The following is a 41499-nucleotide window of genomic DNA, read 5'->3' on the forward strand; positions in this document are numbered from 1 at the left end:
GCTTTTATTTTATCTTTTGAAGAAAATTTAGCCATAAAAAATGCACCTCCAATTGTTAGTTATGTGTCTAACAATTGGGGTGCACTTCAGATGAGAAGAGGTCTTATACATCTATAAGAAACACTCTTCTCATCTTTCAAGCACACGCTTGCTGGATTTGGCACAGCACTCTGAAATCGAGTCCGCTGCCGAGGCATCGTAGGGCCAGTCCCTCCGCCTCTCTTTATAAGAAGGTTTCATATTTATTTTTTAATAATAATTTCTTCCCTAACTTTACTCGCTTACAAAACAAAAGTCAATTATTTTTTGTATAGATTTTTTTGGTAATTATACAAAAATTTGAATACAACAATCATTTCAACTTTTCTGTTTCTTCTTTCAATATTGAAATCCAATAAAATTTACTATTTTTTATTGTTGCTAATATCCATTTCGTAGTATACCAAGCTAACTCATACTCTTCCTTCGTGACATCGCCACTTTTATAAGCATACTCTAGCTCCTCTTCATCTAATACATACACCTTACCGCTAGGTAATAATACTACATCTAAATATAAATCATCAAAATACGGTAAACCACGATCGTCTATTTTATATTCTTTCGCCACATCTATATAATATTGCACTAATTTTTTCTGATCATCTAACATAGCGGTAATCGCAAAGTTTTTCCCGTCTATGAAATATTGAATCCACGTATACTGATCCGCTGCAATACAAAGTTCTTCACCATCATATTCTTTACAACTAGGCTCTCTCACCTTTTTTATATCCAGTATTCCGAGCATTCCCTCTTCCACTTGCTTAACCGTATAACTCTTTTCTATTAGTCTCTTCCACGAAGAACCGTCACCATATTTTCGTTTCATTATGTCTGCTCCTCTTCTATATACAGAAAAGCTCCCACATATTATGTGAGAGCTTTTTCATATTATAATTAAGCCGCTTGACCCTTTTCAGAAATCTCTTTTAAATAAGCTTGTCCTTTTTCAGCGTCATATTGACCTTCCCACTTAGACATAACTACAGCTGCTAAAGAGTTTCCTACAACGTTAACTGCTGTACGAGCCATATCTAAAATACGGTCAATACCAGCAATGAACGCTAAGCCTTCAGGTGGAATACCTACTGTACCAAGTGTCGCTAATAATACAACGAATGATACGCCCGGTACACCTGCGATACCTTTTGATGTAACCATTAATACAAGCAATAATGTAATTTGTTGTGTAATAGATAAATCAATACCGTACATTTGCGCTAAGAAAATAGCCGCAATTGCTTGATATAAAGTTGATCCATCTAAGTTAAATGAATAACCTGTCGGAATAACGAAAGATGTAATTGCTTTCGGACAACCGAATTTCTCCATTTTCTCCATGATTTTTGGTAAAACTGTTTCTGAGCTTGCTGTAGAATACGCTAAGATCAGCTCGTCTTTTAAAATCTTAAAGAATTGGAAAATGTTGATTCCAAATATTTTCGCTGTAAGTCCTAAGACAACTACGACGAAGAAGATCATTGCCCCATATACGACAATTAGTAATTTCCCTAATGGAATTAATGAAGCAAGACCAAATGTAGAAACTGTAACACCAATTAGTGCAAACACACCAAATGGTGCAAATTTCATAACTTGGTTTGTTACGTAAAACATTGCGTCAGCTACACCTTGGAAAAATTGAAGAACTGGTCTTCCTCTTTCACCAATTGCTGCTACACCTAAACCAAATAGTACAGAGAAGAAGATAATAGCAAGCATATCTCCGTCAGCCAATGACTTCATAATATTCGTTGGAACAATATTTACAAACGTATCTGCAAATGAATGACTTTGTACTTGCTCTGTCGTATGTGTATATTTCGAAATATCTGTCTTTGTTAACTGCTCCATATTTACGCCTTTTCCTGGTTGGAAAATATTCGCTATTAATAGACCAACAATAATTGCAATTGTTGTAATAATTTCAAAGTAAAGAATTGTTTTTCCGCCTAGTCGACCTAGTTTTTTAACATCGCCAACACCAGCAACCCCAACAACAATACTTGCTACAACAATCGGTACAACGATCATTTTAATTAATCGGATGAAAATATCACCAATTGGTTGTAAGTACTTCACAACAGCTGGATTATCAAAGAAAATCGCCCCAACCGCAATACCAAGCGCAAGCCCTATTAATATTTGCCATGCAAGTCCTATTCTTTTCATATTTGTTGTAACCCCCTCTTCGATGTGTCACTCTATCTCTCATTCTATCTCTATAAAACTAAGAAATTAAGAGTATTACATATTATTCGACAATTCACTACATTTTGTCCCTGTTAAAAATCATAAATCAAAAATTTAAATCTGACAACAAAATAACTTTGCCCGAACACAAATAATTTTCTTGACAAAAAGCAGACCCATGTCAGAAAACCTAACATGAGAACGATTCCTCACTAGTGTTTTATTAGCTTTCCAAGTAATATTTTACCTCATAAAAACGATTACTTTCCTTCTTCACTTTACAGATTAATTCCAAAATATACCTTTGTTACACATATGAATAAAATGTATGTACTATGACAATTACAGTTGAAAAATGATAAATTCCGACAAAACTTAGCAATTTTATAAAGTTTTCTTTACATTATGATTACAACGATAGACACTCTTCTTCTTATGATATATAACATTCATAGAGGAAGGAGTCAGACAACTATGAAAAAGAAATTTGCAGCGTTTAGTGTTTTAGCAGCAGGAACGATTTTTGCTTCCCCGTTACTTTCACCCGTATACGCTGAAACAAATCAAGATAAATTATCTAACATTCAATCTGAATTAGAAGGCAAACAAAGTGACTTACAAAATAAATCAGTCGAGAAAGAACAAATAGAAAAAGAAATTCAAGAATTACAGAAGAAAATTGATGAATTAACTACTTCTATTAATAAAAACGAAGCTGAATTAAACGATACAAAAAAAGAAATTAGCAAAACTCAACAAGTAATTGCTGACAAAAAGAAACATATAGAACAATTACAAACAAACATAGATACACGTCAGGAAGTTATTAAACAACGATTACAATCTATGCAAGAAAAACCTCGTACAAATATCATTACAGAGGTACTAACAAATTCTTCAAATATTGCCGATCTTGTTGATAATATGTACTCCGTAAGTTTAATATTAAACAACGATACAGATATTGTAAAAAAACAAACATCTGATCAAAATGCTGTAACTACAGAAAAAGAGGCTGTTGAGAAAAAAGAACAACAACTGAAAGAATCTGAGCAAAAACTAGAACAAAAACAGCAAGAATTACAAAATAACCAACAACAGCAACAAACTCTTATTAACGATCTACATACGAAAGTAGCAAAAGTAGATTCAGAGATTGAAGGATTAGAAGAATCCAAAGGCATTTTAGAAAATCAACGTCAAGCTGTGCAAAAAGCAATTGAAGAAGAAAAACGGGCCGAAGAAGCTCGTAAAGCGGAAGAAGCCCGCCAGGCAGAAGAGGCCCGCAAACAACAAGCTACTAAATCTGCTCAAGCAACTCAAGCCGCTCCAACACCACATGATACAAACATCGGTGGCTTTATCAAACCAGCAGCTGGATCAAAAACTTCCGGATTTGGTGTACGTTCTTTAGATAACCATAAAGGAATTGACATCGCTGCTTCGGGAACGGTTCCAATTATCGCCGCTGCAGATGGCGTTGTTATTCGTTCAGAATTATCATCTAGTTACGGAAACGTAGTGTATTTATCTCACCGTATAAACGGAAAAACATATACGACAGTATATGCTCATATGAATAGCCGTTCTGTATCGAATGGACAAACTGTAAAACAAGGCGATCAGCTTGGATTTATGGGGAACACGGGCCAATCATACGGACAACATTTACACTTCGAACTTCATCTTGGAGAATGGAATGTCGGCAAGACAAACGCAGTTGACCCATCTCCTTATATCGGATTATAAAAAACCTCGGTGCCTACCGAGGTTTTTTATTTACACTTCACACAATATAGGCATTCTACATAGACTATAACTAAATGCCTATAGTTTACGGGGTGATCAATATGAATACGCAATTACAACAAAAAATAGAAGAAGCTAGAGAGACGTATATTGGCCGGATATTTACATTTGGCGGCTCAGTATTATTTTTAATCGGTTCATTCCTTGCAGTCACTACAGCCTATAAAGCATATAATCGTTTATTACACTCATCAACATCCACATAAAAAAAGACGGGAGATCCCCGCCTTTTTTTATGCAAACATTTTAAATACACCTATCGCATTTAAAAATACAATTATTACAGTTACCGGAATAACATAACGAAGTAAGAAGAACCAAATGTTAAATAACGTTTTCCCCTTCGTTTCCGTCACTTCTAATTCTTTCATCAATAACTCTTTACTCATTTTATTTGGTACAAATAATGAAATAGCTAGTACTCCTAACGGCAGCAATACGTTACTTACCGAAAAGTCAACTAAATCAAAGAATGTTTTCCCGAATATTTTCACGTCACTCATAATCCCAAATGATAAAGCTGATGGAATACCGACTGCAAAAATAAGAATACCGATTAATAATGATGCTGATGGACGCTTCTTCTCATTACCTTTCGCAACAGATGCTACTACAATTTCAAGCATTGAAATTGCTGATGTTAAAGTCGCAAAGAAGAATAAAATTAAAAACATAATAAAGAAAAATTGACCAAATGGTATTTTTGCAAATACTGCCGGAAGGACGATAAACAGTAATCCTGGTCCTTCAGTCGGTTTAACTCCTAATGCGAAAATCGCTGGGAAAATTGCTAATCCTGCAAGTACTGTAACAAAAACAGTTAAACTCACAATAGATGTTGCTGATTTCGCTAAATGTTCTTCTTTCTTTAAATACGAACTATACGTTACCATTACCGAGGCACCTACTGTTAGCGAGAAGAAAGATTGTCCCATTGCATATAAAATCGTATCTGCTGTAAGCTTTGAAAAATCTGGCTTTAAGAAGAACTCTACTCCAGCAAAAGCACCATCGAGTGTTAACGCACGAACAATAATCGCAATAAATAAAATAAATAATAGCGGCATCATGTACTTACTTGCCTTTTCTATACCTTTCTCTACACCTTTACTTACGACAAAAATTGTACAAAGCATAAAGATAAATTGTGCTCCAATCGCACTTAACGGATTTGAAATCGTTTCACCGAACAATTGTCCATAATCAGCTGCTCTATTCCAGAAACTTCCTGTCACACTATAATATAAATAAAGTAAAATCCATCCACCTACAACACTATAAAAAGATAGTACACTAAAACAAGTAACAACTCCCATACGACCAATCCAAGTATATACTTTGCTATTTGGCACTAGTACTTTATAAGCTGTAACGGCCTCTTTTTGCGTGCTACGTCCAATAACAAACTCCGCTATTAGAAGAGGCATACCTATAAATAAAGTTAATAGTAAAAATACAAGGAAGAATGCGCCTCCCCCGCCATTACCTGCAACATATGGAAATTTCCATATCGCACCAAGACCTACTGCGGCTCCGGCTGCTGCGAGTACAAAGCCGATTTTCGACGTCCATTGCTGTGTTTCTTTCATCATAAATTCTCCTTTTCCGAATATTTAAACTTTTGTTAATTATACACTTTCATTTCATACTCGCACACCTCCTTTAGAAAATAAAAAAGTCCCCTACACGCAAATATGCATGTAGAGGACGATATATGTAATGTAAATACCGTGGTACCACCTCAATTGGATTGATAAATCCCACTTGTTCAAGTACAGGAATAATTCCGATACTCTATCCTTTTAACGGCGGAACCCGGGTTGCCTACTACAATGTTCAACATACCTCTCGCAAGCCCATTCTGTATATTTTATCGTACCGGGCTCCCACCTAACCCCAGCTCTCTGAACGCATCAAATATACGTACTCTTCTTGCTCATCGATTTCATCTATTGAAGTTACTTGTGATTATAAATTATATTTTTATATTTGTAAAGCGCACTTTATCTTTTATTATTTTAAAATCTTTTCCTCTAATTCTCGTAAAAAACTTTCTCTTTTCCCCTCGTTTTGCACATATACTGATTTCAACACTTCTTGGAGCAATATATTTCGTTCCCTCTTTTCTAACTGTAAATCTTTTAACTTCAACCTTACTTCATATAAAAAATCTAAATACGATTCATATGTCTCATCATATTTATTTGCAATATCATCTCGAATTTTTTTTGCGAGCTTCGGGCTCGCTCCCCCAGTAGAAACTGCTATATTAAGTAAACCACGATGAATCGCTGCCGGAAAATGAACATTACCACTTTCCGGATTTGTAATAACATTTACTAATTGATTCTCAGCGGCATCTTCAGCAACTTGTTCATTTAATATTGAATCACTACTCGCTGCAACAACTAAAAAAGCACTTTTAATATCACTTTTTTCATATTCTCTTTGATACCAACGAATTTTCTTTTCTTCCACAAGTTTTACTAAATTCGCATCTAATTCTGGACTGATCACAACTATATCCGCACCCTGTTTGAGTAAAGGAATAATTTTAAATCCTGCAACTTTTCCCCCGCCAATAACAACAACGCGTTTCTCATTAACTCGCACTGTAAGTGGATACATACTGATCTCCTTTCAATAACTCCGTCGTTTTCTGAATTAACATATCTTGAAACGCTTCATTCTTCCCTAAATATGGACTGATTTTTATCTCTTCCAATTCATATTGGCGCACTTCTTTCTCAATATGTTTCATAAGTAAACCTGTAAATAACAAGTAAGGCAGTACAACGATGTTCTTTTCTTTTCGTTCTACAACTTCCTTTAACTTCTCCTCAAATTTTGGCTCTGCAGCCGCTAAATAACAAACCTCTACTTTTTTAACCTTCTCTTTTGTTTGAAATAAAGAAGCAATCCAGTTTATATCTCTTAATACTTCAGGATCACTACTCCCTCTTGCAACGAGAAGTAACGTCACTTCATTTTTATCTTCCTGTTCGATGCCACTTCCGCTATACACCGATTTAACAAGTGTTTCTGATACACCAAACGGATTACCATAAGTCACTTTAACATTTGGATATTGATTCTTGAGCTTTACCAATTCAAACGGAATATCTTTCTTCACATGACCTGCCGCTAATAAAAAAACAGGGATAGCAATAATCTCTGTGGCCCCACGTTTCACACATGTACGAAAACCATCTTCAATAGAAGGATTCGCTAACTCTAAAAAACAAACTTCTTGAATAGTCGCTTCTATACGGCTCATACACGATGTAATAAATTGAATCGCCTCTTCTTTCGCTGTCTTCAAACGACTTCCATGACATATATATAAAACGGCTTTCATTTTACAACACTCCACTTACTTGATAAGCATTTTCTGTCTGCTTCTCAAACCAATGAATTTTTTCTCTAAAACGGACAACTTCTCCAATTACAATCATGCTCGGATTTTGAATTTGCTCTTTTTTCGCAACATCTACAATTGTCCCTAACGTTCCAACAACTGTGCGTTGCATAGACGTCGTCCCCTGCTCAATAATAGCAGCTGGCGTACTTTTATCTTTTCCATGCTTCATAAGTTGCTCACATATGTAGGGCAAATTACTAACCCCCATATATACCGCTAAAGTCTCTACACCTTTCGCTAAACTTTCCCATTTCACTTCTTCTTCAGCACCTTCTTTCCTATGCCCAGTCACAATAGCAAAACTTGCACTTGCATCACGGTGCGTCACTGGAATGCCCGCATAAGCAGGAGCAGCTATTCCAGCTGAAATACCAGGAATGATTTCAAATGGTACACCTTGCTTTGCTAATGCTTCAGCTTCTTCTCCCCCTCTACCAAACACAAATGGATCGCCGCCCTTAAGCCTCGTTACAACTTTTCCTTTTTTCGCATACTTAATAAGAAACGTGTTAATTGTCTCTTGCTTCATCGTGTGATAATTCGGGAGTTTTCCGCAATAAATTAAATCCGCGTCAGGCTTTGCGTGTGAAAGCAGCTCTTTATTCACAAGTCGGTCGTATAAAATAACATCTGCCTTCTCAATACATTTCAACCCTTTAACAGTAATTAAATCTGGATCGCCAGGACCCGCTCCAACAATATAAACCTTTCCCATCATCTCTCCTCATTTCTTCTATTAAAATGAAACTTCCATTCGTATATAAGAATGGAAGTTTTTATTTTTTCGTATTACTGATCTCTACTCATGGATAACAAATGCCGCACCTTTTCGAATCTTCTTTTTTTCAAACAAAGAAATCTCTTTTACCTCTGGCAACGGTAAAAAATACTTTTCAAGCTCAATCTCCGCAAGCTTAAATGCCTGTTCTTCACTTTGAGCAACAACAACTATCGGAACAATATCACTCACTAATACAGCTTCAAATCGATATAAATCCATATCGTCCCTCCTAAGACGCTATTACTTCTTCTAGCACGTTATTTAACGCTATTTGTAATGTATCTACACCAACACGACCTACAAAATCATAAAATGTTTCGGCTGGTAATTTATTCTCTTTGAAATAACTTATAAATGATGCGAGTACATCAGGTAGATCCTCGCCATCTATTTTTCCTTTTAACTTTTGATTGTAGGCACCGCCATCTAATAATGTTCCACCTACGTATATTTCAAACGCTTCAACAATGCCTTTTTCCTTCGTTTTCATTTTCACACCTTGTAACCCAATGTCAGCAATTTGACGTTGACCACATGAATTCGGGCAGCCTACCATATGAATTCGAACTGGAACATCGAGTGCAATTTGTGTATCTAAGTATTCTGCAATTTTTCGTAATCTTTCTTTCGTTTCTACTAGTGCAAGATTACAATATTCAATACCGGTACATGAAACCGCATGACCAATAAATGATTTCGGGCTAGCAGATATCGCTTCAAACAGCGGTTCACTAAGTAATCCTTTTACATTTTCCGGAGGAACGTTCGGAATAATGAAGTTTTGCGAGTTACATGTACGAATTTGTCCATTTCCATATTGCTTTGCGATTCTTGCAATCTCAAACATTTCTTCTGCATGTAAACGACCTACCGGTACATTAAAACCTACATATTTTAATCCCTCTTGTTTTTGGTCTTGAACACCATAAAAATAGCCTGCATTCCATCCTTTGAGTGCACTTTCCCCTTTACTTTGTAAAGGCCCTGTATACTCTATTAGTTTCTCTTTAAATTTCTCTGCTCCCCAGTCCGCAACAAGAAATTTCAACCGAGCTAAATGACGTTTCTCACGATATCCAAAATCACGGAATATAGTAGCAATCGCAATCGCCACCGCCTTCACTTCTTCTGGTAAAACGAATACATCTAATTCCTCAGCTAAATACGGACGGGCTGATAATCCTCCACCTACTTTTATATGAAAACCAACTTTTTTCTCACCATCTATTTCTTTCGTAGCAGGTGTAAATGCAACACAGTTAATCTCTGCGTTTGCTGAGTTATAAATATTAGAGCTAATAGACATTTTAAATTTACGTGGTAAATTAGAAAACTCTTCATTATGCTGGAAGTAATCGTATACTTCTTTTACAATATGCGTTGTATCAAATAATTCATTTGCATCAATGCCAGCAAGCGGATTACCTGTAATATTACGCGTTATATCACCACACGCTCCAGCTGAAGACAATCCAACTCTCGCTAATCTATTAAAAATATCTGGAATTTGATGAATTTCTAACCAATGAAACTGAATCGCTTGTCTCGTCGTAATATCTATTACATCACGTCCATAATCTTCAGCGATAGAAGCAAGTACTTCTGCCTGTGCATTTGTAATAATCCCTGACGGAATATTTACCCGCATCATAAAATAACCAGCTTCTTTCGGTCTTTGTAAATACAAGCCTGCCCATTTAAAGGCATCCCACTCTTCTTTCGGAATAGATTCGAAACCATTTTCCGCATAGTAAGGAATATCATTAAAAATTTCTAAGCCATCTTTTTCTAATTTATTTTTCTCGGTCTGATTTAATTTTTCATTATTAGCCCATACTTTTTCATAACTCATTGTTTATCCCCCTATATAAAACTACGCTCTTGTAAGTACTTCACGATTTGTTCTGCACATTCTTCAATAGAATATTTGTGCGTTTCTACAATTAATTCCGCTTGCTCTGGCTCTTCATAAGGCGAATCAATACCTGTGAAATCCTTAATGTCACCTTTTCTTGCCTTTTTATAAAGCCCTTTCGGATCACGTTTCTCACACTCTTCAATCGGACACTTCACAAAAATTTCAATAAATTCATCTGCCGCTAATAAATCTCTTACTTGTTTACGGTCTACTCGAAATGGTGAAATAAATGCTGTAAGGACAACTGTTCCTTGATCTACAAATAACTTTGCCACTTCGCCAATACGTCTTATATTTTCCATGCGATCACTTTCAGAAAATCCTAAGTCTTTATTTAAACCGTGACGAATGTTATCCCCATCCAGCACATAATTTCCAATATTCTTTTCAAACAGTTTACGAGCGACCGCATTCGCTACTGTAGATTTACCCGAAGCTGATAAACCAGTAAACCAAATTACAAAACTGTGATGTCCATTCTTCGCTCTTCTCTCATCTTTTGAAACCGACGCTGTATGCCAAGTAATATTCGTATCCATCTCGTTCTCTCCCTATTCTGTTACTACTGCTTTTTTCAATCCTTTAATTAGTACTTCCACTACTTCTTTACGACTAAATGTACTCGGCGGAATCTCACCGTTTCTTAATAATTCTCTTACTTTTGTACCCGATAAAATAACATGATCTTCTTTTCCGTGCGGACATGTTTTCGTTGAAGCCATCGCTTCACATTTCGTGCAGTAAAAACTATGTTCAAAGAATAGTGGTGTAATTCCTAACTCTTCTATCGTAAAATTCGTGAAAATTTCTTGCGCTTCATAAGTACCGTAATAATCTCCTACCCCTGCATGATCGCGCCCTACTATAAAGTGGGTACATCCAAAATTCTTTCTTACTAACGCATGAAATATCGCTTCCCTTGGTCCTGCGTAACGCATGGCAGCAGGAAATACACTTAAAAAGACACGCTTTTTCGGATAATAGTTTTGAAGGAGTACTTCATAGCTTTCCATTCTTACATCAGCAGGAATATCATCCGATTTCGTTTCTCCAACGAGCGGATTTAAAAAGAGACCATCTACAATTTCAAGAGCAGACTTTTGGATATACTCATGGGCACGATGTACCGGGTTTCTCGTTTGAAACCCGACCACTGTTTTCCACCCACGTTTTTTAAATTCTTCCCTCGTTTCAATTGGGTCTAAATGATAAGAAGGAAATTGATTATTTTCAAAGCGTTTTGTTAGAATAATAGTTCCTCCAACGTAAACGTTTGGTCGTTCATATAATTTTTCCACTCCTGGATGAGCCCCATCCGTTGTTTTATATACAAGTAACGCTTCTTTTTCTTTATCTGGTACAAAAATATCTTCTATTTGAATGACACCATATATATTTCCATTGTTGACAAGCTTTACTTCCTCTCCAACTTTCAGGCTTTCTGCGACTTTTTCTGTTACAGGTAATGTAATTGGTATACTCCACACACTACCATTTGCTAAACGAAGCGTTTCTACGACTGAATCATAATCTTCCTTCCCTAAAAAACCAGTAAGGGGGCTATATCCACCTGTCGCCAATAGTTCTAAATCACTTAACGCAATATTGTCTAACTTAATTTCTTTTTCAATTTGTGATACGTCATATGCCTCATCTATACGGTTTACTAATTCGTTTACTATGCTCATTTTTCTATATCCTCTCTTAGCTTTATTTCAAGATTCATCTTATTGATAATGAAGACCACATTCAGTTTTCACTTTTCCAGCCCATCTACCATCTCTTGAATCGCCACCATCCCCAACAGGTAACGTACATTTCTCACACCCAATACTTGGATAACCAATATCATGCAACGGGTTATACGGCAAGCTATGTTTGTATACATATCGCCAAACTTCTTTCCACGTCCAATGAATGAGTGGACAAACTTTAATAGATTGAAAACGATGATCTTGATTTATAAACTTTGTATGCTTACGTGTTTCTGATTGTTCCCTTCTTAAGCCTGATATCCATGCTTTTTCCACTACTAATGATTTTTCTAAAGGTAAAATTTTTCTAATCTTACAACAAAGATTCGGATTGCTCTCCCACAGTTTTTCACCATGCAACTTCGCCTGTTCATCAAGTGTAAGTTCTGGCTGTTTTTCTATAATATTCAATGAAGGAAATCTTTCCCGCACTTTCCGAATTAATTCATACGTTTCTTGAAAATGAACATTTGTATCCAAAAATACGACTTTAGCATATGGATTTACTTGGTTTATAAGGTGCAGCAATACCATACCTTCCACCCCAAAGCTACATGCGTAGACAATTTCATCTTTATACTCTCCATAAGCCCACTTTAATACTGATAGCGCGCCTTTTGTTTCGTCTTCTTCCGAAAATGAAACAACATTTTCTTCCCACGTTTCATACGTCAACATGTTTTTTCCCCCTGTAAAAGCAAAAAGACGGTTTTAACCTAATGAAAATAGGTTAAAACCGCCTCTAGTTTTTCTAGTCAGCGCTTTTCACTTTAAACGTACTTTTTCACTTTTCTCTAACTGAATTACTTTTCCATCTTGCACAACAATTGTAATTGAACCATATTTCATATCAGCAAGCATCGCTTCAATCTTCTCGGATACTTCATCAAAATGTTCCCGTACACTCACGCAAACAGCCCCCCTTTTTATTCATAAAAAAAATCTTTCCCATTTCGAAAAGACTGTTCGGTAATATATTTTACCTTATCTTTCAAAATGGATCCCATTTTGCTGGATTTAGCACCTTGCTTTCTATAAGCAGGTTGCCGAGCTTCTTCGGGCCAGTTCCCTCCGCTTCTCTTGATAAGCTTTGTATTTGTATTTTATCACAATTCTGATTTTTTTCAATCCTAGTTTTCCGATATATTTTAATTATTTTATTTTATAAAAAAGGAATTGCCCATACGAACAACTCCTTTTCCTATTTAGACAAGCTCTTTAATACGTATGCGATCGTTCCCAATAATATTTTCATGTGTTTCACGTTCCACAACTACTTGCGATGTTCCGCCTTTTGCAAAGACAACGGCTGGTCTTCGAATCCGATTGTAATTATTCGCCATCGAGTACCCGTATGCTCCTGTACAGGAAACTGCTAGTAAATCAGAAGCAGCGACTTTCGGTAAATGAATATCCCAAATCAACATGTCTCCACTCTCACAGCATTTCCCGGCAATCGAAACGAGTTCCTCATTCTCATCATTCCCTCGATTCGCTAACATCGCTTCATAACGCGCGCTATATAAAGCTGGTCTTAAATTATCTGTCATTCCACCATCGACTGATACATATTTCCGAATACCAGGAATATCTTTCACAGATCCAACTGTATAAAGTGTTGTCCCAGCATCACCTACAATGCTACGGCCTGGTTCAACCCATATTTCTGGCAATGGATATTCACATACAGTAAATTGTTCTCTCACTGCACTTGTTACAGCTCGCACATATGTCTCAAGAGTTAATGGTGTATCTGACTCTGTGTAACGTATTCCAAATCCTCCGCCTACATTTAACACTTTTACTACATAGTTTGTTTGCTCTCTCACTTCTTCTAAAAATTGGCGAAGAACTTCAATCGCTCGAACAAAACCAGCTGTTTCAAATATTTGTGATCCAATATGTGAATGGATCCCTAGCACATTATAATTGGATTTTTGTACAGCAAATCTAATTGCCTGCATCGCTTGACCGTTTGAAACGCCAAATCCAAATTTCGAATCATCTTGACCTGTTGTAATATATTCATGTGTGTGCGCCTCTACTCCAGGCGTTACACGAATTAATATGTTCACAAATTTCCCATGTTGCATCGCTAAATCGTGTAAAACTTCTAATTCAAAGAAGTTATCTACGACAAAACAACCGATATTCGCCTGAAGAGCCATCACTATTTCTTCTTCTGTTTTATTATTTCCATGAAAATGAATACGTGATGCCGGAAATCCTGCTTGGAGCGCAGTATATAATTCTCCCCCAGAAACAACGTCTAATGACATACTCTCTTCACGAGCTACTCGGCACATCTCCATGCACAAGAACGCCTTGCTTGCATATGCTACTTGATAAGAGAAACCACTTTCTTTAAAAGCACGATGAAATGCTCGGCATTTTCCTCGGATAGACTCTTCATCGTATACATAAAGTGGTGTTCCGTATTGCTTTGCTAGCTGCGTCGTATCGCACCCTCCAATTTCTAAGTGTCCTTGCCCATTAATTCGGCTTGTGCCGTGTAAATACATTTAAATTCCTCCCTTATTTCCTCTAAAACTCATAACCCCAATCTTCTATTCATTGCAGCACGCTTTTAGATAGACAAAAAACGCGCGGAACAATGTTCACACGCGTTTCTTATTAGGAAAAAAATATATTGAAAAAATAAACGAGTTGTTATCTCCTCAAAATAAGAAACCGCATCAACATCTCCAAATAGCTCTCCATAAAATAAATATTATGACAGTACTACATTTATTCAATGCAGTCCCAATATATGAATAAGATGGTTATTCTTATATTTCGGCAATAGTCCCTTTCAACCTATGATCACAGATTCCATTAAATCTCCCATAGCTTACTCTTTCCTATCGCGGCCTCTACCTTTGAGAGTAGATGAGGTAAGTCTATTTAATTTTCAAACATCTAATTGTTGCTATTAACAATACCAAAGGACCATTTTATTTGTCAAACAATTTTTTATATTGTTTTTTTGCAGTTTAATTTCGTATCGTCTGGTAAGCGCTTTACTAATACCTTTGTTACTTCCCATTCGCCTTCTTCGTTATTAAATGTAATCGTTACCTTCTCAAATGGTGGAGCAATTTTCCCAGCAACACGTTCATACTTTGTCACTTCAATACTTGCTTGAAATAAATATGTACCGCTATACACTTTTTTTAAACTAATAATTTTAGGACATTGATAAGGTTTCAAACTTCCATATTGTTTTTCAATTGCTTTATTTATTTTTGGAAATAAAACAGAATAAAGTGCATCTTCCATAAGAGGTGCATCATATTGGGCTACCGACACACTCGGTGAAGTAAAAAATATAACACTACTGCATGCTATAAAACATAATAATTTTCGCATTATAACCTCCATATTATCACGCGATTCTTTCTGCGTACGATAATTATCATACATAGAAATTCTGTTTTATTATCTCCCACCACTCTTTTTCTACTCGATTATTATAAAAAAGCCCACAACCTTCTTTTATTTTCGTATAATGATACTCATAGTATAATAATCATAATAACAAAGGACTGTTCGTATATATAAAATGAGTCGTTAAGCAAACTGACTCTCAAGAACTGTCATGCTTTTTAGGAGAGGAGTATATTATGCTACAACATCTGTTTCCAAAACTGCGATTTGCACTCGTTGCAGTCGTTTTACTATGGATTAAAACATATATTGTGTACAAGCTAGCATTTGATATTAAAATTGATAATTTCTTTGAAGAATTCATGCTTTTTATCAATCCACTAGCTGCGTTACTTTTATTTTTCGGCTTAGCTTTACTTGCATCTAAGCACCGAAACCGAATTATAATTGGAATCAGTTTTATACTGTCATTTATTTTATTTGGAAACGCAATGTTTTATGGGTTCTATAACGATTTCGTTACTTTCCCGGTTTTATTCCAAACAAACAATATGGCTGATTTAGGGACAAGTATAAAAGAACTCTTTACGTACAAAACATTACTTTTATTTGCAGATGCAATTATTTTAATGTTTATTTCGCGTAAATTCCCATCATTTGGGGACAAAACACCACTTTCCCGCTCAGAGAAGCGAACTTTCTTTAGCGGTGTAACAGCTTTATTAGCACTACAAATTGTTGTATCAGTTATTTATAAACCACAAATGTTCTCACGCTCATTTGACCGTCAAACTGTCGTGAAGAATTTAGGTTTATACACATATCATCTATTTGATATTACGCTTCAATCCAAGTCCTCAGCTGAGCGTGTATTTGCAAGTGGGGATGGGTTTTCTGAAATTAAAAACTATACAGACTCAAAAGACAAACAAGTTGATAAAAACTTATTTGGAGCTGCAAAAGGTAAAAATGTAATTTTAATTTCAATGGAATCTACACAAAGCTTTGTTATTAATAAAAAAATAAATGGAAAAGAAATTACACCATTTTTAAATGAATTTATTAAGGATAGTTTCTATTTCGATAACTTCTATCATCAAACTGGACAAGGTAAAACTTCTGATGCTGAATTTATCGTTGAAAACTCACTTTATCCGCTAGATCGTGGTTCTGTATTCTTTACTCATGCAACAAATGAATACACAGCGACACCAGAACAATTAAAGAAATACGGATATTCTTCTGCCGTCTTCCATTCAAATGATAAAACGTTTTGGAATCGGGATGTAATGTATCCTGCGCTTGGATATGATCGTTACTTTAATTTAAATGATTACGCAGGAACGGAGCAAATGTCTGTCGGTTGGGGATTAAAAGATAAAGAGTTCTTTGAACAATCTATTCCAAAGTTAAAATCTTTACCGCAACCGTTCTATACAAAATTTATTACATTAACAAATCATTTTCCATTTCTTCTAAATCCGGAAGATCAATATGTTGATGAATTCAACTCGGAAAGTGGTGTTGTAAACCGCTACTTCCCAACTGTTCGTTACACAGATGAAGCTCTTAAATTATTTATTAAACAATTAAAAGAAGAAGGATTGTATGATAATTCCGTTATTGTCATCTATGGTGATCATTACGGTATTTCCGAAAACCATAACGCAGCTATGGCACAGTTCCTAGGAAAAGATACTATTACACCATTCGCTTCTATGCAATTACAACGAGTCCCTCTTATTATTCATGTGCCTGGCCAAGAAGGAAAAGTTGTTTCTAAAGTATCCGGTCAAATTGATATTAAGCCAACGCTCCTTCATTTACTTGGTATTAAAACAAATAAATCCGTTGAATTTGGAACTGACTTATTTATTAAAGAGAAAGACCCGCTTATGGTAATGCGTGATGGTAGCTTTGTTTCTGAAGAGTATGTTTATACAAAAAATATGTGCTACAAAAGAAGTACGGGTGAAGAAGCTGACATGACGCTATGTCAGCCGTATATTGAAAAAGCAAAAACAGAATTAAAACTCTCCGATAAATTAATTTATGGAGATTTATTACGCTTCGATCCTAATAATCGATATAAAACTGGAACGATGACAACGAAATTTGAATAGTAAAGGAAGCAACTTTATACAAGTTGCTTCCTCTTTTTATTTTCACTTAATTTTCAAACCATCCTTCTATGAAATCTTTCACAAATTGGTAATTTCTTTCGTATGAGGAATAAATTTATGGTATGATAAAATAAGTAAACTTTCATACACTAATTAAGAATTTATTACAGAAAGCAAGGGATCAGATTTTGTATAGAGCAGCTATTCCAAACTTATTTACGCTCGGAAATTTATATAGCGGATTTTTATCAATCGGCTATGCATCTTTAGGATATTATAAATCAGCTGCTATTTTAGTACTTATCGGGATGATGTTAGATAGTCTTGATGGTCGTGTTGCTCGTTTATTACGTGTTGATTCACAAATGGGAAAAGAGCTCGACTCGCTTGCAGATGTCGTAGCATTTGGTGCAGCACCAGCTGTTTTAATGTATTACACATCTTTCTCAAACTACGGAATCATCGGATTATACATAGCGGGGTTATTCCCTCTTTTCGGAGCATATCGTTTAGCACGATTTAATGTAACACCATCTTCTACTTCAATGAAATATTTCACTGGAGTACCGATTACAGCAGCGGGAGGGCTTGTTGCTTTCTTAACGTTATTTTCACATACCATTCCAAAAATCGTTCTTATTACCGTATTTGTAACGTTCGCATTTTTAATGGTGAGCCGCATTCGTATCCCAAGTTTAAAAGATGTACCAATTCCACGATATAGCATCATTATTACACTATTTTTAGTTGGAATCATTATTACAATGTATCAAACAGGATTTGGAAATTTTTCTGTTTTCTTATTCATTGCCATTCCACTATATATTTTGTACATGTTATCTCAATTCATTAGACAAAGACCGTCTAAAAAAACAAATAAAGAAAAATAAGAAAACCTTCCGAGTCCGGAAGGTTTCTTTTTATTTTGTGACTAATACCTTTTCATTTACAGGTGTTACTGGCTCTTCGCCGTTTAATACAGCTAAAATATTTCTAACAGCCATTTCAGCCATCGCATCACGAGTTTCAAATGTTGCATTCCCTACGTGTGGAGCAAGTACTACATTCTTTAATTCTTTTAACTCTTCTGTAATTTTCGGTTCAAATTCAAACACGTCAAGAGCTGCTCCTTCAATTTCATTCGTTTTTAATGCATGAGCAAGTGCTGCTTCATTCATAATTGGTCCACGTGAAGCATTTACAATATACGCTGTTTTCTTCATCATTTTAAACTGCTCTTCATCAATCATATGATGTAATTTTGGATTATAAGCACAGTTAATTGTAATAAAGTCTGCTGTTTGTAATAATTCTTCCAACGTCACATACGTTGCTCCCAGTTCACTTTCAGCTTCAAGCTTACGATTTGGCCCTGTATATAAAACATCCATTCCAAATGCTTTCGCACGTTTTGCAACAGCCTTCCCGATTTCTCCAAGACCTATAACTCCGATTGTCTTACCATGGACTTCTCGTCCCAAGAAAAATAACGGTGCCCATCCGTTAAATCCGGTCGTACGACATAACGTATCCCCTTCAGGAATTCTACGCGCCGCTGCTAAAAGAAGTGCAAATGTTAATTCTGCAGTCGCTTCCGTTGATACTTTCGGTGTATTCGTAACTGCAATTCCTTTTTCGCCCGCATACGTGTAATCAATATTGTCGTAACCAGCACCATAGTTTGCAACAATCTTTAAATGAGGCGCTGCATCAATAACTTCTTTTGGCACCTTTGTCGAAAGTAAACTTAACAATGCATCTTTATCTTTTACACGCTCTGTTAATTCATCTATAGAAATTAACTCCTCTTTATCGTACATTTCTACATCATGATCTTTTAATAGTTCTAATCCAATTTCCGGAATTTTTCCCGCTACTAATATTTTTGCCACTACTAACACCTCTTCTATAGAAAATAAGATATCTCTTATATTTCATTGTAAGAAATCCACATATAAAAACCAAGGAATTTGATTATAGTTTTAAAAATCGACACTTTTCCATGAAAAAAGAGGAGATGCAACTCTCCCCTTTTCTTACGCTTTTTCCTGCGATTCTTTTCCAAGCTTCACATCAATCGTTCCTTCTGCAACCGTATCGCTAATTTGCTCCTCAATAACCGATTGAGATACAGCATTCGTTTCAGAAGTATAAGCTTGTTGCTGTGCACCTTGTACATTTTGTTTATTTTGTTGTTTCGCCATTTCTTACCCTCCTTTTCATTCTTTCTTATTTTGAACAAAAAGGACGGTTTTCATCAAAAAATTGCGTTTCATTTTGAATTTGTTACTTCTTCTTCAAGCGACCTCATTACTCTTGCTCGCTTCGTAAATGTTGCAACCTGAGTAACACCGTGAGCTCGTAATGTTTGTACATTTTCTTGTACATAATTCCCTAAATCATTTGGATAATGGGCATCCGAAGAAATCGTAATTGGAACACCATACTTAGCTAATACTTGTAAATATAGTGGACTTGGGCACATTTCACGAACAGGATAACGATAGTATAATCCTGCATTTATTTCTGTTGCCGTATTCGTTTCTACTAACGCACAGGCAATTTCCTCATAATAAGAAAGCTGTTCATTCTCATCCAATCGATAATTAAATACCTTTATATTATCAAGATGAGCGATAATATCAAATAACTCGGTACGAATCGCACTCTCAACTGTTTTAAAAAACATATCATATAATGCGCGTAGGTCATGCTTCTCAAAATATTCTTTCGTATCTGGATTATCAAATCCCCAGCCATTTAGAAAATGAACAGAACCAATTATATAATCAAAGTCTCCTAGCGCTAATAATTCTTTTAACTCTCCTTCACAACCAATAAAATAATCCGCTTCAATTCCAAGTTTAAGCGTGACACCTCTTTTACTCCATCGTTCTTTCGCCTCTTCAATAACCTTTGTAAAATCATACAGTGAAACTACCCTTACTTGATCTAACCATTCCTTCTGTATACGACCGAGCTTAGAATCACTAATATCTACATATTTTTCATAATATCCTTTCGCTTCATGAAAACGATATAGATGATCAACAATTCCCACTTCTTTTATACCTTTTCGCACAGCTTCTTCTAAATAGAGGTCCATCCATTCTGTTGTAAATGGCCCTTCCTTCACACGCTTTTGCAAACGCTCTTGTGTTTTCATAAGCCAATCAATAGAATGCCTTTCTTGAAGCGGTTCATAACGTTCCAGCGCTTCATTTATTTTAGAAAGCCATCCTATTGAATACGGTCCTTCTTCTAAGTGAAGATGATAATCTACTTTCATATACATTCCCCCTTATAATGTATCTATTTCCCTTCTATCCCCAACTTTCGAAAGCTTTCCATTTCGTTCTTTCACCTCTCGCATGACATCTTCCAATGTAATATTTTTTTCAGCTAATAAAACGAAACAGTGATAAAATACATCAACCATTTCTTTCACTACTTCTTCTTTATCATTATTTTTACATGCGATAATTACTTCAGCACACTCTTCACCAATTTTCTTTAAAATTTTATCTTCTCCTTTTGAAAATAAATAATTTGTATACGATTCAGGAAGTGGGCTTTCCTTTCGTTCTTCAATTGTTTTATACAGCAACTTAAAGGCATTTTCCATATGTATCCCCCTATATAATTTGATAGTGAAAACATGTCTTCTCTCCCGTATGACAAGCAGGTCCTACTTGTTTCACATTCATAACAATTGAATCTTGATCACAATCTAAATATAAAGATTGCACATATTGAACATTCCCTGATGTTTCCCCCTTATTCCATAACGACTGCCTCGAACGAGAATAAAACCATGTTCTTTTCGTCTCTAACGTTTTTTCATATGCTTCTTCATTCATATAAGCTAGCATTAAAACTTCTTTCGTACCTTCTTCGATGACAATTGCTGGTATTAATCCTTTTGAAAAATTAGGTTTCATAACCGCACCTCAACATTTGCATCTCTTAATTTTCGCTTTACACTCTGCACTGTCGCCTCACCATAATGAAAGATGGATGCCGCTAACGCTGCATCAACTGTTGTCTTTTGAAAAACTTCTATAATATGATCCGTATGACCACAGCCCCCTGATGCGATGACTGGAATGGAAACACTTTTTGAAATTTCTTCTGTTAAACGAAGGTCATATCCGCTTTTCGTTCCGTCTGCATCCATACTCGTTAACAAAATTTCACCTGCCCCAAGTTTAACAACACGCTTCGCCCATTCTATAGCATCCATTCCTGTGTCAACTCTTCCGCCGTTGACATATACGTTCCATTTACCTTCTGCTACTTTTCTAGCATCAATTGCCACGACAATACATTGTGATCCAAAGTGTTCTGCCCCTTCTTCTATTAACTTCGGGTTTCGCACTGCCGCTGAGTTTATTGAAACTTTGTCTGCTCCAGCTCTTAGTAAATTGTACATATCTTTCACACTTGAAATCCCCCCGCCAACCGTAAGAGGAATAAATACTTTAGCTGCTGTTTTTTCTACAACATCTATAATCGTTTTTCTTCCTTCATGAGTCGCTGTAATATCTAAAAATACGATTTCATCTGCCCCTGCCTCGTTATATGCTTCAGCTATTTCAACCGGATGACCGACATCTTGTAATCCTATAAAATTTACACCCTTTACGACTCGCCCTTCTTTCACATCTAGACATGGAATGATTCGTTTCGCTAACATAACTTCGTTACCTGTAACACTTCTTCTAAATCAATCGTTTTCTCGTAAAGCGCCTTTCCAATTATGACACCATATATATTCATATCATTTAACTTTTTCACATCTTGAATAGATGCCACTCCTCCAGAGGCGATGAGACGAATGCCAACACTTTTTTGAAGTATCGCTAATTGTTCAAAATTTGGACCTGCAAGCGTCCCGTCTTTCGAAATGTCTGTAAACACAATCGTTTGAACCCCTAAACTTTCCATTTGTTTCGCTAAACTAACGTAAGAAATTTCAGACAGATCAAGCCAACCTCTCGTTGCTACGAAACCATTTTTCGCATCAATTCCAACAATGATTTTCTCTTTATATAGACGAACTGCTTCCTCTAAAAATGACTTATCATAAAGAGCTGCTGTTCCTAAAATCACTTTTTCTACACCTGCTGACAATAACTTCTCCACCGTTACAAGTGAACGAATTCCTCCTCCCACTTGCACAGGAATACGTACCGCCTTGCAGATTTTTTCAATGACGGGCAAATTTAACGACTCGCCAGCAATTGCACCGTCTAAATCAACAATGTGTAGTATTTCCGCTCCAAGCTTTTCAAATATGATCGCCTACGCTACCAGATCTTCATTCATCACCGTTTCTTTACTAAACTCTCCTTGATAAAGTCTAACGCATCGCCCTTCTTTTAAATCGATAGCTGGGAAGATTTCCATGCTTCTACCACTCCTTGAAAATTTTTTAATATTTGCATGCCTATTTCGCCACTTTTTTCTGGATGAAACTGTGCACCAAATACATTTCCTTTCGCGACAAACCCTGGTATTTGCATTCCATAATCACTTACTCCGCATACAATTTCATCTGGACAATCCGCGTAATATGAGTGAACATAATACACGAAAGAACCATCCACTAATCCATTCCAAAGCGGAAATTCTCTTTCCTTCCTTAATTCATTCCATCCCATATGAGGAATTTTATACGAAACTTTTAACTTACGAATTTCACCTGGTAGTAAACCTAATCCGCTACAATCTTTTAGTTCCTCACTTCGTTCAAATAAAAGTTGCATGCCCAAACATATACCGAGGAGTGGTTTTCCTATGTCACAAACTTCTTTTAGTACACACACTAAATCTCTTTCTTTTAATACTTCCATCGCTTTCGGAAATGCACCTACTCCCGGTAGAATCACGCCATCGCTTCTCAATATCTCTTCTTTATCACTCGTTACAATGTACTCTGCGCCAGTATATTTTAATGCTTGCTCTACACTGCGAATATTCCCCATTCCATAATCTATAATGGCAATCAATTACAACATCCCTTTCGTTGAATTTACACCAGTAATGTTGGCATTTTTTTCGACCGCTTCTCTAAGCGCTCTACCAAAAGCTTTAAATAATGCTTCAATTTTGTGATGTGTATTACTTCCGTATAGAACGCGCGCATGTAATGTAATATTGGCAGCATGTGCAACTGCTCTAAAAAATTCTTCCGTCAATTCTGTATCAAAATCCCCAAGCTTCGGATTTATTAATTCCCCTTGAAATACACAATATGAGCGTCCACTTATATCAATTGCAACAAATCCTAAAGATTCATCCATCGGTACATACGCGGAACCGTAACGATTAATTCCTTCTTTATTTTGCAATGCTTCTTTCAAGCAATTTCCGAGTACAATCCCAACATCTTCAACGGTGTGATGTGCATCGACAAATACATCACCTTCTGCCTCAACTTGCAATCCAAATCTTCCATGTCTAGCAAATAAAGTCAGCATATGATCGAAAAAACCAACCCCCGTTTGAATAGATACACTCGTACTTTCATCAAGCTGCAAACTTAATTTAATTTTTGTTTCTGTCGTCTCACGTGCTTGACTGGACTGACGCATTATTTTTCCTCCTCAAACCTTATTTGGATTGCTCTCGCATGTGCATGTAACCCTTCTTTATTTGCAAGCTCTACAATATGATGCTGTACATTTTTTAATGCTTCCTCTGTATAAGAAATAAAACTTGATTTTTTCACGAAATCATCGACTGATAACGGAGAAAAAAATCTTGCCGTTCCGCTCGTTGGTAATACATGATTCGGTCCCGCCAAATAATCCCCGAGCGCTTCAGGTGCATATGGCCCAAGGAAAATAGAGCCTGCATGTTTCACATAATCTAGAGCATTCATCGGTTCTTTTATATGTAACTCTAAATGTTCTGGAGCAATTTTATTTGATAACTTTAGTGCCTCCTCTAAAGAAGCAACGATAAAGATGGCTCCATTTCTATTTATTGATTCACGTGCAATTTCACTTCTTGGTAACGTTTCTAACTGTCTTTCTACCTCTTTTTCTACTTCTTTAGCTAGTTCCATATTCGTTGTAATACAAATCGCCGTTGCTCTCTCATCATGCTCTGCTTGCGATAATAAATCCGCTGCGATATATTTTGTATTACCTGTTTCATCCGCGACAACTACAATTTCTGATGGACCAGCAATCATATCGATATTTACTATTCCGTATACTTCTCGTTTCGCTAGAGCGACGTACAAATTTCCCGGTCCAACTATTTTATCCACTTTCGGAATCGATTCCGTCCCGTATGCTAACGCAGCAATTGCTTGTGCTCCACCTATCGTATAAATTTCATCTACTCCCGCAAGATCTGCAGCAGCTAATATATGCGGATCAATTCCTCCTTTCCTCGGTGGTGTTACCATTACAATCTTTTTCACACCTGCGAGTTTCGCCGGCAATACATTCATTAATACTGAAGAAGGATATGAGGCTGTCCCACCCGGTACATATACACCTACATTTTCTAACGACCGAATGAGTTGCCCTCTAATTATCCCTTTACTTTCACAATCGAATATTGAGTGCTTCTTTTGCTTTTCGTGATACGAAACAATGTTTTTCTTCGCCTCTTTTAAAGCTTCTAAAAATGAATTCTCTACAAACATACTCGCTTGCTGTATTTCTTCTTCACTTACACGAAAATCTTTCATCTCTACACCATCAAACTTTTTTGTATAGAAAGATAAAGCCTCATCTTTTCCTTCCCTTACATTTCTAATGATTTCTCTTACACTTCTTTGAACAGTTTCTTCTATTATATTAGCGTTTTCTCTTAGCACTTTTATTTTAGATAATGCCTCCTTAAAATCTTCATAAATGATTTCCACTTTAAATCCTCCTATTTCCCTGATAAGATTTCTTGCTCCATCATATTTACAATACTGAATATTTCGTCTTTTTTAGTTTTTAAAGCTGCCTTATTCACAATCATCCGAGCCGATATAGAGTGCATTTCCTCAAATACAATGAGTCCATTCTCTTGTAATGTTTTTCCTGTTTCAACAATATCTACAATTGCATCCGCCAATCCAAGAAGAGGAGCGATTTCTACAGAACCTTCTATTTTAATAATTTCTACATCCTCTCCCTTATCATGAAAATAAGTAGAAGTAATATGCGGGTATTTCGTAGCAATTCTTTTCTTCCGGTAACTCTTCGGATTATACGTAGGAATAGATGCCACACAAAACTTACAAATCCCCACTCCTAAATCCAGCATTTCATAAATATCTTTCTCGTTTTCCATTAAAATATCTTTTCCAACGATGCCAATATCAGCTACCCCATGTTCTACATAAGTAGCAACATCAACCGCTTTTACTAAAATAAATGAAATATTTGTATTTTTACTTTGAAATACAAGCTTCCGACCTTTATTTTTGAGCTCGGAACAATCAATTCCAATCTGCTCAAAAAGTGGAATGACATGTTTTTCTAATCTTCCTTTCGTTAACGCAATTTGAATGTTACGCATGAAGCCTCTCCTTCTTTCTGGACTACCCATTTCTCATTCCATACATATTCCACTAAGTATTCATTCTTTGCCTCAACGACTGTTCCTATTTTATTTTTTCTTGCGAATTGAAAGGTATCGCTTAAATTAGAGAATAGAGATAACCAAGCATTTTTTCCATCCTTTCGAAGTAAATTTCGTAGCCTTTCTGCTTCCGCTATTGTATTTAACTCATAATGAATCACAATATCAATTTGATTTCGTTCATATGGTTCTTGCTGCTCTTGCAGCGCCTTCACAATTTGATTTACTTGTACCGCGAGGCCAACAGCTGGCAGCATTTCTCCAAAATTGCCAATTAGCTCATCGTATCTTCCGCCACTAACGATTTCTTCTCCAATTTCATATATATCCTTTGAAAATAACACCCGTATAGTAATCTAAGTGTTGAATCATGCCCAAATCAATTGATATGTAAGAACCATATCCTAACGTTTCAATTGTTTCATACATTTCTTTTATTCTTGCAATTGCCATTTTCATTTCATTACTTGAAGCAAGCTTTTCTGCCTCCTCAATAACTTCTAAATTTCCAAATAGCCTTGGCAATTTCTCAAGTAACCTTACTGTCTCATCGCATCGATCTAATTTCTTTTCTCCGATAAAATTTGAGAGGGCAGCATAATTTTTACTTTCTATATATGTTCTAAGTACCCTTTCTTCTTCATCATGGATGGAGAGTTTTTTTACAATACATTTATATAACTGTACTTGCCCAATCTCAATTGTAAAAGATTGCACCTTCAACTTTTGAAGTGCTTGAATGACACTTATTACACATTCAATTTCAGCTCTTACATTATCAATCCCGATAACTTCAATACCACTTTGTACGATTTCATTATATTTTCCAGAATGGGATTCATTCGCTCGAAATACATTCCCGCTATACGTCACTTTAAGTGGCGTATCCCGTCTCTGTGTTCCAATAACTCTCGCTAAAGGAATTGTCATATCTGGACGTAAAACGATAATCCTTCCCTTTTCATCAAAAAATTTATACATCTTCTCTTCATCTATCGGTCTATTTTGAAATGCAAAAACATCATAAAATTCAATTGTAGGTGTTCTTATTTCCTCATAACCTCTCTCTAAAAAAGTAAGTCTTAGTTTTTGTTCTACTTCTTCAATTAACGTACATTCTTCGAATAAATAATCTCTCGTTCCATTCGGGTTTGCTCGTTTCCATTTTGTCATCTAAATTTTCACACCTTTCCCCTTCTAATGTATACCTATTTCATTCCCCTAAGCCGAAAATAAAAAGAGCCTTGTAGACAAAATACCTACAAGGCTCTTCAGTAGAGTGTAGGTACAACGGGAATAACCCTTGTACCTACACGTTTTCACGCTAGGTTCAAGGGTTTCATGTATGATGATGTAGTTGTGTAAGCATTGTAATAGATTGCACGATATTCATAATACTTACTCCCTTTCTCCTCTGATTTTCACATAGTATATAACAGTTAATTTTGAATGTAAATACATTTTTAATATTCCGTCATTTTTTTAATGTAAAGCCACTTTTCTTTCATACTCTTTTATTTCTTGTTCATATTGCATTGTAATACTAATTTCATCTAAACCATTTAATAACTTCTCTTTCCACATTTTCTCGATTGTAAAATGGAATCTATGCGTATTCGTTGTCATTATTTCATTTTCTAAATCAACTGTAATTTGTTCCCCCGCATCTGTTTTAGCAAGTTGTTCACGCATATCTTTATCCATTACAATCGGTAACATGCCATTTTTCATACAATTCATATAAAAGATATCGGCAAATCCTCCAGCGATAATAACGCGGAAACCATAATCAGCAAGTGCCCATGGAGCATGTTCTCTAGATGAGCCACATCCAAAATTATCACCTGTAATTAATATGCTGGCTCCTTTTCTTTCTTGTGCATTAAGCGGGAAATTAGGGTTTTCTTGGCGATTATTATCATATCGCCATTCATCAAATAAAAACTTCCCAAACCCAGTTCTTTCAATTCTCTTTAAATATTGCTTCGGAATAATTTGATCTGTATCAATGTTATCATTCATCAGTACTGCGGCCGTACCTTTATGAATACGAAATGGCTCCATCATAACTCTCCTTTCTAATATCAACAAAATGACCATATAACGCAGCCGCTGCCGCCATTGCCGGGCTAACTAAATGCGTTCGTGCTCCCTTTCCTTGTCTTCCTTCAAAATTGCGATTTGACGTAGAGGCACAATGTTCCCCTTCAGGCACTTGATCTGGATTCATACCTAGACACATTGAGCATCCGGGCTCTCTCCATTCAAATCCAGCTTCTTCAAATATGCGATGTAACCCTTTATGCATCGCTGCTTCTCTTACCCTTTGAGATCCAGGTACAACAAGTGCTCGCACACCTTCTTTTACTTTTTTACCTTTCACGACAGATGCAGCAATTTCTAAGTCAGAAAGCCTGGAATTTGTACAAGATCCAATGAAAACATGTTGAACTGGAATGTCATACGTACTTTGTCCGGGACTCAATCCCATATAAGAAAACGCTCTTTCGTCATTTGCATCATGCTTTTCTGGCAATTTCTCATCAATCCGAACGCCCATACTAGGATTTGTTCCCCACGTAACGTACGGCGCTAAATCCGTAACATCTACTAGAATATGTAAATCATAAACTGCATCTAAATCTGTATAAAGTTCTGACCATTTTTTCTTAATAGATTCATAGTCTTTCGGTGCATATTTACGCCCTTTTACGTAAGTAACCGTTTTTTCATCTGGTGCAATAATGCCAGCCTTTGCTCCCCCTTCAATTGCCATATTGCAAAGCGTCATCCTCTCTTCCATATCCATAGCATGAATGGCCTCTCCGTAAAATTCCATTACGTAACCTGTTCCAACTGCTACTCCGTACTTTGAAAGAAGGTGTAAAATAATATCTTTCGCATAAACACCTTGCGGTAACTTTCCTTTTAACTCAATGCCCATCGCTTTCGGCTTTCGTTGCCATAACGTTTGCGTTGCCAATACATGTTCCACTTCACTCGTACCAATACCAAACGCTAGTGCGCCAAAAGCACCGTGTGTTGCTGTATGACTATCACCACAAACAATCGTTTTTCCTGGCTGCGTAAGCCCAAGTTCTGGTCCTATTACATGAACGATCCCTTGCTCTTCATCTCCGATATCCGCTAATGGCACCTGAAATTGTTTACAGTTTTCCCGAAGTGTATCTAGTTGCTGCTTCGCAATGCGGTCGGTAATATTCCAAACATCTTTCGTTGGAATATTATGATTCATCGTTGCAAATGTTAAATCTGGTCTGCGGACTGTTCGATTTGTAAGCCGCAAGCCTTCAAAGGCTTGCGGTGACGTTACTTCATGAACAAGATGTAGATCGATATATAATAAATCCAATCCATTTTCATTAGTCGCAACTACATGTCTTTCCCAAATCTTATCTAGTAACCTTTTCCCCATTATCTTCCTCTCCCTACTAACGCTTGCTCTTCCATTTCTTGAATAACTGCCTTTGTAAATGAAGTTGTCGTTTCAGTCCCCCCGATATCTGCTGTACATTTTCCTGATTTAAGGACTGCAGAAACTGCTTCTTCAATTGCATATCCTTCTCTCGTTAATCCGAACGATTGCCCAAGCATCATTGCAACAGAACGCATCATCGCAATTGGATTCGCCTTATTTTTCCCCGCAATATCCGGTGCTGATCCGTGAATAGGCTCGTATAATGAAGGTCCCTTTTCAGCGTGACTTGCTGATGGAAGCATTCCTAATGATCCAGCTAATACTGAAGCCTCATCACTTAAAATATCACCAAATAAATTTTCCGTTACAATAACGTCAAATCTTCCTGGATTCCGAATTAATTCCATAGCTGCTGCATCTACTAAAATGTGTTCTACTTCCACATTTGGGTAGCGAATTGCTACTTCTTCTGTCACAGTTCTCCATAATTTACTAGACTCTAAAACATTCGCTTTATCAATAGATGTTACTTTTTTCTTCCGCTTATTCGCTAATTGAAAAGCATACGAAACGATACGTTCAATTTCATGGCGATGATACGTAAGTGTATCTGTCGCCACTTCTTCCGTTCGCTCTTTCGGATAAGAAAAATAAATTCCGCCTGTTAATTCACGAACGACAACGAAATCAATTTCATCAGCGTTTTTTAATGGTGATAAATGTGCAGTTGCACTTTCTACCGTTACAGGGCGAACATTCGCAAATACACCGAGTCCTTTTCTTAATGCTAATAATCCTTTCTCAGGCCTTTCTTTCGCACTATCCCACCTTGGTCCACCTACTGCTCCAAGTAAAACCGCATCACTCGCTAAACAGGCGGCAAGTGTTCGCTGTGGTAATGGTTGCCCAGTTAAATCGATAGCAACACCACCAAAGTACTCATCTTGCAAATGAAAATGATGTCCATATAGCCTTTCTACCATATGCAATACTTCCTTCGCACTTTCCATTACTTCTGGACCAACACCATCACCAGCTAAACAAACGATACGTTTTTCCATTTTTAACACTCCTTTTAACCGAATTTTCAGAACTTTAATTTGATAGGTGAGGAAAGCTTCTCTCACCTATCAAATATTTATTTCACAAGCGCTATAAGAGATTTTAATTTCCCTGCTGCATGGACATATGCTCTTGCCGACGCTTCCAATACATCTTGCGCAACACCAAAACCTGATACTTGATGCGTTCCTTCTTTTAATTCAACATGAACATGAGCCAGTGCGTCTTGACCTTGTGTAATAGATTGTATGCGATAATCCACCAATTCACATTCTAATCCTAAAATTCTTTGGATTGCATTATAGATCGCCTCAATACTACCAGAACCAGTGGCTGCATCTTCGTATGCATTTCCTTCTTCGTCTTTTAGTACAACTGTCGCGCATTGTGTACTATTTGATACGAAATGAACTTGTAGTTGCGTAATGTTATATTGCTGAGCTGCAAATGCTGCTTCACCAAGCATAAGCGCACGTAAATCTTCCTCAGTAATTTCCTTCTTACGATCAGCTAATTTTTTGAACGCTTCAAACACCGCATCTCGTTCTTCCTTTGTAAATTCATAGCCAAGCTCTTTCATTTTTTCTGTAAACGCGTGACGTCCAGAATGTTTTCCAAGTACGAATAGATTTTGAGATTCGCCTATTAGCGCTGGTTCAATAATTTCATATGTTGTCACTTCTTTTAAAACACCATCTTGATGAATTCCGGATTCATGAGCAAAAGCATTCGCTCCAACGATCGCTTTATTTTTCGGTACAACCATACCTGTTAATCTGCTTACTAATGTACTCGTCGTTTTAATTTCTTTTAGCATCATAGAAGACTCCGCCTTATAGAAATCTTTTCTAATATGAAGAGCAACTGCGACCTCTTCTAGCGCCGCATTACCTGCTCTTTCTCCAATTCCATTAATTGTTCCTTCTACTTGCAACGCTCCGCCTTCAACCGCAGCTAATGAATTTGCTACTGCCATCCCAAGATCATCATGACAATGACAAGAGAAAATTGCTTTTTCATATGAAGGAACGGATTCTTGTAAGTATTTAAAAAGAGAATAATACTCTTCCGGATTCGTATATCCAACTGTATCCGGAATATTAATTACATTCGCTCCTGCTCGAATCGCAATTTCTACTGCTTCAGCTAAAAATGCTCTCGATGTTCTTGTCGCATCTTCTGCAGAAAATTGTACTGTCGGAAATAATGATTTTCCAAGCGTAACCGAGCGATGAATACTATTTAACACATCTTCTTTTGACATACAAAGTTTATATTTCATATGAATATCACTCGTAGCTAGAAATACGTGTAGACGAGGGGATACAGCACCTTTCACAGCTTCATATGCTCTTCGAATGTCACTTTCTTTCGCTCTAGCTAAACTCATAACCGTAGCATTTTGAATTGTATTCGCAATACGTTTTACCGATTGGAAGTCGCCTTCGGAAGCTGCCGCGAATCCAGCTTCCATTACATGAATACCAAGCCTCTCTAATTGCCTAGCAATTTGTAATTTCTCTTGTTCATTTAAATTTACTCCTGGTGATTGTTCGCCATCACGAAGCGTTGTATCCATGAACAAAACCTGCTTCATATTATTTAACCCCTACCTTTACTCGCGGCTGTACGAAAGGCATCATTTCACGTAATTTACGTCCAACTACTTCGATTTCATGTTTATTCTCTTTCTCATTTGTCGCATGGAAATTTGGTCTTCCTGCTTTATGTTCTGCAATCCATCCTCTTGCAAATGTACCATCTTGAATTTCTGCTAATACTGCCCCCATCGCTTTCTTCGTATCTTCAGTAACAACGCGTGGTCCTGATACGAAGTCTCCCCACTGCGCTGTATCAGAAACTGAATATCTCATATTTTCAAGTCCACCTTCGTACATAAGGTCAACGATTAGCTTCAGTTCATGTAAACATTCAAAATATGCAAGTTCAGGCTGATATCCCGCATCAACTAACGTTTCAAACCCAGCTTTTACTAGCGCAGTTACTCCGCCGCAAAGCACAGCTTGCTCTCCAAATAAATCTGTTTCTGTTTCTTCTTTAAATGTCGTTTCTAATACACCAGCTCTCGTCGCTCCAATCCCATCAGCATAAGAAATTGCCTTTTCAGTCGCAACTCCTGCTGCATCTTGGTATACTGCAAATAATGCAGGAACAGCTCCGCCCTCGACGAACGTACGGCGTACGAGATGCCCCGGTCCTTTTGGGGCTACTAGAAATACATCTGCATTAGCTGGTGGTTTTACTTGACCAAAGTGAACATTAAATCCATGTGCGAACACGAGAGAGTTTCCAGCCTGTAAATTTGGTGCAATTTCAGCTTCATATACTTCTGGTTGTAATTCATCAGGCAGTAGAATCATTACTACATCAGCTTTTTCCGCTGCTTCTGCTACTGTATATACAGAAAATCCATCTTCATTCGCTTTATCCCAAGACTTACCTTTTCTTAAACCTACTACTACATCAAATCCGTTATCACGTAAGTTTTGCGCATGCGCATGACCTTGCGAACCATATCCAATGATTGCTACTTTCTTTTCTTTTAATACATTTACCGTTACATCTTTCTCATAATAAACTTTTGTCATTTTCATTTCCCCCTATATTTAAATGATTATTGAATTAACATAACTTGCTTATCTTGTTTTTTCATACTACGCGTAAATGCTGTTACACCTGTTCTAGCAATTTCTTTCAGACCGTATGGACGAAGTAATTCGATTAACGCTTCTACTTTATCTTGCGTACCTGTTACTTGCACAACTATGGAATCCTTCCCAACATCTATTACAGCGGCTCGAAACGGTTCAATTAAACTATATAATTCTGCTCTTGCTACTGATGTTGCTACTTTAATAAGTGCAAGTTCTCTAGCAATCATCGCTTCTTCTGTAATATCTGATACTTTCAGAACATCAATTTGCTTATGAAGTTGTTTAATTAACTGCTCCACTTGCTGTTCATTTTCAACGTGTACAACAATCGTCATCCGCGATATGTCCGATGATTCCGTATGACCTACTGAAATACTTTCAATATTAAAATGTCTTCGTGTCATAACCCCTGTAATTCGGTTTAACACACCACTTTGATTTCGAACTGTCGCTGTAACAATTCTCTTCACCTTTTTTCCACTCCCTCCATTTGGTGAACACCTTTCCCTGGCGCAACCATCGGCATTACCTTTTCTGATTGAAGTACACGGCAATCAATTACGACTGGTCCTTGTAATTCAATCGACTGCTGTATTTGCTTCTTTGCAAGAAGTGGATCCTCTATGCGAACTCCTTTTATGCCATACGCATTCGCAAGAGCGACGAAATCTGGTTGACACGACAATAAAGAGTGCGAGTATCTTTGATTATAAAATTCATCTTGCCATTGTCTTACCATTCCTAAAGCTTCATTATTTAAGATAAATACTTTAACAGGCAACGAGTGTTCTTTTAACACACTTAATTCTTGCAAGGTCATTTGAAATCCGGCGTCACCGACAATTGCAATAACTAGTTCCTCAGGCTTTGCAATTTGCGCACCGATTGCTGCTGGAAATCCGAACCCCATCGTTCCTAATCCACCAGAAGTTACCCATTTATCTGGATTTTTCAGCGGATAATATTGCGCTGCCCACATTTGATGTTGCCCAACGTCTGTTGTTACAATCGCTTCTCCCTTCGTAATTTCATATAACATATCAATTGCGTATTGAGGCTTAATACTTTCAGAGTTTCTTTTATAAGAGAATGGATATTGTTCTTTTCTCCCCTTTAATAAAGTGATCCATTCATGATGATTTTCTTTTCCCCCTTCTGGTTCAAGTAATACTTCCAATGCCCGCTTAGCACTTGCAACAATAGGAATTTCAGTCGGCACATTTTTCCCGATTTCTGCTGGATCGATATCGATATGTGCAACAGTAGCCCCTTTAGCAAAATAAGCTAAATTCCCTGTAAGCCGATCATCAAATCTCGCACCTACATTAATGAGTAAGTCACATTCATATAACGCCATATTGGCTGTATAAGAACCGTGCATTCCTCCCATTCCTAAAAATAGTTCATCATCTGGTGGAAAGCCACCGAGACCAAGTAATGTATGCACAACAGGAATTTCATATTTACGAGCAAAACTTGTCAATTCTTTCGAAGCTTTCGCATGCAATATACCCGCTCCAGCTAAAATTAACGGTTTTTTTGCGGTTTCAATTACTTTGAGTAATTTGTTTATTTGAAGTAGATTCGGTTCATAATTAGGGTTATATCCTGGTAAATCCATTTGTACATTGCTACATCGCTCACCTTTCTCGACTACCATATCTTTCGGAAGGTCAATAACGACTGGTCCTGGTCTTCCTGTTTTAGCAATATGAAATGCTTCTTTAATAATTCGAGGTAAATCTGAGGCCTTTCGCACTTGATAGTTATGTTTTGTCACTGGCATCGTAAGTCCCATAATATCTGCCTCTTGAAAAGCATCGCTCCCAATTAACGTTGTTGCTACTTGGCCTGTAAATACTACAAGTGGCAATGAATCAATCATTGCATCAGCTAGACCCGTAATTACATTTGTAGCACCTGGTCCACTCGTTGCAATTACAACCCCTGGATGCCCTGTAATTCTGGCATATCCTTCAGCAGCGTGAATTGCCCCTTGCTCATGCCTTGTTAAAATATGCGGAATTTCACAATCATACAATGCATCATAGAGAGGTAAAACGGCACCACCCGGATAACCGAAAATCACTTCTACCCCTTCCTTTTCTAGCGCTTCTAACAATAGCTGTGCACCAGTTGCCAGTTTCTCTTCCGTTTTTGAAGACATTGTTCTTATAAGCCCCCTTTTTCAAACTTTTATACAATAAAAAAATCCTACGTCCACACTCCAGCTATGTGCTGAAGGGACGAAAGATTTCGCGGTACCACCCTTCTTCGCAAGAATACTCTTGCCTCAGTGATCCATAAATGGATCTAGCTAATAACGGAGCTACCGTCTAAGCCTAGACAAATGCTTTAGCTTAGCACTCAAGGGCGATGTTCGTCGACGTGAACCATCGGTTTTCAGCAACCACCGACTCTCTGTGAGGCTTCACAATCAACTACTCCTCCCTATCAACGCTTTCTTATGTTAAAAAAGTTGTTATCCAACTTTATTTTCTTCGTAAATTTTCTCTCCATCTTCTACAACTAACTTACGAAACTCTTCTAATAAACGGTTCGTATGTGGACCTGTTTGCCCTAAGCCAATCGTTCTACCATCTACTGTCGTAACAGCAATCACTTCATCAGCTACATATACATCATGTCTTGTAAATAACTCTTCTCTTACGTCATACCCAAGTTTTTCGCCGATTTCTAAAATAGCGTTTCGTGTAATACCTTCTAACGCTCCAGCAGAACTTGGTGGTGTAATTAATTTATTTCCTTTAACAATAAACACGTTATCTCCTGATCCTTCAGCTACATATCCTTGATCATTTAACATAAGTGCTTCTTGTACTCCAGCTAATTTCGCTTCAATACGAACTAAAATATTGTTTAAGTAATTTAAAGATTTTACTTGAGGGGATAAAACATCGGGACGATTTCGGCGCGTTGCAACTGTTACAACTGGAATCCCTTTCTCATAATATTCTTGCGGGAATAAAGATAATTGTTCTGCAATTACTACTACATTCGGCTTCTTACATGAATCGGGATCCAATCCAAGATTTCCTGCTCCTCTTGATACAACAAGGCGAATGTATCCATTAGATAATTTATTTTGTCGAATCGTCTCAACAACAATATTTGTTACTTCATCTAATGAATATGGAATTTCTAAAAGGATTGATTTTGCTGATTCATACAGCCGGACAAGATGCTCTCTCAAACGGAAAACATTACCGCTATAAACTCTAATTCCTTCAAACACTCCATCGCCATATAAATAGCCATGATCATATACTGAAACTTTTGCCTCATCTTTTGGAACAAATTCTCCATTTAAGAAAATCCATTGCTCATTCACTAGAAGCGCCTCCTATGTTCTATGAATTTTTTATTGTTTCCTAGTTTACTCTCCTTTCTAAATAAATCAAGAGAATTTTTAGAAAATTTATAATTTTTAATCGTACGTACTTCTTTGCTTATACTGATTTAACAACATTGTTAACGTTTACAAAAAAACCAAAAATTTTTTTCGCTAATTTCCACTAAAAAAATATTTGTTTAAAAGAAGGATTTTCATCAATTGATACGAATCTATTGTATTCAATAAACGGACGTCCGATTTTATAAATCTGGGAATATATAACGACTTTTGCTGAAAAAGGGGGGAAATAACAAAAATAGCGCTGTCTAAAAATAACATTCATATTTTTCATTTCGTAATCATAATCCTATTTTTAAAAAACAATTTGTCAAAATAAAGGAGGAAATAAATATGGCGTGTGTACAAATTAAAGGAACGAGACAAGAGGTAGTAGAAATGCTGCAATTATTTGATCTAATGGATACGAAAGGTTTTTGTAAATTCGATAATTACGTAGAGGTAGAACCAAATACGAAAGAACATAATCATTTTATTGCTTCAATCGACATCCATTCAAATACTTCTTCAGCACAAGATACATTAAACGATCAATTCGTTAGTCAAATGCTTACTGGCGTATATAACGACTAAACAAAGATTTACTTCCTACCGTCTTTTCATAAATATATGCAGTGAACTTGAGCATACTAGCAATTAGATGGTAGGAGGTGAGAATTATGGCTAGAATTGGCGTTGAAAACTCATTAACAGACGTTCAACAAGCTCTTCAACAACAAGGTCATGAAGTTGTTACACTTAACTCAGAACAGGATGCACAAGGGTGTGATTGTTGCGTTGTAACTGGGCAAGATTCTAATGTGATGGGCATTGCAGATACATCAATTAAAGGATCAGTCATTACAGCTCACGGTTTAACAACGGATGAAATTTGTCAACAAGTTGAAAGTCGCACTTAAAAAATGAAAGAGGACTCCTTTTAAAAGGAGTCCTCTTTTTTATATTCACCTAACGGGAAAGTAACATATACTGGATGAAAGCCCTACCTCTCTCTCATCATTACGGTTCCACTGACCGCTCCTTGATTCACTAGTATACATATATAGCTTACAAATACAATTTATAGGGTTTGTTCACAAAAGTTGTTGATAAAATTACCCGATCTTTCGCAAACTTTTCGTATTGCATTCATAAGAGATATTTACTTTACACTAGCTGTAACCGAGACACGAATTAAAATTATAACACCAATACAATAACTTGTCAATTTTTTTCGGTAAATTAAAAACAGACATTAACGGTTTGTCTGTTTTAGAATGGAGCTTTTTCTTTTATTACATATACAACAAAGCCGCTTACTAACATAAATAAGCCAACTACTAAGTTTTTGATATTAATCATAAATTCCTCTCCCTTATTCCACACATCATATATATTTACATTTCAATTATTCCGATCATCCTAAAGCGCACTTTTTCTAATATATCATAATTCCTAAAAAATGCAAGTTCACTTTTGACGACCATTCACAAATTTATCTACAGTGCTTGGTACAGTATTTAAAGCCTTTTCAATTAAATGTGTACTGCTGTTGAGATGTAATACTTGCACCCCATTAGAACCAACTACTAAAAAAGCTACTGGACTAATGGAAACCCCAGCCCCGCTTCCTCCTCCAAATGGATGCCCTTGTTTGTTCTCTTTATGCTGATTTTGCCCACCGTTATGTTTTTCAGCAATGAAATCCCCTTTAAAATTACTTCCACCAGCTCCAAAACCAAAAGCCACTTGAGATACTGTTAATACTACATTTCCGTCAGCTGTTGAAACCGGGCTCCCAACAATTGTATTTACATCTACCATCTCTTTTAAATTTGTCATTGCCGTTTTCATTAAATTTTCAATTGGATGTTCCATTATGTATTGCACCCTTTCCTCATTATTCCTTTTTATATTTTCCAAAATAGAGGAAGTCATACTAACTTTTCCTATTTCAAAAAAACATTTTCCTTCTTTTAAAAGATACTACTCCCTGTACATGCTCCGGTATAGTGAAACTTTAATCAGTGGGATGTGTACGTAGCTCGACTCCCACAAATAGCGGGATAAAAAAGAAAAAGAGATACATACTACTATTGAACCTTGTTATGAAAGGAGTCATGATTTTGACTGAGAAATTTGATGATTATAAAAGAAGAGATAGAATAGATAGTGATTATAGTGACTATAAAGAAGAGTACGCCGCTGAGGTTGCACCACAACGCATTGATTATAATTACGATGATAAAGACGATAAAGATGTTGTAAAATCGTCCGCTGCTGGATCAACTGCTGGTTTTATCGCTCTTGCGCTATCTATCTTATCGCTATTTACATTTCCAACACTATTTGGTCTTGTTTCTGTTTTACTCGGTATTTACGCTTATAATCGCGGAGCTACTGTAACTGGCGGTATCGCTGCAGTTGTCGGTGGAATTGCTGCACTTATCGCAATTTTATTCCGAGTAGCACTTATTGGTCTATTGTTCTCCCTGTTCTAAAAAAGAAAAAGGTATCTCGCTTAACGCGGGATACCTTATCCTGTAAACACATCTTCCGATGGATATTTTATTTTTTGTTTTGCTGGTCGCGCTAAAGAGAACACAAGTGTTAATGGTCCAATTAATCCGCAGAACATAACAAACATAATAATACATTTTCCGAATGCCGATAGCTGTGCAGTAATTCCCATCGTTAATCCGACTGTGCCAAACGCTGATATTGTCTCAAATAATAATTGAATAAAGCTGAAGTTTTCTGTAAGCATTAATATGAATACCGCTGCTAAAATAAGTATTTGACTGGCAACAGCAATTGCTAATGCCCTCGTTACTGTCGACATTTTAATTGTACGCTGAAATAAAACAATTTCCTCCTTTTTTCTAAAGAAAGAAAGGACAGATGTAATTAAGATAACAAACGTCGTTAATTTAATTCCTCCACCTGTCGATACACTTCCTGCACCAATAAACATTAAAATCATCGTAAATAATATAGATGATTCTTCCATACCTCCATAGTCAACCGTATTAAATCCAGCTGTCCGCGGAGTAATACCTTGAAAGAAGGAAGCCCATAGTTTTTCATTTAAAGATAAATTCCCTAACGTCTTCACATTATTATATTCCAATACAAAAATTACAATCATTGCTATAACATTTAGCACTACTGTTCCAATAATCATTATTTTTGAGTGAAGTGATAATTTTCGAAAACTGCGACTATACCATATATCAATTAATACGGTAAAACCGAGTCCTCCGATTACAATTAAAGAGCAAATCCCAATATTAATAATGGGATCCCCTACATATCTTGTTAAATTATCTGGCCATAAAGCAAATCCTGCATTATTATAAGATGCAATTACATGAAAAATACTATAGTATAAACCTTTTCCAAAACCAAACTCTGGAATAAAGCGAAACGATAAAAAAATGACCCCAATAAGTTCAATACAAATCGAAAATATAAAGACACGCTTTACTAATTTTACAAGACCACCTATATTGGTTTGATTAAATGCTTCTCCAATTAATAAACGATGGCGTAATCCGATTTTTTTACCTAGTACCCAAACAATTAAAATGGCAATTGTCATAAGACCTAGACCACCTGTTTGAATTAAAAACATAATAACAATTTCGCCAAACATCGTAAATGTACTTGCTGTATCCACTACTCCCAAACCAGTTACGGTCGCTGCTGAAGTTGCTGTAAAGAAAGCATCTACCCAACTAATATGTGCTTTCGTTGCGAATGGTAATTTTAATTACAAACCGCCAACCACAATTAAGCAGAAAAAGCCTAATGCTAATATTTGTGGTGGGTTTAATCGTATAAGACGATTATACAGCCCTTGTTTTTTTGTTACGTTCATATCACTAACTCCCTTATTAAAGTGAAACTTTCCCCTCATAAATAAAAAGCTTTTTAAAAGCCCTTAAATAATTGGGACAAACCTTATATTCTCATAATATAGTTGAGCATAATCTTTTTTTTCATAGATTACAACTTTTATTTATATTCAGATTCCTTTTCGTTTTTATGCTGGAAAACTCTATATCCTAACTCAATATTGCTAGCAATAACAATTTCATATGTACTATTTTTCAAATCCCCATATCTTTCACTCTATGTTCACATAGAGGTCACATCCACCTTTTATAGTATATGTATCGAAGCTGTTCCTCCCTAATTTATAAGACATTCCCCAGTGTCTTTGAATAGCTTCCATCCCTAATTAAATTGACATAAATTGTCCCCTTCCCTTGACCATCTTATAAATGATGGTCTTATTTTTTGTTTGCTCTATCTTTTATTCCACTATTTGTGGGCAATAAACGCCCGATTGGTTAAAGCTAATAATCAACAGGGGATGAACAAAAAACACTCATTAAATTTTCATTTTATTTAAAACTCCCTCTCTCTTTCACTCTATGTTCACACAGAGGTCACATCTACCTTTTATAGTATATGTATCGAAGCTGTTCCTCCCTAATTTATAAGACATTCCCCAGTGTCTTTGAACAGCTTCCATCCCTAATTAAATTGACATAAATTGTCCCCTTCCTTGACCATCTTATAAATGATGGTCTTATTTTTTTGTCTTTCTACCTTTTATTTAAAACTCCCTCTCTCTTTCACCCTATGTTCACATGAGAGTCACACCTACCTTTTATAGTATATGTATCGAAGTTGTTCCTCCCTAATTTATAAGACATTCCCCAGTGTCTTAAAGCAACTTCCATCCCTAATTAAATTGACATAAATTGTCCCCTTCCCTAGACCATCCTATGTGAAGTGCACCCCAATTGTTAGACACATAACTAACAATTGGAGGTGCATTTTTTATGGCTAAATTTTCTTCAAAAGATAAAATAAAAGC

The 41499-nt window shown here is 36.4% G+C and carries 41 protein-coding genes, 3 pseudogenes, 3 riboswitches and 2 other annotated features; of the genes and pseudogenes, 7 read left to right on the forward strand and 37 right to left on the reverse strand.

All coding sequences use genetic code 11. The annotated features are described in order from the left end of the window. Positions 1-126: 126 nt before the first annotated feature. A riboswitch (SAM riboswitch) is annotated at positions 127-232 on the reverse strand. 120 nt (positions 233-352) lie between these two features. Together MR169_RS22055 and gltP are read right to left on the reverse strand one after the other, a co-directional pair. After that, complete coding sequence (locus MR169_RS22055; protein ID WP_242320035.1) at positions 353-871, reverse strand: ribonuclease FAU-1 family protein; 519 nt, start codon at positions 869-871, stop codon at positions 353-355. Positions 872-939: 68 nt separating this feature from the next. After that, entirely contained in the window at positions 940-2214 is a 1275-nt protein-coding gene (gltP, locus tag MR169_RS22060; protein ID WP_000821130.1) for a glutamate/aspartate:proton symporter GltP, read from the reverse strand. Between the two features lie 495 nt (positions 2215-2709). Here gltP and MR169_RS22065 point away from each other — a divergent pair, with 495 nt between their 5' ends. Continuing rightward, positions 2710-3984: a murein hydrolase activator EnvC family protein gene (locus MR169_RS22065; RefSeq protein ID WP_000726081.1), complete on the forward strand. Its 1275-nt coding sequence runs from the start codon at positions 2710-2712 to the stop codon at positions 3982-3984. A gap of 101 nt (positions 3985-4085) precedes the next feature. Continuing rightward, positions 4086-4250, forward strand: a complete 165-nt coding sequence (locus MR169_RS22070) for a hypothetical protein (RefSeq protein ID WP_001096002.1) — start codon at positions 4086-4088, stop codon at positions 4248-4250. A 27-nt stretch (positions 4251-4277) separates the two neighbouring features. On the opposite strand, the gene MR169_RS22075 is transcribed toward MR169_RS22070, so the two are convergent. From MR169_RS22075 to MR169_RS22130, 12 genes are all read right to left on the reverse strand, one after another. Beyond that, complete coding sequence (locus MR169_RS22075; RefSeq protein ID WP_242320036.1) at positions 4278-5633, reverse strand: sodium-dependent transporter; 1356 nt, start codon at positions 5631-5633, stop codon at positions 4278-4280. Positions 5634-5744: 111 nt separating this feature from the next. After that, positions 5745-5993, reverse strand: a binding site (T-box leader). 64 nt (positions 5994-6057) lie between these two features. Then, the gene (locus tag MR169_RS22080; protein WP_000283355.1) at positions 6058-6672 is read right to left on the reverse strand and encodes an NAD(P)-binding protein; all 615 of its coding nucleotides are present in this window, start codon (positions 6670-6672) and stop codon (positions 6058-6060) included. Next, positions 6647-7402 (reverse strand): sirohydrochlorin chelatase, encoded by a 756-nt coding sequence (locus MR169_RS22085; protein ID WP_000648889.1) that lies wholly within the window; start codon positions 7400-7402, stop codon positions 6647-6649. The genes MR169_RS22080 and MR169_RS22085 overlap by 26 nt, the downstream gene beginning before the upstream one ends. Position 7403: 1 nt before the next feature. Beyond that, entirely contained in the window at positions 7404-8180 is a 777-nt protein-coding gene (gene cobA, locus MR169_RS22090; RefSeq protein WP_000521255.1) for a uroporphyrinogen-III C-methyltransferase, read from the reverse strand. An 84-nt stretch (positions 8181-8264) separates the two neighbouring features. Further along, positions 8265-8465, reverse strand: a complete 201-nt coding sequence (locus MR169_RS22095) for a DUF3906 family protein (RefSeq protein WP_242320037.1) — start codon at positions 8463-8465, stop codon at positions 8265-8267. A gap of 10 nt (positions 8466-8475) precedes the next feature. After that, positions 8476-10098, reverse strand: a complete 1623-nt coding sequence (locus MR169_RS22100) for a nitrite/sulfite reductase (protein WP_000119607.1) — start codon at positions 10096-10098, stop codon at positions 8476-8478. An 11-nt stretch (positions 10099-10109) separates the two neighbouring features. Next, entirely contained in the window at positions 10110-10703 is a 594-nt protein-coding gene (cysC, locus tag MR169_RS22105) for an adenylyl-sulfate kinase (RefSeq protein ID WP_000380494.1), read from the reverse strand. A gap of 12 nt (positions 10704-10715) precedes the next feature. Next, positions 10716-11852 (reverse strand): sulfate adenylyltransferase, encoded by a 1137-nt coding sequence (gene sat, locus MR169_RS22110; protein ID WP_000029483.1) that lies wholly within the window; start codon positions 11850-11852, stop codon positions 10716-10718. Between the two features lie 39 nt (positions 11853-11891). Beyond that, positions 11892-12596: a phosphoadenylyl-sulfate reductase gene (locus tag MR169_RS22115; RefSeq protein WP_000959010.1), complete on the reverse strand. Its 705-nt coding sequence runs from the start codon at positions 12594-12596 to the stop codon at positions 11892-11894. Positions 12597-12683: 87 nt separating this feature from the next. Next, complete coding sequence (locus tag MR169_RS22120; RefSeq protein WP_000116158.1) at positions 12684-12827, reverse strand: YezD family protein; 144 nt, start codon at positions 12825-12827, stop codon at positions 12684-12686. A gap of 72 nt (positions 12828-12899) precedes the next feature. After that, a riboswitch (SAM riboswitch) is annotated at positions 12900-13008 on the reverse strand. 115 nt (positions 13009-13123) lie between these two features. Further along, complete coding sequence (lysA, locus tag MR169_RS22125) at positions 13124-14440, reverse strand: diaminopimelate decarboxylase (RefSeq protein ID WP_242320038.1); 1317 nt, start codon at positions 14438-14440, stop codon at positions 13124-13126. A 180-nt stretch (positions 14441-14620) separates the two neighbouring features. After that, positions 14621-14802, reverse strand: a riboswitch (Lysine riboswitch). 89 nt (positions 14803-14891) lie between these two features. After that, a complete protein-coding gene (locus tag MR169_RS22130; protein WP_001228751.1) occupies positions 14892-15287 on the reverse strand; it encodes a DUF3888 domain-containing protein in 396 nt (131 codons plus the stop codon). Between the two features lie 254 nt (positions 15288-15541). Here MR169_RS22130 and MR169_RS22135 point away from each other — a divergent pair, with 254 nt between their 5' ends. Continuing rightward, complete coding sequence (locus MR169_RS22135) at positions 15542-17428, forward strand: LTA synthase family protein (protein ID WP_242320039.1); 1887 nt, start codon at positions 15542-15544, stop codon at positions 17426-17428. Between the two features lie 188 nt (positions 17429-17616). Next, positions 17617-18318, forward strand: a complete 702-nt coding sequence (pssA, locus tag MR169_RS22140) for a CDP-diacylglycerol--serine O-phosphatidyltransferase (RefSeq protein ID WP_242320040.1) — start codon at positions 17617-17619, stop codon at positions 18316-18318. A gap of 30 nt (positions 18319-18348) precedes the next feature. On the opposite strand, the gene MR169_RS22145 is transcribed toward pssA, so the two are convergent. The 20 genes and pseudogenes from MR169_RS22145 to ilvE all read right to left on the reverse strand — a co-directional run bounded on the left by MR169_RS22145 (position 18349) and on the right by ilvE (position 36551). Continuing rightward, on the reverse strand, positions 18349-19320 hold the full coding sequence (locus MR169_RS22145) for a 2-hydroxyacid dehydrogenase family protein (RefSeq protein WP_001062840.1): 972 nt from the start codon (positions 19318-19320) through the stop codon (positions 18349-18351). Positions 19321-19464: 144 nt separating this feature from the next. After that, positions 19465-19632, reverse strand: a complete 168-nt coding sequence (locus tag MR169_RS22150) for a YozQ family protein (protein ID WP_001118882.1) — start codon at positions 19630-19632, stop codon at positions 19465-19467. A gap of 68 nt (positions 19633-19700) precedes the next feature. After that, entirely contained in the window at positions 19701-20717 is a 1017-nt protein-coding gene (locus MR169_RS22155; protein WP_000861856.1) for a histidinol phosphate phosphatase domain-containing protein, read from the reverse strand. A gap of 12 nt (positions 20718-20729) precedes the next feature. After that, entirely contained in the window at positions 20730-21053 is a 324-nt protein-coding gene (gene hisE, locus MR169_RS22160; protein ID WP_000426356.1) for a phosphoribosyl-ATP diphosphatase, read from the reverse strand. Positions 21054-21063: 10 nt separating this feature from the next. After that, positions 21064-21369 carry a phosphoribosyl-AMP cyclohydrolase gene (hisI, locus tag MR169_RS22165; RefSeq protein WP_000803963.1) on the reverse strand — a complete coding sequence of 102 codons (306 nt, stop codon included), beginning with the start codon at positions 21367-21369 and terminating at the stop codon, positions 21064-21066. Continuing rightward, positions 21366-22124, reverse strand: a complete 759-nt coding sequence (gene hisF / locus MR169_RS22170; RefSeq protein WP_000880115.1) for an imidazoleglycerol phosphate synthase cyclase subunit — start codon at positions 22122-22124, stop codon at positions 21366-21368. Before hisF ends, hisI begins: the two co-directional genes overlap by 4 nt. Then, positions 22118-22837, reverse strand: a pseudogene (hisA, locus tag MR169_RS22175) (1-(5-phosphoribosyl)-5-[(5-phosphoribosylamino)methylideneamino]imidazole-4-carboxamide isomerase). Before hisA ends, hisF begins: the two are co-directional and overlap by 7 nt. Further along, a complete protein-coding gene (gene hisH, locus MR169_RS22180) occupies positions 22810-23439 on the reverse strand; it encodes an imidazole glycerol phosphate synthase subunit HisH (RefSeq protein WP_000560362.1) in 630 nt (209 codons plus the stop codon). The pseudogene hisA and the gene hisH overlap by 28 nt, the downstream one beginning before the upstream one ends. Beyond that, the gene (hisB, locus tag MR169_RS22185) at positions 23440-24024 is read right to left on the reverse strand and encodes an imidazoleglycerol-phosphate dehydratase HisB (protein WP_001249950.1); all 585 of its coding nucleotides are present in this window, start codon (positions 24022-24024) and stop codon (positions 23440-23442) included. It abuts the gene before it with no gap. Further along, positions 24024-25313, reverse strand: coding sequence for a histidinol dehydrogenase (gene hisD / locus MR169_RS22190; protein WP_242320041.1), 1290 nt, complete (start codon positions 25311-25313; stop codon positions 24024-24026). The genes hisB and hisD overlap by 1 nt, the downstream gene beginning before the upstream one ends. Positions 25314-25324: 11 nt before the next feature. Beyond that, positions 25325-25960: an ATP phosphoribosyltransferase gene (gene hisG / locus MR169_RS22195; protein WP_001244486.1), complete on the reverse strand. Its 636-nt coding sequence runs from the start codon at positions 25958-25960 to the stop codon at positions 25325-25327. Further along, positions 25936-27196, reverse strand: a pseudogene (locus MR169_RS22200) (ATP phosphoribosyltransferase regulatory subunit). Before MR169_RS22200 ends, hisG begins: the two are co-directional and overlap by 25 nt. Before the next feature lie 309 nt (positions 27197-27505). Next, positions 27506-28087 carry a 3-isopropylmalate dehydratase small subunit gene (leuD, locus tag MR169_RS22205; RefSeq protein WP_000433183.1) on the reverse strand — a complete coding sequence of 194 codons (582 nt, stop codon included), beginning with the start codon at positions 28085-28087 and terminating at the stop codon, positions 27506-27508. Continuing rightward, positions 28065-29459, reverse strand: coding sequence for a 3-isopropylmalate dehydratase large subunit (gene leuC / locus MR169_RS22210; RefSeq protein WP_242320042.1), 1395 nt, complete (start codon positions 29457-29459; stop codon positions 28065-28067). The genes leuD and leuC overlap by 23 nt, the downstream gene beginning before the upstream one ends. After that, entirely contained in the window at positions 29459-30523 is a 1065-nt protein-coding gene (leuB, locus tag MR169_RS22215) for a 3-isopropylmalate dehydrogenase (protein WP_000415380.1), read from the reverse strand. Before leuB ends, leuC begins: the two co-directional genes overlap by 1 nt. 77 nt (positions 30524-30600) lie before the next feature. Then, positions 30601-32121 carry a 2-isopropylmalate synthase gene (gene leuA, locus MR169_RS22220; RefSeq protein ID WP_000815754.1) on the reverse strand — a complete coding sequence of 507 codons (1521 nt, stop codon included), beginning with the start codon at positions 32119-32121 and terminating at the stop codon, positions 30601-30603. Position 32122: 1 nt separating this feature from the next. Further along, a complete protein-coding gene (gene ilvC, locus MR169_RS22225) occupies positions 32123-33139 on the reverse strand; it encodes a ketol-acid reductoisomerase (RefSeq protein ID WP_242320043.1) in 1017 nt (338 codons plus the stop codon). Positions 33140-33159: 20 nt separating this feature from the next. Beyond that, entirely contained in the window at positions 33160-33669 is a 510-nt protein-coding gene (ilvN, locus tag MR169_RS22230; protein WP_000822946.1) for an acetolactate synthase small subunit, read from the reverse strand. After that, entirely contained in the window at positions 33666-35366 is a 1701-nt protein-coding gene (gene ilvB / locus MR169_RS22235; protein ID WP_242320044.1) for an acetolactate synthase large subunit, read from the reverse strand. Before ilvB ends, ilvN begins: the two co-directional genes overlap by 4 nt. A 72-nt stretch (positions 35367-35438) precedes the next feature. After that, positions 35439-35666: a binding site (T-box leader), on the reverse strand. Between the two features lie 15 nt (positions 35667-35681). Beyond that, positions 35682-36551 carry a branched-chain-amino-acid transaminase gene (gene ilvE / locus MR169_RS22240; RefSeq protein ID WP_242320045.1) on the reverse strand — a complete coding sequence of 290 codons (870 nt, stop codon included), beginning with the start codon at positions 36549-36551 and terminating at the stop codon, positions 35682-35684. A 414-nt stretch (positions 36552-36965) separates the two neighbouring features. On the opposite strand from ilvE, the gene MR169_RS22245 reads away from it, so the two are divergent. Together MR169_RS22245 and MR169_RS22250 are read left to right on the forward strand one after the other, a co-directional pair. Further along, the gene (locus tag MR169_RS22245; RefSeq protein ID WP_000752512.1) at positions 36966-37205 is read left to right on the forward strand and encodes a DUF3911 family protein; all 240 of its coding nucleotides are present in this window, start codon (positions 36966-36968) and stop codon (positions 37203-37205) included. 86 nt (positions 37206-37291) lie between these two features. Further along, positions 37292-37531: a YkuS family protein gene (locus tag MR169_RS22250; RefSeq protein ID WP_000101022.1), complete on the forward strand. Its 240-nt coding sequence runs from the start codon at positions 37292-37294 to the stop codon at positions 37529-37531. 352 nt (positions 37532-37883) lie between these two features. Here the strand turns inward: MR169_RS22250 and MR169_RS22255 are convergent, their stop codons facing one another. Further along, entirely contained in the window at positions 37884-37973 is a 90-nt protein-coding gene (locus tag MR169_RS22255; RefSeq protein ID WP_000608227.1) for a hypothetical protein, read from the reverse strand. Between the two features lie 108 nt (positions 37974-38081). Next, positions 38082-38549 carry a GerW family sporulation protein gene (gene ytfJ / locus MR169_RS22260; RefSeq protein ID WP_242320046.1) on the reverse strand — a complete coding sequence of 156 codons (468 nt, stop codon included), beginning with the start codon at positions 38547-38549 and terminating at the stop codon, positions 38082-38084. Positions 38550-38737: 188 nt separating this feature from the next. On the opposite strand from ytfJ, the gene MR169_RS22265 reads away from it, so the two are divergent. After that, positions 38738-39112 (forward strand): hypothetical protein, encoded by a 375-nt coding sequence (locus MR169_RS22265; RefSeq protein WP_000136550.1) that lies wholly within the window; start codon positions 38738-38740, stop codon positions 39110-39112. Positions 39113-39147: 35 nt separating this feature from the next. On the opposite strand, the pseudogene MR169_RS22270 reads toward MR169_RS22265, so the two are convergent. Beyond that, positions 39148-40491, reverse strand: a pseudogene (locus MR169_RS22270) (TrkH family potassium uptake protein). Positions 40492-41499 lie beyond the last annotated feature (1008 nt).

Source organism: Bacillus cereus group sp. BfR-BA-01349, assembly GCF_022663795.1.
Classification (GTDB): domain Bacteria; phylum Bacillota; class Bacilli; order Bacillales; family Bacillaceae_G; genus Bacillus_A; species Bacillus_A cereus.

Excerpts from the sequence above, each read along its gene's own strand:
- MR169_RS22100 (WP_000119607.1), bottom strand. The coding sequence starts at position 10,098 with ATGAGTTATGAAAAAGTATGGGCTAATAATGAAAAATTAAATCAGACC.
- MR169_RS22250 (WP_000101022.1), top strand. The coding sequence starts at position 37,292 with ATGGCTAGAATTGGCGTTGAAAACTCATTAACAGACGTTCAACAAGCT.
- MR169_RS22075 (WP_242320036.1), bottom strand. The coding sequence starts at position 5,633 with ATGAAAGAAACACAGCAATGGACGTCGAAAATCGGCTTTGTACTCGCA.
- MR169_RS22085 (WP_000648889.1), bottom strand. The coding sequence starts at position 7,402 with ATGAAAGCCGTTTTATATATATGTCATGGAAGTCGTTTGAAGACAGCG.
- MR169_RS22245 (WP_000752512.1), top strand. The coding sequence starts at position 36,966 with ATGGCGTGTGTACAAATTAAAGGAACGAGACAAGAGGTAGTAGAAATG.
- ilvB (WP_242320044.1), bottom strand. The coding sequence starts at position 35,366 with ATGTCTTCAAAAACGGAAGAGAAACTGGCAACTGGTGCACAGCTATTG.
- hisG (WP_001244486.1), bottom strand. The coding sequence starts at position 25,960 with ATGCGTAACATTCAAATTGCGTTAACGAAAGGAAGATTAGAAAAACAT.
- ytfJ (WP_242320046.1), bottom strand. The coding sequence starts at position 38,549 with ATGACTTCCTCTATTTTGGAAAATATAAAAAGGAATAATGAGGAAAGG.
- MR169_RS22080 (WP_000283355.1), bottom strand. The coding sequence starts at position 6,672 with ATGTATCCACTTACAGTGCGAGTTAATGAGAAACGCGTTGTTGTTATT.
- cysC (WP_000380494.1), bottom strand. The coding sequence starts at position 10,703 with ATGGATACGAATATTACTTGGCATACAGCGTCGGTTTCAAAAGATGAG.
- MR169_RS22135 (WP_242320039.1), top strand. The coding sequence starts at position 15,542 with ATGCTACAACATCTGTTTCCAAAACTGCGATTTGCACTCGTTGCAGTC.
- MR169_RS22155 (WP_000861856.1), bottom strand. The coding sequence starts at position 20,717 with ATGAAAGTAGATTATCATCTTCACTTAGAAGAAGGACCGTATTCAATA.
- sat (WP_000029483.1), bottom strand. The coding sequence starts at position 11,852 with ATGAGCATAGTAAACGAATTAGTAAACCGTATAGATGAGGCATATGAC.
- MR169_RS22255 (WP_000608227.1), bottom strand. The coding sequence starts at position 37,973 with ATGATTAATATCAAAAACTTAGTAGTTGGCTTATTTATGTTAGTAAGC.
- MR169_RS22055 (WP_242320035.1), bottom strand. The coding sequence starts at position 871 with ATGAAACGAAAATATGGTGACGGTTCTTCGTGGAAGAGACTAATAGAA.
- hisB (WP_001249950.1), bottom strand. The coding sequence starts at position 24,024 with ATGCGTCAGTCCAGTCAAGCACGTGAGACGACAGAAACAAAAATTAAA.
- MR169_RS22065 (WP_000726081.1), top strand. The coding sequence starts at position 2,710 with ATGAAAAAGAAATTTGCAGCGTTTAGTGTTTTAGCAGCAGGAACGATT.
- MR169_RS22070 (WP_001096002.1), top strand. The coding sequence starts at position 4,086 with ATGAATACGCAATTACAACAAAAAATAGAAGAAGCTAGAGAGACGTAT.
- hisE (WP_000426356.1), bottom strand. The coding sequence starts at position 21,053 with ATGGAAAATGCCTTTAAGTTGCTGTATAAAACAATTGAAGAACGAAAG.
- cobA (WP_000521255.1), bottom strand. The coding sequence starts at position 8,180 with ATGGGAAAGGTTTATATTGTTGGAGCGGGTCCTGGCGATCCAGATTTA.
- ilvC (WP_242320043.1), bottom strand. The coding sequence starts at position 33,139 with ATGAAAATGACAAAAGTTTATTATGAGAAAGATGTAACGGTAAATGTA.
- gltP (WP_000821130.1), bottom strand. The coding sequence starts at position 2,214 with ATGAAAAGAATAGGACTTGCATGGCAAATATTAATAGGGCTTGCGCTT.
- hisF (WP_000880115.1), bottom strand. The coding sequence starts at position 22,124 with ATGTTAGCGAAACGAATCATTCCATGTCTAGATGTGAAAGAAGGGCGA.
- leuB (WP_000415380.1), bottom strand. The coding sequence starts at position 30,523 with ATGGAAAAACGTATCGTTTGTTTAGCTGGTGATGGTGTTGGTCCAGAA.
- leuA (WP_000815754.1), bottom strand. The coding sequence starts at position 32,121 with ATGAAGCAGGTTTTGTTCATGGATACAACGCTTCGTGATGGCGAACAA.
- lysA (WP_242320038.1), bottom strand. The coding sequence starts at position 14,440 with ATGTATTTACACGGCACAAGCCGAATTAATGGGCAAGGACACTTAGAA.
- hisI (WP_000803963.1), bottom strand. The coding sequence starts at position 21,369 with ATGAAACCTAATTTTTCAAAAGGATTAATACCAGCAATTGTCATCGAA.
- MR169_RS22150 (WP_001118882.1), bottom strand. The coding sequence starts at position 19,632 with ATGGCGAAACAACAAAATAAACAAAATGTACAAGGTGCACAGCAACAA.
- MR169_RS22115 (WP_000959010.1), bottom strand. The coding sequence starts at position 12,596 with ATGTTGACGTATGAAACGTGGGAAGAAAATGTTGTTTCATTTTCGGAA.
- leuC (WP_242320042.1), bottom strand. The coding sequence starts at position 29,459 with ATGGGGAAAAGGTTACTAGATAAGATTTGGGAAAGACATGTAGTTGCG.
- MR169_RS22130 (WP_001228751.1), bottom strand. The coding sequence starts at position 15,287 with ATGCGAAAATTATTATGTTTTATAGCATGCAGTAGTGTTATATTTTTT.
- leuD (WP_000433183.1), bottom strand. The coding sequence starts at position 28,087 with ATGGAGCCATTTCGTATTCATAAAGGTACGGCCGCAGTACTGATGAAT.
- MR169_RS22095 (WP_242320037.1), bottom strand. The coding sequence starts at position 8,465 with ATGGATTTATATCGATTTGAAGCTGTATTAGTGAGTGATATTGTTCCG.